This is a genomic window from Candidatus Chlorohelix allophototropha, from assembly GCF_030389965.1.
Lineage (GTDB): Bacteria > Chloroflexota > Chloroflexia > Chloroheliales > Chloroheliaceae > Chlorohelix > Chlorohelix allophototropha.
Genome location: NZ_CP128399.1, coordinates 1,441,788 through 1,499,458 on the forward strand (window position 1 = coordinate 1,441,788; position 57,671 = coordinate 1,499,458).

The following is a 57,671-nucleotide window of genomic DNA, read 5'->3' on the forward strand; positions in this document are numbered from 1 at the left end:
TAACCTCGGAAGTTCGCAATACCACCGGGCGAACCGCCCACCGGTTTAGCGCCGGTTTTATGGTAAGGGGCGCGGAACTGGCTGAAGTCCTGCGGGAAAGGTTGGGGCGCAGGAGTCGGAGTAGCGGTAGGGGTTGGTGTAGGGGTTGGAGTACCGCCGCCGCCACCCAATACATAACGCCACTTGTAATAATGCTGCCCTACGTTACCCATTTCTACTTCAAATCCGGCTGCATTTCCGGGGGTATAGGTCAGTACACGACGCTCAAATAACTGTACTAGTACCGGCTTGGTAACGCCACCGACAACCGCCTGAACCCAGTAAGCTTCAGAAACAGGTCGTCCGGTAACATACACTGAATTGCCGAAGAAAACTGCCCCATCTACAAACGCGCTGCCGTTCCAAATTTTACCGTTGCGATTGCCGAAATTCACGAACACATCGGCAATATTGTGACGGGTAGTGTCATCATAGCCGCTATAGGTGCGTTGTTCGGGCGGGGTATAAGTACCAACGTTTCCGGCTTTATCGATCTGGGTGTTGATAAGACCACCATTAGCCCTATCTTTGCCGTTCTCGCTGCCGTTGAAAGTTACCACATTCTTGAAGCTGGCATAGGTAGGGGCAACCGAGTTCTGCCCACCATCATTAGGATCACCGGCAACTTGCACAGTGCTAGGAGTAAACTGAGTAAAGTCAGTATCGCTAATCTGTTGCTTTCCGGTGACAAGCTCTTTAACCAGCAAGCCGGTGGTCACATAGAACAAGTCGCTCGGATTAGCGGAGGGGTTGTTCACTTCCATACGAGCTTTATCGAAATATTGCACCTTGCGAGTTGCGCCACCGTAAGGCTCGTTGGTTATAGCCGCAGCACCTAACACGATAGGACCCCACGTAAAGCCACGTCCTACTCCGGGGATTTCATCCACGGGCTTGTCAATCCGATTCCAAGTATTACTAAAGCCGGGGTCATTAAAGCTGATGTTCATAGCCGAACTGCTAACAGCAGGCAACAATGTAGCTAGAATAGCTGCCAGTAAAACGACAAGTGACAGGAACAAATACTTCTTTTTCACTAAAGAGGTCTCCTTCCTTTTCATTTGCAGAATAAATAAACGCCACTTCACTTGCATAATAAGATAACGAATTAACATGCAAATGGTTTTATTTTGGACTATTCGGAAATAATATGCTAGTGTTAACATTATACATATAATTATTTGAATTAGTGTCAATCATCCAAGCAATTCTGTCAGATACCACTAGCAGGGGTGAAAGCTCGAATCGGTCGATTTTTAATGTTCAAGGCTGAATATTATGTATTGACTACAAAATTGTAATATAAAATTATAATAACCCTACCAAAATACTATCGTTACAATACAGAACCTCTGATAAACTATTAGAAGTAATATGGGTTCTTATAGTATTCAGGGTTTTTCACTAATATGTAAAAAACCAGGCAAGGATACATCTGCTTGCCAGTAAATTACCCATCAAGTGAAAATTCTGATGATTTTAATTAATTAGATGTCAAAACAAAGAACAACCGGGCACGTTACATCTTTCGTTTTACAGAATCCGGATATTGTTAAAACGAGTCGAAATCTAATAGATGGTATAACCCCGAGTAGTGATGGAATAGCTCGAACACGTAGCCAAATCATTTCGGTTGTAATTCCCACACGCAACCGGATAGACCAGATTGAACATGCGCTCGCCTCAATCTTGGAGGGCACACGACTGCCCCTTGAAATTATTGTAGTAGATCAAAGTAATCCTGAGCTTGTTCCGGCTTTAGCAGAGGTGGTACAGTCTGTAACTCGGCAACACGGTTTTAGCTTACTTGCCGAAACAGAGTGCTTTCCGCTGGTCAGATTTATTCACAGCGATACGGTTGGCGCAGGTACAAACCGTAATCTGGGGGCAGCAGCAGCACATGGCGAGATTATCCTTTTTATGGATGATGATTGCCTAGCCGGCAACGACTGGATTGAGATGGTAGAGCAGGAATATAGTCAGCATGCTGACATACAAGCGGTTTACGGACGAATTTTGCCTCCGATGACTATTAAACGCAACGGCACTGAAATTGGAAGACGCAGCACCGAACGTCGAGTATTTGATCGCCCGGTTAAGCCTTGGCATATCGGCAGCGGTGGAAATATGAGTTTCCGGCGTGAGGCTTTCTTGAAGTGCGGCGGCTTCGACGAAGTTATGAATATCGGCGGCGCACTGGGAACCTTTGAAGACCTCGATATTGGCTACCGACTGTTGCGCAGGGGCTTGAAAATAGTTTATACCGGCAAGTCGCTGGTTTACCACGATAGCAAAAAAGATTTCGAGCAACAAATACGAACTGAAAAAAGCTATGGCAAAGGGGTGGGCGCAGCAACCGCCAAATATTTGCGGTGCGGTTGGGTTAGCGCACTGCTGGTACTTTGGCAATGGTATTGGCACATGGCGATACGGCGCACATTTGCCGGGATACTAAAGTGGCATAGCATTAAGGTAGTACGGTTAGCGCTTCTGCAATTCTGGTATCCTTTTGTTGGATTAATTGAAGGGTTGACATGGCCGCTTGACCGTGTACATCATCTGTATCAACCCAAAGTAAGCGATTCTTGATGGTTCATGCGGCGAGGAGTACACTCTCAAAGATTAGTACGGTATCTCCAAGAGTAATAGTATCACCTGATTTCAGCGGGCGAGCCTCCCGATCAAACGCTTTCCCGTTCAGCAAAATAGCGCCGTTTGGAGAAGTATCACGGATAGCAAAACCACCATCTATTCTTTTGAGAACATACGCGCTTAGTTCAGAGCCTTTCACATCGTTGATCTCAAAATCCGAGCGCAAACCACCACAACGCCCAATTCGATAAAGCGATTTGCTATCAAGTTTCAGATTCATACCGCTATTTGAACCGCTACATATTCGCAACCGATAGTGCAAAAACAGGTCGGGTTGAAGCGAATGAGCGCGAACCTGTGGCGCTATCACCGGAGGCAAAGAAAGCAAAGGCACTTGCGCAGGGCGTTTCGCTTGCACAGGTAGGGCAGTAAGCTCTAAACCAAGCCTGAACTGCATTTTCACGTAGCCAAGTTGTACTTCGTTACCGGGCATAAGGGCAACATCACCGGTAACACGCTTACCGGATACAAACACTCCGTTAGTACTGCCCAAATCGCAAATGTAATATAGCCCGTTTGTATATTTTATTTCAGCATGGCGACGCGAAACCGAACTATCAGCTATCAGATAATCTACTCCTGCGGCACGCCCCATCACAATCTTACCTACAGGACGCAAAGGGAGGACACGTTCACCCCAACGTAGATGCGCTTCAGGACCGAGCAGCATCATTCCATTTGCATTTATTGTCGCGCTGATCTGTTCCATACTGTTTACTCCTAGTTCCTAATTAACATCACCGAATAATTATCTTCACCATAATAAACGTAAGACTTTTATTTTTTTTAATAACAGTGTCACACTTAATATAGTAATATTTTGTGCTGCTTTTAGCTCATTTTTCAGCAACAGCGAAGTTTTAGCATAGCGGCTTATGTTATAATTATCACGGATAGGTTAGTAATCCCCATTTAAAAAGGAGAGTTGGATTGAGCTTCACTACGCAAAGTGGGCAAGCAGTGATGATGGACGGCAAGGCGCTGGCGAAAGAGGAACGCGAACGCTTGAAAGCCGAAGTTGCTACCTTTACTGAAAAACATGGATTTGCGCCGGGCTTGGCGGTAGTGCTGGTCGGTAATGACCCCGCCTCGATTGACTATAGCGGGGTATTGGTACGGCACGCTCGCGAATATGGGATGCACGCCCTTCATCATGTGCTACCTTCTGGAATCAGCTTCGAGCAGTTCACGGAGGAAATTGCCGGATTGAATGCCGATAAGTCTATACACGGCATTTCAATCCAATGGCCTGTGCCGGGTATTGATCAATCACACGCCACCCTAACGCTCGAACCGCGCAAAGATGTGGAGGGTTACCATCCTATTTCTACTGGCAAGCTCTTCAGTGGAAGCGATACTTTTATTCCGGCTACGCCCCTCGGCGGGTTGCGCTTGCTGGAACACTACGGCTACAAACTGTACGGCAAGCTCTGTCTGGTGGTAGGCTTTGGCGTTACGGTTGGGCGACCGCTCACTGCTTTATTGATTGCAGCAGGCGCAACCCCCGTTGTAACGCATTTGCCAACCCCGCGTGAGACTTTGGTTAAGCTGGGGCGGGAAGCGGATTTTATCTTTGGGGCAGCAGGAGCGGCACACCTCATCACTGGAGAGATGGTCAAGCCCGGCGCAGTGGTGGTGGATTTTGGCATGAGCTTCATTGATGGCAAGATGTACGGTGATGTAGAAGTGGAAAGCGTAAGACAGGTAGCGCAGGCAGTTACTACCTCGCCTTCGGTAAGCGGTCGCCTGACTTCAATTGCGCTGCTGGAAAATGTGCTGAAAGCGGCGCGACAGCAAACGGAACAGTTATGAGTGAACTTTTAAGCGATAAGACGGTAAGCGATTTTCTAGCGCAACTCGGTTCGGATGCGCCTACACCGGGCGGTGGCGGGGCATCGGCGCTGGCAGGGGCAAACGCCGCCGGGCTAGTGACAATGGTGGCGCGTTTGACCATAAGCAAAGAAGCGTTCGCAATACACGCCCCACGCATACAGGAAATTATTAACGCGGGGGACAAAGCGCGAATTGTGCTGGAAAAGGCAATTGACGCGGACGCGGAGGCGTTTGAAGCGGTGATGTCCGGTTATCGTTTGCCGCGTGCCACCCCAGAGGAGAAAGCAGCCCGCGCTGTCCGTATCCAAGAAGGGCTGAAAATCGCTACCGAGTCGCCTTTGAATATCGCCCGATATAGCGCAGAGATGGCAGAATTGGCAGCGGAACTCGCCGAAATCGGTAATCCACAAGCTATTTCCGATGCAGGTACAGCGGCATTGCTGGCAGAAGCGGCGGTACAAGGAGCGCTATTGCAGGGATGCATCAACCTGAAATCGCTCAAGGATGGTGATTACGTAGCGGCAGCACGCGCCGAAATCGAGCAGTTAATTGAACGCGCTTCTAACGCCCGTTCTCGCGCCCTCGCTACTACACTCCAAAAATTAGCGTAACTACACCCTAGAAATAGTCAAATTATTTTTACAATTTGACTATTGTTATTTACCTTTTATAATAATTGAAGAACTAGATATTCATAACAAAATCAATAATATCCATTCTTAGGAGAATACAATCGTGAGTTTTATAAATCTCTTTCGTAACGAAAAGGATGTAAAGGTTTTTGCCGCCGGGGAAGTAATTTTTAACGAAGGCGAGAGCGCCAATAGTATGTTCGTAATACTGGAAGGTACTGTCGAGATCAGCACCAAAAACACAGTTATCAACACCCTCGATGGAGGCGAAATATTGGGAGAAATGGCGTTGGTTGATGGCTCGCCACGTAGCGCCACCGCTATTGCCAAAACCGAGTGTAAACTGGTGCAGATTGACGAAAGAAGGTTTCTTTACATGGTGCAAGAAACCCCCTTCTTCTCGTTACAGGTTATGCGGGTTATTGCCAAGCGATTGCGCGCGCTTAATGAGTTCATCAAAGCCCAATAGCTAATTCGCAAACTAAAATTCTTATAGCTTAAGCCCTACCCCTTACGGTAGGGCTTTTTGTTTTGCTTACACTAATATATTAATACATTTATCATTGAAATAAAAAGGAAAATGAGTTATTCTATTCAATACGAGGAAAATTGCACTTAGATGGAGTTATCATCTATTTACAATTAAGATATAAGGGGGCAAAACTCAATCTATTGATAATACTCTACTTTTACCACCTCTAACTGTAGTTAAACAGACAAAGATGTCTTTGGCAGCATTGTATAAGGCAAGGGTTACAACACAGACCCGCACAATACTGGCAATAGGGAGAACCGAATTATGACCAGAATATTAGATTTAAACAGCACAACACATCCTGAAGCCCTGAGAATTAAACCGGATTGCATGCTCGGTACGCTCTCCAATCTTCGAGAACAACTCGCGAAAGCAGAAATTCTTCTAGCTTCTATCCCATTCGAGAATCAAAATGATCGAAGAAGCCAGTTGGAAAAGGTAAAAGCATTGTGGAATCAAATAGCACAATTAGCCAGTAAAGTGCTGACCACCGAAGATTTCGGTAATGCAGTTTATCTTAACCCGGATGCAATCAATGTCCCGCCTACCGAAAGCCCCGATCATAACTGCCCTTTGTGTCAAGGCACCGACTTGATAACCAACTATTCCGGAACTACTTTCTGCAAGGTTTGTGATGAGGAATTGTTGCTCTCTCCTCTGGTGCATGTACCGGAAGTGTGTCAAAATGCGCTAGAGGAATGTCCCTTCTGCCACAAGAAAGATTTGGCGATTACTTACTCAAACCTGACATTTTGCAAAAATTGTGACGAGGACTTCTTGCTGCTAAGGCAAGCCTGAATCCGCCAGCCTAATTATTTGTGCAACTAACCCCCTTTTCTGTTTTGAAATGGGGGTTTTAGTTTGAGTAAAAACGCGCCAGATTTGCTTTTTTCGCACGGTAGCGGTAACTTAAGAATTACTTTAGACAAGGTGGTTTAAACCCCTTGTCTCTGTCTATATTATAAATTGCTTGAAAAGGATTTTATAATGCCCACCACCTACCGCAAGATGATTGTTACTAAGCTTAGCCCTAATTTTGGCGAAGCGATCCAGATAATTGAAGCGCCGCTACCAGAACCGGGACGAGGCGAGATTCTGGTGCGTACCCGATACGCTGGTATGAACGCTTCGGTAGGGGTTTTCACAGCGGGCGGCTATCCCAACACTCCCCCGTTACCCTTCGATGTCTCTACCGAATCCACCGGAGAGGTGGTAGCAGTTGGGGAGAACGTGACCCATCTAAAAGCGGGTGATACGGTGATGGGTTTTGGCGCGGGTTTTAGCGAATACCAGTTGGTGAAAGCGCCCTCGGTTTACCCTGTAACGCAAGCCTCGCCGGAAATTACCAGCTTTCTAGTGAGCGGTTTAACGGCTTCGATTGCGCTGGAACAGGTGGGAGAGATGAAAAGCGGAGAGACGGTGCTGGTGACGGCGGCGGCAGGCGGTACCGGGCAATTTGCGGTGCAACTTGCCAAGCTCGCCGGAAACCATGTGATTGGAACGTGCAGTTCGGATGAAAAAGCGGCGTTGCTCAAAGAGCTTGGCTGCGACCGGGTTATCAACTATCGCCGAGAGGATTTGGGCAAGACGCTGAAAGAGGAATATCCCAAAGGGGTAAATCTGGTGTATGAATCGGTGGGACGCAGCACCTTTGATATTTGCATGCGCAATTTGGCGATACGCGGGCGGATGTTGGTAATCGGTTCGGTAGCAGACTATACCGCCGGACCTGAAACAATCACCGCACCGCGTATCAACTCATCGCTGGTAATGAAATCCATCTCGTTGCGGGGTTTTTTCTTGTTCCACTTCACCCAGTATTACGCCGCGCATTTGCAAAAGCTGTCCGAACTGTATCGAGAAGGCAAGCTGAAGGTAAACATCGAGCCAACCGAATTTAAGGGGATAGATTCGGTGGTAAAGGCTTTTGAATTTCTACACAGCGGTAAAAGCTCAGGCAAGGTTATCGTAAGTTTCTAAAGCAGGCGTTAGGTATAATTGTTGGAGTGTCAGGACAAAGAGCTTAAACCCCTTGCCCTGTTGGAATTTCTGACAAATAGGGGCAATTTAAAACCGCTGAGAAGCACGTAGGCGGGCGCGGGTGGCTTCTTCTTCCCGATTCTTTGGGGGCGCGTTCGTTTCCAGCGAATTGAGAAAATTGCCGGTAATGGCAGCTATTTGGTCAACCGCCTCTAGGAAAGCCACTTCGTTGGCTTTCGAGGGTTTGGTAAAACCGCTAACCTTACGCACAAATTGTATAGAAGCCGCCCGAATCTCAGCCTCAGTTACGGCCGGTTCAAAGTTGAAGAGAGTTTTGATGTTTCTACACATACGCCTTACCTCCATCAAATAGAGTCACGCAGGCTATATTTCGCTTAGTTGCCAGATAGTGAGTCGGTGTCCCACTCACGATTAAATTATTATTCCTTATCGGCTAACCGATAATAATTTAAAACGTTCCCAGAACTAAATGTTCTGCTTTTCATGAGTTTTAGCTTAAGTTCTTCTTTTATACCGTTGAACAAAGCTTTGCCCCTGCCTAAAACAACCGGATTTACCATAAGCCGAAATTCATCGAGCAAGCCCTGGTTGATAAAATAAGCCGAAAGGTCGGAACTACCCATTATTGTCAGGTCGCTGCCGGGTTGTTGTTTCAATCGTTGGATTTCTGTTGAAATATTATCCTTAACCAGGCGGGTATTGTGCCAATCTACTTTTTCCAGCGTCTTTGAAAAAACAATTTTGGGTAAACTATTCATTTTAGCGGCAACAATAGGGTCGTCATCGATGGCGATTGGAGTAGGCCAGTAACTTACCATCAATTCGTAAGTTTTTCGCCCGAATAAAAGAAGATCCACCGCATTTAGTTGTTCGATAGCATAATCATTAAATTCATCATCTGTCACATGCCAATCTATCTCCCCGTTTGAACCTGCAAAAAAGCCATCCAAGGTTACCATCATAAATACATTAATTTTTCTCATGCTATTTTCCACCTCAATTACTTATAAAACAGAGGCAACCCCTTTTATAGAGTTAACCAAGAGATAATTTTATTGGGATGATTGGACGGCAAACTGCTGCATGTATTTTGTATTTTATACAGTGTAATAAAGGTTGAATAAAATGTCAATACATATGTTCTATATTTCTTTTTTGAAACGAACTGAGCACGAATCAAATAACTGCTGTAACGAAAATAGCAACTTGACGTTTAGATAAACGGGGCTATAGGAAATAGAAACCCGTATCGGAACTTACAAAAGAATGACAGTTTGTAGCCAGTTACCAGCAAATTTAACAGCGAATATTCGTCAAATTAGAGGTAGAAAACCCCTTTTTGACCACCTTATAGCGGGTAGCCGGTCTTACTTTGGTGCCAACCGCTCGACCCTTCCCATTTCCTCGCACTTTGCTGGCTTTGGCCGGACTGCCCAACTGCACAATTATTCCGGACAAGCCTCGTCGAATTTGCTGAGGGCTTGGCTGTCGTTGACTATTTTCCCAAGGTCGCAACACTTCCAAGCCCAAGCCTTTGTAGATTGCGGTTGTCAAGACCTAATATTCCGGGCTAAAAATGCATCTGAATTTAACCCACTTTTTTAAGAAAAAGCTCCAGGCAGTGGCCTGTCGCACGCTGGCGTTCGCACAAAAGCCAAGCTTTTGCGCTCAACCAGCTCTTATTAGGCTGAAATAATCTTAGCCTCTTGAAATCTTTAAGAACCAGTTCCCGCTTCCGGTTTCTTTTCTTCTGGTGGAAGTTGCCGACGCTCTAAGCCGTAACTCTCCTTTCCTAAAGTGCGGTAACTGCTACCTCTTAAATAAAAAACTTCTCCGTGATGCAATAAACGGTCAATAATCGCCACCATCAAGGCAGTATCACCACCCTCGATCAGTTCGCCCCAGTTAGAAAGGCTTTTGTTACTGGTAATGATCGTAGCACCTCTGAGGTAACGTCCGCTGATCAGCTCATATAAGGCCGGACCTACACGTGCGTCCATCGGTAAATAGCCCAGTTCGTCTAATACCAACACCTGACATTTCAAAAGCGGCTCTAAAATCCTGGCTATTTCCTGGCGAGTGCTAGCCGCAATCACTTGGTTCGCCAGTTGTTGAGCCGTAATGAACTTTACGGTGTAACCCAACTGCACCATCTTAATTCCGGCTGCAATCGAAAGATGGGTTTTCCCAAGCCCACTTGCCCCGATTAGGAGTAAATTCCCAGCTTTTTCTACAAAACTGCTGTCGAAATAGCGTAAAATCACGCTGCGCTTCAGTTCCGGGTGGCGACTGAAATCGAATTGTTCCAGGCTGGCTTCAAAAGGGAAACTGGCTGAGTGCAAACGCTTTTTGAGTTGGTTCTCCTGACGAGATAGCAACTCTTCGCTTAACAATTCTTCTAAAAACTCCCCGTAATCCATTCCGGTTTCGCGTGCCCGTTCAATCCAATCGCTGTATACCTGTTTTACCCTGCCCAGTTTTAGGCTGGTGAGTTTATGTTCCAGACTATTCATCCCACCGCCCTTTCTATTTCATTTTCCTCAGGTATGGCCGAAAAACGGTTGGCCACCAGTGGTTCGTATTCACTGAGTAGCCGTTCCACCGCTGGTTGAGTGGGCTTGAGGGTAGCGGCATTACTGCCTGAACCCGCTGGCTTGAGTAATAAACCCTTGAGATATTCCGCCCCGTAAAGCTGTTGTTCCGTTGCCAATTCCACCGCCGCCTGGAATTCTTCCAGCCCTACCTGCTGGGCCAGCGCGTATAGTTGGTGGATTTGTTCACTCATGGTGGCTCTTTGCCGTCGACAGATTACCGCCACATACTGGTACACTTGCGGTCCTAAATTTAACAACCAATCCCGCCACACCATGGTTCTGGCTCTGGGTTTGATCTCAAAAGCTTGGGTGTAATGTTCCGGTATTACTAAGCGGCGGTTTCGGGAATAACAACGGGGGTGCTGTGCCACCAGTTCCGTACCCCGCCATAACTTCAGCCATTCCCGATGTATCCGGGCTGTCAGGGTTTGTCCCATTAGTTCCGCCGGTACGCTATATTTGTTGGTCTCAAAAATGACTACCCCTTCCCGGTTTACCACCAGGCTGGTAAATAAACCGTAATCCCGGGCACTAGCAGGCAATGGGCTGAAGTGTTTACGCTCTATTTCCAGTAAGCTACCCGGAATTTCCCCGGTCGCTGCGCATGTACGCTCGTAATTCACTACCCCTAACCATTCTTCCAACTGCCTTACCAGATCCGCCGCATCGTAGAATGTACGACCAGCTAGAAAATTGTTTTTGGTATACTTTACCAAATTTTCTACGGCACCTTTCTGGTTTCCGCTGGCCGGGGCACAGGCTTCCGGGTGAAACTCGAATTCTAGTGCCAGTTTCTGCCACACCGGATGCCACACTGGTTGGTTCTTTTCATCTCGCCTCAGTACCACCGTCTTCATATTATCCGTGGTAATTACCCACGGTACTCCCCCCATCCGGTTGAGGGCTTCCACCAGGCAGCGCACCAGCGTTTCTTCGGCCATATCTTTCTGAAAGCTCACATACATAAAACGCGAGTATTTCAGCCGGGCACAGAAAAAGTAGAAGGTTTGGGGTACACTATCTTGTTTACTGAACAGCACTCCCCGAATTTCACCCCAGTCTATTTGCAAAAACTCTCCAGGTAAGCCCTCAAAACGTATCTGTACCTGATGAGCCTGGTTCTCTCTGGCTTTTTTGAGCTTGCGCACATAGTCATAGAAGGCGGTGGGTCTGCCACAGTAGGGCTGTTTGGGATCTTCCCACGCTAGTTCCAGCATTCTTTTCACTTGTAGTTTTTGTTCTAGCCAGCCTTCAATCTGTTCTTTGAAGACTGCCACACTACTTTCACGATTGGGGCGGGTTTGTACCTTGTCGCTAGGTTCATTTAGCACTCTTTTTACGGTACGGGCATCATGTTGCACTTTGCCCGCAATTACGTTGTAGTTGTCCCCTCGTTTCCGGTGGTACTTTATTGCGCTTCTGGCCATAACTTCTAACATCTCCTTCTCGTAGCTCCTCTCTTCTCACCCTTCTTGCCAATAGTGTTGCTAGAACAACTATTCTACAAAATTGGTCTTCTAAGAGAAACCCAAAACGGCATTTTTATCCCGGAATCCTTTTCCTTTCCTTCCCGTATTCTACAGCCTTGAGCGATTTGCAATTCGTCGTGTACCAAACTGACTATCGCCGTCCACAACTCAAACTGGCTCGGATAGCGCAAGCGTGGTTTTTCCCACAACAAATCTTGTTTGTCAAAACGATAGCCGTGTTCTATCGAGTAACGCCTCTTGTAATACGACCAGACTTGCGTCAGGTCAAGCTCAGTTTGACCCGACCACACATACCAACTTTCCAGAGGGTCATGGGTTTTACCACTGGCTGCCTCACGCTGTATTCGGATTATGCTCAGTGCCAGTTCAGGTGCTTCCCTCAAATGCAGCTCAGTCCATGCGCTTACTACCAGTTTGTGTCCATTTTCGTCCGTCCCAACCCACACTCGCTGCGGCAAACCGTGCGTATTGGGATCATTACATTGGAAACGAGCACCGTGTTTAGCGGGAGCGCCGCGACCTCGTTTCTGCTCATCTCTCACCACTTTTCGATAGAATACTCGGTTAGACTTGAGCCGCAGCAGCAAGTCATAGTCCTTACTGCTATTTTGAATAAATGCTTTGGTGGGGTAGTACCGGTCTCCCAGATTGAGCGGTCTTTCAGCAAAATATGGGCGCAATTCGCTCAGTTGCTGGCTGGCTACCTCTGCTGGTGTTTGACTGGTTTTGATCCTGCGGTTGGAGACAATGTATGTATGGCTACTGGTTTGAGCCGGCACCACCACCACGGTCGAGAATTGCCAACCCACGGTCACGGGCTTATCACAATTGGGCAGATTGTGTTTGTAAAGCCAGCCACGATCTGCAGATGTAGTGCTAAAGGGTCGCTCGATATTGGTAGCATCCACTGCCAGTACCAATCTTTCACCATCGAAGGGATGAGGGGCGTAGCGCACCATGGTTTGCTCGAAGCGAGTTTGGTTAACTTGACCCATTTGCAAAGCCTCATACAAACTGGGCCATTTTCGCTCAAAATTGGGCGAAAGGGTCAGTTCCAGTACCGATTGAGCCTGGCTTTCTGTCATAAGGGCATCCGCCAGATTAAACAATGCGTCACTGGCGTATTCAAAGCAGTCATAGATTTCGTGCCGAAATTCTTTAAGTGTGTTAAGGTTCATACGAGTAGTGTCCTTTCTCAATTAGAACATTACTCGTCTGGGCAAGTTGTGCCAACACTGCTTGCCCTTTGGTTTATCTAAACGTCAAAGCAACATTATAAGTTATAAATAGAACAAATTAAACTAATATTTAATGTAATAAAACTGTGGCACACAAAAATGTGAAATAGAGCATATTTCACGCTCTCAGGATGTGGTATTCTTCATTTATCGAACCATTATAGAAACTCGGAACGTTGGGATAACAATATTTATCGAATTACAATCGGGTTATCTGATAGGTGATTTGTAAACAACACGTTTTTATTTATTTCTAGCCAGTGAAGGAGCAATCATCATGCAACAACCGCCAGTCCAACAACCACCGCAAGGTTATTACCAGAACCCGCCACAACCTCCCAACAATCCCCAACGCAAGGGCGGTTCACCGCTAGTATGGGTATTGGTTGTAATTGGAGCAGTTATAGTCGGCGCAATCGGCGCAACCCTTTTCCTACAGAAATCTTCGAATGTGGTAGAACCAACGCGCACAGCAACGGATTCGGTAAAGGCAACCGTTACCCCTGTTCCTGCTACCACTGCGCCTGCTACTTCGGTTGTAGCTACTACCACGCCCGCTGCCACTACTGCCGCGCCGGTTGCTACCGCCGTTGCTACTACTGCGCCTGCTACTACTACTACAGCCGCGCCGGTTGCTACCGCCGTTGCTACTACTACAGCCGCGCCGCCTATTAAGATTACGCCGATAGTACCAATCCATACTATCCCTGTGATTGTAATATCACCAACGCCCGCCGCGCCCAAAATTACCCCCTTACCGATTTCTACTCTAGGGATTAATCCTAAAATTACTGTAAAGATAGAGCCAATCAAAACACCATAGAGTTTTGCTACAAGAAAGATTTCAGACAAGGGGCTTAAACCCCTTGTTTTGGTGTTCGGGGCATTACTTACCCACAGGCTGCCGGATGATGGTTTTCATCTTTTCGGCGGCAGTGCGTTTGGGGTCGCTCAGGTAAATTTCGTGGTGCTTGCCGCGCAATTGGTAGCCCTGCGCGTGGATATATTGGTGCAATTTCTGGATGGTGGGCGGTTCTGCTTCGTAAGGACCAAGGTGCATGATTTGCGCCGCCAGCCCTTCATGATAAGTTTCCAAACGCACCTGCCGGATTGTCTCCAGCCCCTTTTTCTTGAACGCCTCGGCAATGGCTCTCTCCAACGCAGCGGGCGTAACCTGTGGCGGTTGCATAATCATTAATGTCCACTTCCAACCCGCTTTACTCTCCATGCTGAATTGGGACATATCATCCATCCACCATAGCCCTTGCAAAGGCGCAACGCTATATTCAATCGGTTCAGGCTCTTTTTTCAGGGCGAATTTCAGGGTGTAGGACAGCGAGTAGAGCGCACCCACCGAATCGTTGAACTGCTCAGAAGTATTGGGGTCGCCCTCACCGTCAATCATCAGGAATTGTAGCGGCAATACTTCTACCAGCGAGGCTTCTTTAGCGGAGGGGTTGAAAAGCTCTTTCATTTCTTTCTTGAAATCGAGAACGGGCATGGCAACCTCCTTATGTATTTGTAAAATCTGTGGTTTTTAACAAAGGGCTTACATCCCTTGTATAGAACAACTGGCTTAAACCTACCTCAATTATTTTCTGCCAAAACCTTTTTCCAGTTGCCCCTGACTAAGATGAATCATAGTGGGGCGACCATGTGCGCAAGCGCGGGGATTCTCGCAACGTTCGAGTTGGGTAATAAGTTCGCGCATTTCTTCAGTGTTAAGGGTTTGTCCGGCGCGTACTGCCGCATGGCAGGCGAGGCTGGCGGAGAGTTTATCGCGCCATGAGCGAGGCAGATTGGTATCCGGTTCATGTAGCAAATCGCTACCCGAAGGATTGCAACCGCCATCGCGCATGCCTTCCGCTTCGTCCAACATTTCTCCCAGACTCTTGAGGGCATCGCGCCCGAACAGCATTGCCGGAACTGCCAGCAAGCGGTAGGTCAAATCGCCAAACGGTTCAAGCTGAAAACCGAGTTCTTCCAACTCGTGGCGGTGTTCCTCATTCTCCAGCATTAGGCGTTGGCGTGGCGTGAAATCCAGCAATAAGGCTTCGAGTAATAACTGCGACTCGACCCGCTTGCCGTTGACCAACGCCTGAAAACGTTCGTACATCACGCGCTCATGGGCGGCATGCTGATCAATCAGATACATGCCATCAGGCCCTTCCGCCACAACGTAAGTGCCGCTAACCTGCCCTATCACCCGCAGCAGAGGCAGACGCGGTTTAGTCATCACCGAATGCTCCGGCGCAATCATCGGAACGGATTCAGGGGCAGCGATGGCTTCGAACGAATTTGAGAAAGCAGCCTCGTCCATCAAATCCACACCCGCCGCGTTGTGGGGTAAATCCAGTGTCGCTTGCATTTCGACATCGGGGGTAGCGGCTTGCCCTTCTTCGGAAGGCGCGTACAAGCGGTCAAAGGTCTGGAACAAACCGGAGCGAGGAGGCGGAGCGGGCGGGGCGGTAAAAGACCAAGCGGGGGTTTTGGAACCCGCCACCAACGCGGCGCGTACCGCTTTTTGCACCGCCCCAAAGATGCGCCGCTCATACAGAAAGCGCACCTCCGTTTTGGCAGGATGTACGTTCACATCCACTTCGGCGGGATCAATCTCAATTAACACCACACAAGCGGGGAAACGTCCGCTCATTATCAGGCTGGTGTAGGCTTCTTGCACCGCATAGGTCAGCAAGCGACTCTGTACCCAACGGCGATTGATGAAAAACTGCATGAAATTGCGGTTGGGCTTACTGGCAGAAGGGTCGGCGGTAAAGCCCGTCACCACTATATGACTTTTGCCCTCTTCAGGGTTTTCCTCTTCTTCGGGTTGAATCGGCAACATCGCTTGTGCCAGTTCTGCGCCGTACACCTTGCTGATAGCATCGCGCAAGTCGCCGTTGCCGCTGGTTTGCAGTACGGTGCGTCCTTCGCTCGCCAATGCGAATTTTATCTCAGGGTAAGCCAGCGCGTAGCTGTTCAGGATGTTAAGGATATGCCCTGCTTCGCTGGTGCCACTACGCGACCATTTCTGACGGGCAGGCAAATTATAGAAGAGGTTGCGCACTGTGATAATCGTGCCGGGGGGCGCACCAGCCGGGCGATGGTAGGCGCGTTGCCCATCCTCAAAAGCGATTTCGCTACCACTCTCTTCTGAGTTGCGAGGGCGGGTGAGCAAGGTCATTTGGCTGACAGAAGCGATACTAGGCAATGCCTCGCCCCGAAAACCGAGCGTGGTTAGGCGATAAAGGTCGTCCGGTTCTACAATTTTGCTGGTGGCGTGACGCTCAAAAGCAGTTGGCACTTGCTCAAAGGGAATGCCGCAACCATCGTCCGAAACGCGCATCAATGCCAGCCCGCCGTTCTTGATTTCGACCCGGATATTTTTCGCGCCAGCATCTATGGAATTTTCCACCAGTTCTTTGATTACCGAGGCGGGGCGTTCGATTACCTCGCCCGCCGCGATTTTCTGGGCGATTTCAGGGGGTAATACCCTTATAGGCATGGCTTATGCTCCAATTGCAGTTTCCGCAGATTTACCAACATTACTCTATTAACTGTTTACCACATAACTACCGGGTTGTAAATCCATGTAAAGATAGCCAACCGCCCGGATGCTCACCGGATAGACCGGGCTATAGGACTGAAAAGCATCGCTATTACCGGAAGTGGAAAAGACCGCCGGATTTCCCATAGCGGGTAGTCCAAGCCGCGCCAGCGTTCCTTCCGGCACTTCCAAAATTACCTGAAAGCCCGCTTCGCGCCGCTGCCAGCTAACCTCAATCGAGCCATGCGGAGTCGGCACACTCCCTTGTGCCCACTGCAAATCTCCCGGATGCGGCACAATCTCGAAACTAGCATAACCGGGCGCAGTCATCCGCACCCCTAGCACATTTTCGGTCAGGGCAGCCGTTGCCCCCGCCGACCAACCATGCGCCAAACTATCATCAGGGCTTTCCGGCAGCCCTGCGGTAGTCATCCACTCCCATGTGGTGTAGTTTGGGTCTTGCGCTAACATACGCCCCCACTCTCGCCGCAATAAATCCAACGCGCCGCCATCATCACCCGCCGCGAAACGGGCTTCCACTTCGTAATAACCCATAAAGGGCCAGATGCGCTTGTCGTGCATGTTATTCAAGCCGTAGGAAACATCTACAGTGGTTGAACCGTAGGTCGTCCACATGGTATCCTTCACATATTTCAGAATACTGCCCCACCGTTCAGGCGGCGCAACCCCGAATAACACTGCCAGTACATTCGCATCCTGCGGCACATGCGCCCAATCTGTATCCGCGCTGATGTACACGCCGCGATTGCTATCGAACAGATGCTGATTAATTGCCTGCTTCAAAGCCTCGCCGCGCCTTCGCCACGTAGCGGCATCCTCCGCCTGTCCCAGTGTGTCCGCCAGTTTTGCGGCATCCTGCAAAGCTCGGTAATACACCATATTGAGGTAAGTTACCGCGCCCGTCCGGTTGAGGCTGTACGACCATTCCAAACCTTTGTCTTTCACCAGCAAACCGGAGAAATTGGTTTTAGTAGGAAACCACTCCATTTGGCGTTTTAGGTTCGGATAATAGCGTGCAAGATACGCCCGGTCTCCGGTGTAATTATAGTAATCTGCTAAGGTATAAACCCACCACGCGCTATAATCGTACAGTTCAAGCTGATAACCGCCATAGCTGGAAGGGGGTATCGAACCGTCAGGACGCTGCGCCGCTGCCAATTGTGCAAGCGAAGCTCGCAGCGCACCAGGGCGGTTCTGGGTCAAGTAGTTTACACGCCCTTGCACGCTCAAATCGCCCGTCCATATATCGCGGTCGTGCTTGGTTCCATCCAGCAGCACACCAGAAGCATCCGCTATATCCCACGCATCCAAACCACCACTAAAATCATCCAACAGCAGCGTATTGCCGTTAGGTGCGCTAACCTGTACCCGGTTAAACTCGCCCGTCTCGCCGCAGCATTGCCGAAAGCCCACGCGCCCACCTAAAAAACTGCCATCGTGCATTTCGTTAACCAGTTGCCCGTTGAAAAAGGTGCGGATGAGCGTGCCGGATAATTCTATTCGCATGGCATACCAGAAATCATCCTCAAAGCGCAAGGGTATTTGTTCCAGCAAGCGGTATTGACCGCCGGACAGCACATGCATTTTCAGGACGGTTGCGCCGCTATCGCCCGATATTTGCCACATGTAACCATTATTGATATCGGGCGAACGGAACATCCAGCCTACTGCGAAGCCGCCACTGGGACGACGCAATTCCATATCAAGAGTATAATCGCGCCAGTCCGCGCCGACTCTGGACAATACACGCTGCTCTCCGCTTTGGCTGGAAACGCGCAACGCACCGCCGCCCGTTTCTATGTCTAGGTACTCCGGTTCAAGCGTGTTCAGATTCACGGTATAAGCCCCGGCATACCAAATTCGGTTCAATAGTTCATCGCTGGAAAGAAACCAACCCTTGTAAGTGGAAGGTGTACCCAAATGCGAATCGAAGTGCAGCTTCAGGCAATCCACACTCACCCAACCATCGCTATTGAGAAAAAGCAGGATGTAACGAAAAGAGACCGTGCCCGTTTCTAGCGTTCCCCCCTGCGCCGGAGTTTGCCAGCTATAGGTGTGATTTTCCTTCCAGCTATAATCCGTATTTTTGTTGAGAAAGCGCAGCGACTCGCTGAATGCTACGCGCACTTCCGCCCCACTCGAAGCAGTTACCTGTAGCGATAGCCGCCCGTTGAGAACCATGCCAAAATCCAGTACCACTTGGGGATCGCTACCGGGTATACGCCGGATAGTCGCAACTTCCCCACCCTGCGCCAGTAGCCCTGCTGGTGTATCTATTGTTCCGCCGTTGAGAGTAGTATTGACTATACGCTGTGGGAAAACGTCACGAGCAGGCGGCGCAACCACGTAGCGCGTCCAATCATCGCCGGGATTAGGTGCGGAGGCGAAGGATGGAAGGGCAGTTTGCACCAGCATCCCCGCCAAGAATAGCGTTAGCAAGAACAGTGAAAAACGTAGTAGCATATATGGTGATAACCTGATTGATAAAAAGTTGCGCCCCGTAAGTGGGTTAGAATACTATTCCCGCAGCCCGGCTTCATGCAGGAAAGTGAGGGCGCGTGCCACTACCTGTTCTGGAGTCAGGTTGTCGGTATTGATAATACAATCGGCGTGAACGCGCGCATGTGCCAAACGCAGATTCTCTTCCTGTAAATACTCTGCGCCCCAGCTTATGTTGCGCCGCCGTTTGATTGCCTCAATGCCAACCTCAAGGTAAATTAAGTGACTCGGCTTATTCATTAGCCACATGGTTTTAACATGGCTATGCTCCTGCGCGGCGGAATGAGCATTGTAACCCTGTTGGCGCAAGGCTTCTACCAACGCACTTTTGCCAGAAGCGCAGGGTCCCACTATCAAGATACGTTGGTGCACCCCTCGCGCAATGTCTCCGTTATGTAAAGCTGCTTGCTGGCGTTCAAACTCGCGCTGCTCCACTTCGCGCCGCCGCCGCGCTTCTTCAAGCTGCCCTCTCAAGTTTCCGGGCATATAAACTACCTCCATTACTTGAAAACTGCGCTTATTTTAGCCGAAACAGTCGCTAATTGCTACAAGCAGGACTTACCACCGCTAGATAAAGGCATTCCCGCTCACATAATACACCACCAAAACCCAAACACTTAGAAACAAGCTTGCGAGTAAGCTATAGATTTGCAAGCGCTTAAAGAGCGTAATGGGTAGCAGGTATATAACCAGTATCAAACCCGTGGCGTTACGGGCGTGATCCACCAAATAGATATAGCTAGCGGTTGGTAGGAATAGTAAAAACGCGACTTGGCACACTAATATAGATAACAGCAAATCGCCATAAGTTGCGCTAAGTCTGACAAATTTGCGATTCCAGAAAGGGCGCAACCGCCAGCCCAACCACAGCAATGGTACTGTAGTTGCCAATACTATAGCGAATCGCTCTTCGAAGGGCGGATGATAACTTTCCGCGCCCCATAGCCCTGACAAAGGAAAGAAATTGAAAGGATGCCCTGCGCTCAACCCATCCTGTCCAAACCACAGCCGTAAAAGTCCTTGCCAGAGGGCATAGGGTAGCAGCCAGCCCAACCCCAATTTCACCACATTAGCCCACTCTTTGCGACTCAGGTAGTATAGCAATCCGCCCACACCGAACAGCAAGCCCAATTCCTTAGTCAGACTCGCCAACAGTAGCAGCACAGCGATTCGCCAAACCGCACTGGGTCGCACTAGGAAAAGCCATAACGCCAACGTTATAAAAAGAAAGCATAACGGCTCGCTCAAATCGTAGAGGTAGGCGCACAACGTACCGGGCCAGAGAGCATAACCGAACGCCCATATTGGAGCGCGCCCCAAGCGGGTTAAAATGTTCCCCAACAGAAAAATCGTTGCCACAATTGACCCAAAATTGACCAGCAGCAACATAAGTGGCACCAACTCAGCCTGTCCAAGCGACAGCAAACGCACTACCAACGGATAAAGTAGTCGCGCTACCCGGTAGGAGGGTTTATCCAGTTGGGTTGCTGGATGTAAAGGGTTCAAAGCCAAATCATAAAAAAACTGCCCATCGTAGCCGATTTTCTCCAAATTGATAGGACGCGCACCGTTAATATCCCAATTAGAACCGGGATGGATAAAGGCGAAAAGACGATCTGGCAAAGAGTGCAGTTGCGGCTGCAACGCTGGGGTGCGCCACAGTACCAGCAGGGTTATCGCTAGGTACAGCCCTGCTACTAGTAGCGCAACTTTACCGGGCTTGAGCCGGATTACATAATTTAGCAAAAACCCTCCTTCAAAAATTTAGACAAAGGGTAAAACCCCCTGTCCAAAACAAATCTTAGAATAATAACCGCTTTGAAGGGTTTATGGATTCTTGCGAGAGCCACCACCTGATGGTACGCTATCGATAAACCCGTTGACTAGGGCAGAAGCAGCTTTCAATACTTCTTCGGACTGCGCTTGGGTCATTTTACCACCCTTCACCAACAGGTCAAGTTGGTTTTTGAAGCTATTCAGCATAGTAGCCAGCACCTTTTGCCGTTTTATACCCGTATAACAAGAGCCGGTTCTGCTTAACCATGAAACTATCGCAAGCCCTTCCAGACTATACTACCTATAATATAAAGACACAGCTTAGGGCGAATCCTTATGCTATTTTCATAGATTGGGCTTTATATTGGTGATACCACTTTTAGTCAAATTCAGCCTAAAATCGACAAAATTTATGACAAGCTATTCTGGGGCAACAACCTGCCCTCCGTCACACCAACAAACTACCGCTATATCCCGCGCTGGCACAAGCTGGAAATTGAATTACTACAACAAATCCTCGGCAACGGTTTATCCATGTTTCACCAAAAGCTAAAAATCCCCGCCCCTTGAGAAAAAGATAATAGCATAGACAAGATAAGGCTAAGCAACCTAGCTGCTCTAGTCGGACGAGTGGCTGCATTTTGTCACGGTTGACGCTCAAGGGAGCAGCGCGTATAATCGATTGTCTTGAAATAATGCGATAGGAGCTAAATTGAGCGGTACGGGAAACCCACTGGCACACCAACTGGAAGTCGCCAGCCATTATGATAAAGTCTGGCTGGAAGAGGACGGCAAAATCGGGGAAAGCTGGGAAAGCTGGAACTTTTTCCGTATGCGCCCCAGCGCCCATTACGAGGGCTTGGACGCATTGGGCGATTTGCGCAGTAAGCGCGTGCTTGACCTCGGCTGTGGGGTGGGCTATAGCGCCCTAGAATTGGCACAACGCGGAGCGCATGTGGTCGCACTCGACCTCTCGGCGCAAGGACTAACCACTACCCTGCAACGCGCCAACCACTATGACGTTCCAATGCAAGCGGTACGCGCCAGCGTGGAAGTGTTGCCCTTTGCCGACCAAAGCTTCGATGTAGTATTCGCGCAGAACTTCCTGATGCACGTCTCGCCGGAGAAGGTGGGATATGAAGCGTGGCGCGTTCTGAAACCGGGCGGCAAGGCAGTCTTCATCGAACCGCTCTCACATCACCCCCTCATAAAATTGTACCGTGCCCTCTTCTCTTCATATAAAGGAACGCGCCCACGCTGGTGTACCCGCGAGGATTTGACGCAACTAGCCGCGCCTTTCGCCCATTCCAACACCAGGCAATTTTACTTGCTCAGTACGTTGGCAAGCATGGGTTTTATTCAAAGCCGCGAATGGTTGCTCAAACCCGTTTGGACAATGCTCAACGGGGCAGATAGTGTACTTGGAAAGATACCGCCTGTGCAAAAAATGGGTTGGGTGTCACTAACATTGCTTGAAAAATAAGGGGTAAAATGGCAGATTATAACGAATTGAAAGCTCAATTGAACGACCTCAAAGCGCGGGTCGAGGAAATCGAGGTGCGTCTTTGACTTACCTGCCAAGCGTAAGGAAGTAACCAAACTCGAAACCGAATCCACCGAAGCGGGCTTCTGGGATGAGCAGGCGAAAGCGCAAGTCACTATGCGCCGCCTCACCGGCTTGCAGGAAGAAACCACTTTCTGGAGCGAGTACAGGCAGCGTATTCTGGACGCGCTGGAACTGCTCGAACTGCTCGAACTGGAGGACGATGATAGCTCGTTCGCCGAGTTGCAAAAAGACCTAGCAGAATTGCAACGCGAAATGGGCGAGCGCGAGTTTGACCTGATGTTCAGTGGACCTTACGATGATCGCACTGCGCTGCTCACCATTAGCGCGCGCGAAGGCGGCACGGACAGTCAGGATTGGGCGGAAATGGTGCTGCGGATGTATTCGCGCTGGGCTGAGAAAAAACGCTTCAAGGTGCAATTGGTGGACTTATCACCCGGTGAAGAAGCAGGCATCAAAAGCGCAACGCTGGAAATAGATGGACGCAACGCCTACGGTTTGGCGCGATCGGAAGCAGGGCAGCATCGGTTGGTGCGTCTCAGCCCTTTTGACGGCAATCACCGTCGCCATACCAGTTTCGCGCTGGTAGAAGTGCTACCGGAGGTAGAGGACAACATCGAAATCGAGGTGCGCGATGAAGATGTCCGGGTGGATACTTACCGGGCAACAGGCGCAGGCGGGCAGCACATCAACAAAACCGATAGCGCGGTGCGAATGACTCACCTGACAAGCGGTATCGTAGTAACCTGCCAGAACGAACGCTCGCAACTGCAAAATCGCGAAATGGCGCTCAAAATGTTGAAAGCGCGTTTGCTAGAGCGCGAAATCGAGCGGCGCGAGGAAGAACAGGCGCGTTTGAAAGGCGAACATCGCACGACCGGGTGGGGTAGCCAGATTCGCAGCTACGTGTTGCACCCTTATAATATGGTGAAAGATCACCGCACCGGCTTTGAAACTAGCGATACCACCGCCGTGCTGGACGGCGAAATTGACGGCTTTATGGAAGCGTACCTGCGCTGGAATATCGGGCGGGGCGAAAGCAGTATAGACACAGCAGACGACGATGAATAATCAGGGCAAATTTAATTACTCCGGTTTGCATACCGAGCCGCAAGATTTGAGCAGGGACGAAATCGGGACGGGTGGCACAATCTGGCTGGCGCGTCATGGGGAAGTTTATAATCCCGGCGCAATCTTCTACGGGCGCATGCCACGCTTCGGGTTGAGCGCAACCGGACGCAAAGAAGCCGCCATCACCGGGAAGTTCCTATGCGGGCAACCTATCGCGGCAGCGTACTCCTCACCATTGCTGCGGGCGCGTCAGACTGTCGCGATTATGGCAAAATGTTACCCGCATCTGAAACCGCGCCAAAGCAAGCTATTGCTGGAAGTGCGCACCCAATATCAGGGTCGCTTGCAGAGCGAGTTGGGCGATTATAATTTTTACGAGCCAATTGCTTCGCCTGATGACGAGGATTTGAACGATGTGCTGGCACGGGTGCTAACCTTTTTCAAGCGCACCTTGAAAGAATATCACGGTAAGCATGTGCTGGCGGTTTCACATGGCGATCCGGTGGTGGTGACGCACGCTCATTTTGTGGGCTTGCCCATCAAGTTGGCAAGTATTCGCCAACCCAACCTGTATCCGCAGCACGCTTCCATCACTCGCTACGACTTCCCACCGGAGGGTTACACCGAGGACATCTCACGGGTGCGGGTTAGTTATTATCATCCCCCGGCGGATTTTGGGGAGTCTTGAGTTAAGACAAGGGTTTGAGCAAATCACCTGAAACGAAAAGTATATGAATTATCTGACATACAAAAGAGGGTCGAATAAATGGCTGTGAGCGCTACTTGCCGCTTTAACTGCGGAACTTGCGAAACTGAACTGGAACAGAATGGCTTTGTTTACTTCGATGCGATTGAAACAGAGCTAACCGCGAAATTGTTGGAGCATGAAGTCAACCGCGAAACTTGCCCCAACTGCATGGCGGATAATATCCTGCCGCTGCCGCTAGTGTTCCACGACGGCGAACGACAATTGCTGGTGGCATACGTGCCGGGGGTGGAGCAGATGTCGCAGGAGGATATTGCCGATGCCTTGCGCCTACCCTACGAAACCGCCATTACTGACATCGCCGAACGTATGGGCATCGAGTTTCCCGAACCGGATGCCGCCGCTTTCCCGCGGGGCGAGGAAGAACTCTACACCCGCTTTTCCGCGCTTACTCAAGAGCAAGCTGCCGAACTATTGCCCGAATATCTCTTGCGCCCTACCGTTGTCAGCAGCCTTGATGTGGTAATCGCGATGGTACAAGCAGTGCAGGAAGGCATGGGTACGCAGGAAGTGCTGGAAGATATGGCACGGCTGCAACTTATCAACGCCCTAATCGAAACCCGCGACGACCCCATTGCCCGCCGCAAAGTGCTACGTCATAACGAGCCATATCTCGATGAGGAGCTTTTCGAGGTTATTGATACCCTGAGCGAGCAAATGGTCGAAGAAGGCAATATTGAACTCGGCGGAAAGTTACAGCTAGTTCGCCACGAAATTTTGCGCTACAAAAATGTGCAAGAGACTAAGGCGAAAAAGAAGAAGGATAAAGAATAGGCGTAGTAGCTCGCCTATCGTCTAGCAATAAAGGGGCAGACTTACGAGTCTACCCCACAACAAAGCTTTTATTAATTAGCCGGAACACTCCACAAACTCACACCGTTCATATTGGCGCTTGCCAAGTTTTTATTGTCCGATGAAAAAGCCACAGATAATATTTCCTTTGTATCACCCCTCAAGATATATACCTGATTGTTGGTAGCAATATCCCAGATTCTTATAGTTCTATCGGCGCTACCGGAAGCCAACCGCTTACCATCCGGCGAAAAAGCTACGCTATTAACCTGATCCAGATGCCCTTCCAGTTGGGATAATACTTTGCCTGTAGCCGTGTCCCATATCATAACTGTACCAGACTTGCTGCCAGAAGCCAGCAATTTGCCATCCGGCGAAAAGGCAACCATACCCGGTTGCGAAAGCGTTTTCTCCATTTGCAGGATTTGCTTTTCAGTTTCCAAATCCCATAGAGAAACACTACCCGAATATGTAGCGGAGGCTATTAATTTCCCATCCGGAGAATAGGCAAGTCCAGTCACCATGCTGTAATTTTGAGTCAGGGTATGCAAAGGCTGTCCTGTCTCCGCATCCCAAACAATAATTTTCCCTTCCATTGAACCTGACGCTAAGGTCTTTCCATCAGGCGACCACGCAACAGTTCTGACCCCTTGGTTATGCCCTCTCAGGCTAAACTTTTCTTTGCCTCCTGCCAGTTCCCAAACTCTGACGATATTATCTATTCCACTCCCGACCAAGAATTTGCCGTCAGCAGAGAAAGCCAGTGTATCCACACCAAGATCGCCAACAGTTAAATTTAAAGCGGTGTACCCTCCCGCCACATTCCAAACCTTGATGGAATTAGAATACCCTCCATATGCAACTAATTTGCCATCAGGAGAATAGGCAATCGCTTTATCCGCAAAAAAGCTATCCAAATGCTGCCTTTCCTGACCAACCGGGAGGCGATACAACATTATCTGAAGATCCACTAAAGGAGGAGTGCCGTAACCACCGTCTGAAGTAGCTAAATTCGTTATAACCGGAGGCTCAATACCGGTAGCGTTTCTGACATCCAGTACCTTTCCATCAGACCACCGCACCAGCCGAATATTCCAACTCAATTGATAAGCGGGTGTGGTCTTATCGGAAGGAGAAGGTGTACCAGTGGGACGGTACGTACCTGTTTGCGATCTAGTTTGCCGGATACAAACTACCGTCATATCTTCGGTTGGTGAGGACTTGGCAGAGATAAATTGGGTTTGATAGGGTGAAATAACCCAACCTTTCTGGTTATATTCCTCTTTTACCAGAATCAGTGTACGCCCTTCAACATTGCCGTTTTCCACAGTTTTGTAGGCAGGAGCAGCCTCACACATTGGAGCGGCTTTAGCTAAAAATGTTCCAGCCGCAGGGGTAGGGGTAGGTGGTATCGGGGTAGGGGTGGGTGGTATTGGCGTAGCGGTCGGGGTAGGGGTGGGTGGTATCGGCGTGGCGGTCGGGGTAGGAGTAGGTGGTATTGGCGTAGCAGTCGGGGTAGGAGTGGGTGGTATCGGCGTAGCAGTCGGATCACCACAAGCAGCCAACACTAAAGTCAAGATTATCGAAAAAAATACCATTAGCAAAATCGATCGCCAGCGATTCATGATTCTTGCTCCTTTTCAAACTTTGTTCGGATTATTAACCACTCCATTACACCTGTTTTAAAAACTAACCAAGGAAAGGAATATAGGTGGATAAACTTTACAGCCTTCTACATAAATGGCAAGTTTATGTAGAAGTTTTCAACATGAAATAAATGTGGAGCTTGTTAGCTATCTATAAAGAGTAATAAAAAGAGTTTTGCAGTTCATGCAACCTTTATTACTATATAGAAAGCGGTTCAGGCGAAGCTAGCTAAGCTAAATATTTTCAACTAATACGAGTTTATTTAGTGTTCCCTCTTTATAATTTACAATGAATTGGTTAAAAAAGTGGTTAAAATAAAGCTCCAGTATTCCGGTTGGAAATTTAAAGTTTCCGCGCACAAAAAAGCACGCTACTTGGCAGAGCGTGCCGAGCATATACGTTTCTTAGAGCTTTCGCGCAGAAGGTTTTCTGGTAAGGAACTTAAGCAAATTGTCGCTATTGCAGGCTAGAATAAAGCTATTCAGTTTGCATTGTCAGAATCAGTATGATGGGTTTCCTCCGCCAGTTTGTCCAGAAGTTTATTTAAGTCTTCCATATGATAGGGTTTGGGTAGTACTTCCTTGAAACCATATTGCTTATAATCAGACATTATAGGGTCATTGGAGTAACCGCTACAAACTACCGCCGTGACATGCGGGTCTAGCTCTAACAGCTTTACCATAGTCTCCTTGCCGCCCATCCCCCCCGGAATTGTCAAGTCGAGCAGTACCACATCAAAGGGCTGACCCGCTTCGAGCGCAGCGCGATAAAGCCGATAGGCTTCTTCCCCATCTTCGGCTACCCCAACCGTATGCCCCAACCGCAACAATATGCGCCTTGCCATATTTCTCAAAAGTTCTTCATCATCCATGATTAATATTCTCATGGGCGTAGTTGAACGAGTATAGCTCATTACGGGCTTGGCAAAACTCCCCGATGTTTCTGGTTGTTGTATAGAGGCAGGCAGATAAATGGTAAAGATCGTACCCTTTCCCACCACACTTTCTACCTCGATATGTCCGCTATGTTGCCGGATGATGGAATGGCAAACTGACAAACCCAGCCCATTTCCCGATTTTTTGGTAGTAAAGTAAGGATCGAATATTTTGGACAGATTTTCAGAGTTGATGCCTGCCCCCTCATCCCGGAAGGAGATTTGTACATACGAACCCGCCTTCAGACCTAGCAGCGTGTCTTCGTCTATTTGCACGTTTCGGGCAGAGATGGTAATGATGCCTCCCTGTGGCATCGCCTGAACAGCATTCAAAACCAGATTATGAATAACCTGACCTAATTGCCCGACATCTGCTTCTATCTGGAACAAATCCTCCGGTAGTTCAAAAACCGCTTTTACATTTGTACCATGCAATATAAAACGAGTGGCTTCTTCAATTACCTGTGCGAGTGCGACGGTTTTCTTAACTGGGCGACCCCCTTTGGCAAAAGTCAAAAGCTGGATTGTCAATTCGCGAGCGCGTAGAGTGGCAGCTTGCGCCTGATCAATAAAATCATTGAGTTCTACATTTTGTTGCGATTCGCTATTTTCAAGATAATATTTACTTAAGTCCAGATACCCAGTTATGCCCGTCAACAAGTTGTTAAAATCGTGTGCCAAACCTCCCGCGAACACCCCTAGTGATTCGAGTTTTGCCGCTTTCTGTACTTCCTGTTCCAGTCTTAACTGGGAAGTGACATCGCGGAAGACTAGCACCACCCCAATAATATTGCTCTGGCGATCTCGAATGGGAGCACAACTATCCATAATAATGCGCTCCACCCCATCACGAGCTATCAACAAAGTGTTATTTTGCATCAATATTACATGCCCGGTATTAAGGGTTTCGCGCAGTGGGCTTGGACGACGCTGGCGAGTTTCTTCGTCCAAAAGGCAAAATACCTTATCAAGCGATTGTCCTATTGCCTCCGCGTGGTTCCAACCGGTCAATTCTTCCGCTATCCGATTGATAAGCGTAATACGTCCTTCTAAGTCGGTGGTGATTACAGCATCTCCGATAGAACGTAGAGTTACGGACAGACGCTCTTTTTCAGCCGCTAGAGATTGCTCAGCGTGCTTGAGTTCGGTAATATCTTGGCTTAAAACCATGCCATTGATTATTTTACCCTGCTCATCCTTGATAGGTACTGCCCTGACCAAAAACACCTGCTCGTTATAATAATCCTCGAAGGTGCTTTCAATTCCGGCAAGGGCAGCTTGGTAATGGGGCAAAAGTCGGGCAACCGCTTCGGGTGGCAACACTTCATGAATGGTCTTGCCTTCGATTACTTGGTTAGTAAAGCGGTTGGGCGCGAGTGCGCCGCCTTCCGCCACCAGATAACGCATATCCCGATCAAAGACCAGCACCGCACTATTGGGCAAATTCCGTGCTAGCAAGCGATACCGCCCCTCGCTTTGGCGCAAGGCTTCCTCCGCCTCTACCCGCTCCGTCACATCACGTCCCACATTAACCGTATAAAGCGATCTGCCGCTTGCCGGGTCGATAATTACCTGTGAAGTGGATTCGAGCCAAACGTAATGTCCATTTTTGTGGCGGTAGCGGAAAATGGCAATTGCTTTACCGGGCTTTTCCACTACTTGTTTGACTATCTCAGTAATAGGATACAATTCATCGGGATGGAATAAATCAAACATGGAACGTCCCGTTAGTTCCTCCGGTTCGTAACCCAGAATACGACGGCAAGCGGGAGAAATATATTGGAAAGTACCGTCAGGCAGGTTGGTTGAAATAATATCGAGCGAGTTTTCAGCCAACAGGCGATAGCGTTCCTCGCTTAATTGTAACGCTTCCTCCGCCTGTACCCGTTCGGTAATATCTATCGCCACGCCGCCTATCAAAGGCGGGTTGGATGAATCACGGAGGGGAAATTTATTAGTCAGCGCGTACCCCATAGAACCATCCCCCCGTATATAACGCTCTTGTACTTCAAGCGATTTATCGGTTTCAAAAACTTTCAGGTTGTCTAATCGGTACTGTTTCGCCATTTCTTCAGGGTATAATTCGAGGACAGTTTTACCTATAACCCGCTCCTTTTCATACCCGGTCATGCGGGCGAAAGGTTTGTTTACATAGCGAAACCCCCCTGCAACATCCGTTATCCAAGCGAGCATTGGGCTATTGTCCATAAAAGCTTGGAAACGCGCCTCGCTTCGGTATAGCGCTTCCTCTAACCGTTTGCGTGCGGTTATATCGTGGGAGATAGCAGAAGCTCCAATGATATTTCCAGAACTATCCCTCAACGGCGAAAGAGTTAGCGAAACATCAATATTAGTGCCGTTCTTGCACCGACGCACTGTCTCATAGTGGGCAAGATGCTCACCTTGCCGTATCGACTCCAGCAATCCAGGTATTTCATTGGTGCGATCCGGGGTAACCAGAAAATTGATAGATTTACCGATCATTTCCTCAGCGGTATAACCATACATTCTGGTTGCGCCGCCATTCCAGCTTTGAATTATTCCATCCAACGTTTTACCGATAATGGCATCCTCGGAACATTCCACGATGGAAGCCAACTGCGCCTGCGCTTGCGTGGCATTTTTGAGCGCGGTAATATCTTGAAGTTGGGATAGCATCACGGGTTCTCCGTACAGTTCTACAAACTCCACGGAAGCCAGTACGTAAATTATTTCCCCCTTCTTGCGCTTTAGAGGAATTTCAACCCCATGAACATGACCCTCTTTACGGATAATCTCTGCAAGTTGCATTCTGGTTTCAGGGGCAGCCCACATATTCAGTGCGGCAAAGGTAGAGCCGACCATTTCTTCTCTGCTATAATTTAAAAGCTCTAGGGTAGTGTTATTAACATCGAGAATACGCCCTTCCCCCCTAGTGGAAATAAGAGTCGCTACCGGGCTGGTTTGGAATATTTTGGAGAATTTTGCCTCGCTCTCCTGCAAAGCTCTCTCGATCAACTTGCGCTCGGTGACATCCCGGAAGTAAACCGAAATCCCAGCGCTTGTAGGGTAAACACTAACATCCACCCATTGTTTGATATGTTCAGAATAAATTTCAAACCCAGCCGGAATCTGCTCGGTTAAAGCTTGGCGCATATGCTGATAAGGCTGTAAACCAACCATCTGCGGAAATACATCCCAGATGCATTTGCCGAGCAACTCTTCACGGGATTTATGCCAAAGTTGTTCGGTTTTGTTATTCACATAGATAAACCGCTCTTCGGTGTCCAACGAGTAGAAAGCGTCACTGATGCTTTCCAGAATAGCCAAAGTGCGCTGAGTAACCTCTACCAAAGACTGCTCAGATGCTCTCGATACTTCTTGCGGCTGAGGACTTTCCGGTGTAACAAACTCTTTGCTAGCATCTTTCTGGAGAAAAACCAATAGAGAATCAGCGGCAGGATAAATTTGCACAGCCAGATAAGTTTGCAACGGAGAATAGTATTTCACAAAATGGGCGGAGGTCTGCTCTTGCAGAGTTTGCCGGAAGTGCTGCTCAAAGTGTGGTACGCCAAAGTGTGGCAACGCACTCCAAAAGTTTTTCCCGATTAGCTCGGCGGCGTTACACTCCAACAGGTTAGCGGCAGATTGATTGAGGTAGCAAATTTGCCAACCGGAATCTAGCATTAGAACGGCAGCTCGTAAATTATCCAACATATTAGGTAATACCATTCCGTTAGTAGCGTTGGAGTGGTTTAGAGGCGATTCTTTGTCAATCGGTTGGCGTGTATCTGGCATGGCTGTTACTCCTGCGCTGGGAGTGTAGCAAAGTTTAGTTGATTCTAATTTTTAGGTTATACATAAAGTATAGCACATACTTCCAGTCATTTATATAATCAAATGTTAATAAACAGCGCAAAGCCTTGAATATTTCTAAAAATAAAGTTCTAATAGTGTCGATAGAAGAGATCATAATAGTAATCTACTTCCAATCCGGTATGTTCGGAAATAATTTGCTCGGCAAGAGTGGGCGGGAAGTTGTTTCGCACTACTACTTCTAAATCGGCGCGGGTGGTAAACTGCCATCTACTAGGGATACGGATCAAGGAAAAGCCGTGTTCGCTCCAAAATTTTTCCACCACTTCGGCGGTTATCCCTTCGTAATAAATGCTGCGCCTTAGCCAACTTGCAAAAGTACCGTATGTAAGGTCATTATCAATAATGAAGGCGCTGCCACCCGGTTTTATCACTCGTTCCAGTTCGACCAAACCTAGCGCACAACCGGGTGCGAAGAAATACGCGAAGCGAGCATGTACCATATCCACGCTCTTATCGGGCAGGAATAGCCGCTCAGCCGAACCGGTCATAATCGAGACTCGCTCAAGTTGCATGTCTGCAATGCGCTTCATCGCGCGTAAGCGGGAAGGTCCGTGCGGTTCTATCGCAATCACATGCGAAGCATTGCGGTGAAAACGCTCTATATGATAGCCGGTGCCCGCCCCTAAATCCAAAACTATTTTACCATCCCAAAAAGAGATCGAAGCCATTGCTGCTTCGACAAGCTGGTCAGGGTCAGCCGCCCGATTCTCCAATTCATACCCATCTGGATCGCGTTGAATATTAGGCGAGATATGAACTCCGGGTAAATTATCCGTATTAAAGTTCGTCATTTTCGCAAAATTTCCGACTATAGATGATTTCTTTTAAGGAATTGCTATTTAGTAAGCTATTATACTATGAAGTAAAAAAGGCACGCCCTTTGTAGAGCGTGCCGAACATATTGCGTTTTTTATTGCTTCAAGAAGGTGGGATAATTCTTCTCAGCAAGGTCACCGATAATCGGTAATTTGACATATTTGCCGGACATCGACTGGACAATCATATAGATTACCAATCCGAAGTAGCCTAATGCCACGAAAATACCGGCGATAGAAATAATCGTCCCAATAACTGGGATAAAGCCCAGTATAGCACTGGCAATGTTCCAAGCAAAAAGCGAGGCACCCATAATAAAAGCCTGCATCGCGTTGAAGCGCACGAAGCGGTTCTGCTTCTCAATCGCGAGGATCACGATGCCACCAACCAAAGAGAAGAGGTACGCCAACAAACAGGCAATGTTGGGCTGCAAGCCGCTATTATAAGGCTCGTTGATGTTGGGTTGCCCGCCCGGAGGCGCATAGTAACCCTGCCCACCACCATACGGTGGCTGCCCATATTGCTGCGGAGGTTGCTGACCGTACTGGGGCGGCGGCGCATAGGGTTGTTGCGGCGGCGGCGCGTATGGCTGCTGCGGTTGTCCATACTGAGGCGGTTGACCATATTGCGGAGGCTGTCCGTACTGTGGTGGCTGACCATACTGCGGAGGCTGCCCATACTGGGGCGGTTGTCCGTAAGGTGGTTGCCCATTAGGCGGTTGCTGAGGAGGAGGACCTGGCGGAAACTGAGACATGGCTTTTCCTTTCCTAAAATGTTCGGAACAAACTGCTACCTATAGCATCAGTTAAAATATAAGTACTTAGATTAAAGATATCAGTTTATATTATCTGATTCTAAGGCAAAATAATAGGGGGTACTTTAATACCCTATCACACTACGATACAACCCTGTCTTTTCATTATAGGCTATCTCTGAAATTGAACTATGACCTTTGTCACTTTTGACCGGAGTCGATACTGCACTATTGATATTTCCAACAAGGGTTTGTAATTGGCAAGAATTTGCCTTGATACCCATTCACCAAAGTGCTACAATTTTCACGGTTTCTTTAAGCACCCTTTTCCAGATATATATTTTAAACTGTCCAGGAGGATGATGTGGATAATCAGAAGGTTTACCGCACCGAGCTTAACCCGCTACAATTTGTGCGTCGCAGTGCGCTTGTGTTTCCCGATAAAATTGCAGTAGTTCACGGGCAACGCCGCTACACCTATAAACAGTTTGAAGAAAGAGTCTATCGGCTGGCTAACGGATTGCGCGCTGCCGGATTGCAAAAGCACGATCGAGTTGCCTTTCTGTGTCCCAATATACCAGCCCTATTAGATGCACATTTTGGAGTACCGGCGGCAGGCGGTATTTTGGTAGCCATTAATACCCGGTTGAGCGCACCTGAAATCGGCTACATCTTGCAACACTCCGGTTCGAAATACCTTTTTGTGGATCGCGAATTGCGCGGGTTGGTGATGGACGAATATTTAGAGGGCGTACAGGTAGTAGTAGTGGAGGATACGGGCGAACCGGGCGACGGCTACGAGGATTTTCTTGCCGCTTCCTCAGCCGAGCCTACAGTTAGTTGGCTTGAGGACGAAGAAGAAACCATCTCCATTAACTATACTTCCGGCACAACCGGACGGCCCAAAGGGGTGATGTACACCTATCGCGGCGCCTTCCTGAATGCTCTGGGCGAGGTCATCGAAACCGGCATGAACTTTAACTCGGTTTATCTGTGGACACTGCCCATGTTCCATTGCAACGGTTGGTGCTTCACTTGGGCGGTTACCTCCGTTTCAGGCACACATGTTTGCTTGCGCAAGGTTGACCCTGATCTTATCTGGGATTTGTTCGAGAAGGAAGGCGTGACCCACTACAACGGCGCTCCTACCGTACAAATCAGTCTGGTCAATCACCCAAAGGCAAAACCGATGGATCGCCAAATTACCGTAACAGTGGCAGGTGCGCCACCTTCGCCCACCATTCTAGGACAATTGAAGGCACTCAACTTCCGCCCCATCCATGTGTACGGCTTGACCGAAACCTACGGACCGTTCACCATCTGCGAGTGGCATCCCGAATGGAGCGAGTTGTCATCGGAAGATCAAGCACAAAAAATGGCAAGGCAGGGGCTTAGCTATCTGACCTACGATAATGTGCGCATTGTGGATGGCGAGATGGGCGATGTTCCAGCGAACGCCGATGTAATGGGCGAAGTGGTGATGCGCGGCAACGGGGTGATGAAAGGCTATTTCGAGCAGCCCGAAGCAACTGAGGAAGCCTTCAAAGGTGGTTGGTTCCACTCCGGTGATATTGGAGTGCGCCACCCGGATGATTACATCGAACTGCGCGACCGCAAGAAAGACATTATCATTTCCGGCGGCGAGAACATTTCAACTATCGAGGTGGAACAGACTATTGCCAAACATCCGGCGGTGCTAGAAGTAGCGGTAGTGGCGATTCCGGATGAGAAGTGGGGTGAACGTCCAAAAGCCTTCGTGACACTCAAACCGGGACAGAGCGTGACAGCGCAAGAAATAATCGCTTTCTGCAAGCAGCACCTTGCCAGTTTCAAAGCGCCCGCTTCGGTTGAGTTCGGCGAACTGCCCAAAACTTCCACCGGGAAGGTGCAAAAGTTTGTGCTACGCGAGAAAGAGTGGGGCAACAAGAACAAGCGCGTGAACTAATCTTCAAAAATCTTTGTTTTGAGCGGTAGTCTAACCCACAATTTCAATAAAAATGCCCCTCTCTTATTGGGAGCAGGGGCATTTTCAATCAAACTAAATCGTGCTACCTTCTTGGTAAAATTGAAATAGTCTATTTCATATACACATAGATTACCGACTCATGGTTACTAGTAATCCCATGAAATACAATAGACCACACACCCGGCAATTGATCGTTCAGAATACTGGTATCAAGACTGATATTATTGCCATTACCACTTGAATTAACCCAACCTTTTACAGTCTTAGCGGTACCAAGCATTCTTCCGTTGGGTGCAGTAATCCAGAATCCTAAATCTTCATTAGGCGCGAAGCCGTAAATTGAGAAGTAAAGAACTGTTCCGAAATAATTACAGTTACTTGGAGACACGCTACCATAACGGGAAGCAGGTATATCTCCACAGCCATTATTCGGAGTAGGTGTCGAAGTTGGCTGCGGGGCAGGGGTTGGGGTTGGCTGCGGGGCAGGGGTTGGGGTTGGTTGCGGCACAGGGGTTGGGGTTGGTTTATTTCCTGTAGTACCACCACCGGCTTTGATTTCGTTACCCAGTAAGCCCAGTAGCACATCATAAGGTGGTTGGTTTTCAGGATGTATTTCAAAACGCGCACGCTCAAACCACTGTGATATAAAGACCTTGCCATCTGGGAACGTTTCTGTCAGCGGCTCAGAAAGTGGTAAGCCGAATAGCGCGATACTTTCAGCCAAACTCTTTCCCGCTTGTCCATCAAATTCGAGACCGTTATTGCGAAATGCTTTCAATATCTGATCGCAAACTCGGTGACCAGTTTCGGCAAAATAGAGACAATTGGATCCGGGTGACGTTGCTTTGGGAAAAGCAGTCCAGTCACGTTGCTGCTGTTTCAAGCGGTCGTCACCGAGTCGGCCCAGAAGGACATCATAAGGTCGCTGGTTTTCAGGGTGCAATTCTAGGCGAGTACGTTCGAACCATTGTGCCTGGAAATTCTGTCCTTCCACAGTTTCGAGGCGTTGTGGGGTAGTCGCGAAGCCAAAAACAGGTAAGCCACCATTTTGCTCCCAAAACTCACGAATACGACCACTGATACATTGATTCGTTTCGACAAAGCAAAGGTCATCGCTGTTTCCAAGATCAAGTAGGGGATTACCGGGCCAATAGAGTTTGAATCTGCTGGCACTAGTCGGAACCTGCCTAAAAGACATCTCAATAATGCCGCCTTTACTTAGATTAAAGTCGGATTGTACCCAATTAGCTTTAGAACCATCGTTTGCGAGTACATAAGTCTGGAGAAATACTTCTTTTAAATTCATAGGGAGCGTAGTCGAACCAGTCTTATTCTCCAGACTCACTATGACTATCTTGTAGCCATTATCCGCTTTATAACAACTGCTGCTACAATTGGTTTGGTCGGCTAATTTGACTTCCTTGAACACCAAAGTACCTATTAAGGTATTAAGTTCGCCCGGATTTGCCGCATTTACGGGGCTTGCCTGGAAACCTTCGTATGATAGCAAAGTACAAAGCAACAGAGCTATTACGCCTAGCGAGAATTTTCGTAAAACAGATGTCTTTAAGCTCATATCTGCCTCCTTTTTCAAACGATTATTTCTATTCATTCAATACGCCAAGCCCTTAATGAATTGGGTTATGCTTTTTTATCGATAAAAAGCCTGTAGGGTAGTTAGACGCATTTTCTAAGCTGGCGTGCAGGGCTGTAATGAAATAACCGTTATTTCCCTAATCCCAACTGGAAACCTTAATAATCTGACCATTCTTATCAGCAGTTAACATACTACCTGCCTCATATTGCTTTCCATTGATGGTTACTCTACCGATTGCTGTAATTTTTGTTCCATAACAAAATGGTGAACCGATAAGGGTGCCTGCTTTGAAATTTACAATAATCTTATCCGGTTGAGTAGTGTCATCTTGAACATCAACCTCAACCTTGCAAAGCTGGGTGTTCAGAGGATAAGTTTTGACAACCTCAGAATATGTAGGACCATCCGCTGGATTTCTAGTAGGAGTAGGCGGCAGCGGAGTAGCAGTTGGAGGTAGCGGGGTAGCAGTTGGAGGTACCGGAGTAGCAGTGGGCGGAAGTGGGGTAGCAGTTGGAGGTACCGGAGTGGCAGTGGGCGGAAGTGGGGTAGCGGTAGGAGGTACTGGAGTAGTTGTCGGATCACCACAAGCTGACAATAGAGCTACTAACAAAAGCAGGATACTAGCAATTACAGACACTAAATTCTTGCGACTCATATTAATAATCTTACTTTCCTAGTGCGATTAAGTTAATAATTAGCACAAACAAACTCAGGCTTTTCTTGCAGCTGATCAACCTGTCAGTATGTTCAACAATCTTGTTGTACACTAAAAATTATTTGAGCGACGGAAATCAAAAAACCTAGCTTCAATAGCCTAAAACACCCCTTCTTTTGTCGTCCATTGCTCTGCAAATACCAGAGATGTTAATTGAATCTTATCCCTATTAGTAAGCTACTTTCACTATACTCTTTAAAGTAGATTTAACATTGTAGTAAATACTACGATTATATTGTGCAAGGTTTATTAATTTTTGAAGCGGAAATTATTTTTACCGTCTGCGCTCGGAAAACTGCGTTGTATTACATCAATAAAGGAGTTTCATTTATATTGCTATAGCAAAGTTAATAAAGAAGCAGATACATTCAAGCCATGCCAACAACAGAGTAATCAGGGGAGAATATAGCGACGGGCTTTTTTCTGCCCAACTGCTCGCAATGAACCTCGTTTGACCAATATTTCAAGGTCACGCATGCCGGTGCTTTCTGATACCCCAGTGATAGCGCGATACTCGCGATTGGTGATGCTGCCCTGCGTATGGACATGTTGCATTGCTGCTTTCAACCGCTCGTCTATATCGGCATAAATCGCCGGGTTTATCGCCCCTGTTCCTTTAATAGCTTGAGTGACTGTTTCAGGCAAAGAGTTTAAACTTCCTATTTCTATACCAGTCTCACTTTTATTGAAAGCAGGGGTAGTATTAGCAACTATGGGATATGTAGGTTGAACTAGTTCGGAGGTAGGTGAGGACACAGCAGAGCGAAAGGTTACAACCAGTTCGCCCATTTCGCGAAACTCCGGGTCGGGCAAGCGGTGTTCGCGCATCTCGTTTATCATCAAGCGCACCCCGCTACCGATGGTTTCGACATAACCGGGAATATCGCGTAACAACCCGGCGATAACCGGATTACGCAGTCGCGAAGGAGCTAAACCGTGCGACAACATCTCAAGGGTGATGCCCGGTAGCAGTTCACCGGGGCTATGCACCTCCAAGCGGGTGGGATAATAGAAAAGGCGCACCGATTCGCCGGGGTGGCTGTAGTCGCGATGAATCAGAGCGTTGACCGTTGCCTCGCGCAATGCCAGTGATGAATATTCAGGCACATCCACATGCCGGAAACCTTCACCTCTACTCTGCGTCACCGGCATGTGACGCTTCAACCAGCCTTCCACCTCTTGAATCAGAACTGGTAATGAACCACGAAAGATTTTCCGATCTTTGTAAGCGCGCACACCCAGTTCATCCCCGTATAGAACACAGGTTACGATAGATTGGAGTAGAAATTGCTGTGGCTCGAAGCCGAAAAATAGCAAACCCGCATTGGTAGGTATATAGCGGTCACCTTCTTTTATAGCACACTTAAGACCCACTAATGCATCTTCCAAGTTTCGGAAGCGATTCGCCCTTCCTATCAAACTCTGTTCGCCACGCCGCGCCAGAAAATCCTCGATGCGCTGACGATCAAGGTCTTCAAGGGTTGCACCCTCTGCCGGGCTAAGTTCCCAGCGCAAAACGCCCCGACTATACAGGCGGTTCGAAATTTCCTCTATAGAATGAGGGACGGTGTGGGTGCCGCGCCGCACCCAGAAAACGCCACCCGCTTGATAAACCGGAGCTTTGCTGGCAGGCACATAAGCTACCACCACATTTTTATCTTGTAGGCTGAATATTTGCGGTTCGGGAGGCTCGAATACAAGCGGCGGTTGGCACATCCGGGCAGCGCGTAGCAGCACGTCAATTGCTTCGCCGTTATCCTTCACACCTCGAATCGCCAGCGTTCCATCCTCTACCCCTAGCACAATCCAACCGCCTTTAGCATTAGCCAACCCGCACAACCGCTCTGCCAAATCGTTGGGGCGCGGTGGCGCTATTTTCAGTTCAAGGGTGGAACTCTCACCGGCGGCTATCAACGCTGCAAGAGTGGCTGCATCCAGATTTTCGCTCATTTTATCCCAATTACGGTTATGATGGTTATCTTACTGATGGTTATGACGGTTATGGTGGTTATTATAGCAGAGCGGCGCAATTATTCCTCATCCGAGTAGGGCAAGCTGTTAGAGCTTTTCAGCAAGTAATGATATTTGCCGTCCGGATTGGTATAAGCCGAATAATTTATCCCTGCGTTATTTTGAGCGCGTCCCGTGGGTCGCGATGAAACCGGCTTGTCGGTAGAGCGCAACATTTTGACCAGAAAGGCCGGGCGATCGCGTACTCTTTCGGCGCTATCAACGTAATCCATCCAGCTTTCCACCGTTTTAAGGCTGGTATGCTGGCTGATTTCGCGAGCGACTTCCGGCGAAACTCCGTAATCAACCAGCAATTGCTCCACCACCGCCTGTTTGGGGTGGTTGTTTTGATTCAGTTTATTTGGGTTGTCTTTCTCTGTACGGGGTCTAAAGTTTTGACTCCGGAGGTCTAGATCTTGTGGGTCGGGGTCTAAAATTTGTGCCTTGAGGTCTAAATTATAGACTTCAGGGTCTAAATCTTGTACCTTGGGGTCTAAAGTTTTGACCCCTGCTGGTTTGCGGTTATGTCTGATTTTGCGCTCTTCCGGTTCGATACATTCATCTGTATCAATCGGTTGGGCGGTTTCTACCATACGGAGGCAGTAATATTTTTTGATGCGGGCGAGGTCACGGGCGTCTACCTCTTCCAAAATAAAGCCGTCTTCGATGGCTTGTTTCAAGCCATTGCGTACCGATTGTTCGCTGAGGCGTGTGCCTAAATCCATACGCGAACCATCGGTGCGCTTGCGCCCGTAAATAAATTCGTCAATGGTGATGCGGCGTTTGATGCCGAATTCTTGGAAACCCCAAGTGTGCCTGAGAATATATTCTACTACTTTGAGTTCGGCTAGGCTGTTGATACGGGCGGTAATGTCCGTCCAGTTGTTGGGCATGCGGAAATAATTGCTTTCCGGTCGTGAGAAACCTGCAAACTCGAATTTATCGGACGGAGAATCGCCATTATCGGGTTGTTCTGTTGTTGAACGCTTGCCCATATAACCTTGCCAGAACCTGTCTTTCAGCTAAACCTACCAATTTACCGGGTAAAAAAGAGATATCTTAATAAACTACCGGAGATAGGTGGATGGAACAAGCTTGACATGCGACATGGGCAGGGTATAATAGAAGGACAAAGGTTTGCATGCCCACATCGGGTAAAATTCAAGCCAGCCGCATCGGGTAATCCCCCCGGCTATACGCTAAACTTTGAAAAGGACAACCTCTCGCCGCCAAGCATACGAGGTTGTTTTTATTTTGGTTTCAGTCGCCGCTTTCCAACCGCTCTAAATCCTGTCGCAATAGCGTTATCAATTCTTCGCGGCTTAACGGCTTTTCTTTTCCATTGCCTCCCCACCGACGGATGATTTCAAGATCCGCCAGTTTTATAGAGGGTTTCGGTTCGTTCTCTGGTTCTTCGCTCAGACCGGGCAAAATGGGTTGCTCGTTCTGTTTAGGCTGCTCTTTCTGCACAAGCTTTGAATTGTGACTGCTCAATTCGCCACCGCCGCGCCGTTGCGCCTTAACGCCCCGGTAGCCTTTTAGCAATTTTATGGCTTCGCTGCTGGAAGGCTTGCGCCCTAACTGCGTTTCTAATGTGCGAATTGCTTCTGCTGCTACACGCTGACGTTCTCGCGGAATGCGAGAAAGTTCTCGCACTACCCCTACCCCGTAGCTGAGTTCGCCGCCCGGTTCAATATTGTGAATAAAATCACTAAGAGTAGCCTGAGCTACAAATTGTGAATTATCTAACAAACTATCGGTGGTCTGATGCAACAAAATTCGGCGTGCTTCTGGGTCAAGATTCTCCGCAATAGAGATGCGTTCGGCTACATAAACCCTGCCAGCCTCGCCGCTTTTGCCCAATCGCTGTGCGATTTCCGCTTGAGTCATATTGAATTCCGAGGCGAGCAAGTGATAGCTTTCGCCCTCTTCCCACGGAGCAAGTGCGCGCCGTTGTACGTTCTCGGTAATGGCGTTGAGCAACGAACCTTGCGGGTCGGTTTCGCTCAAAATCAGTACCGGCACTAGCTTTTTGCCAAGTTCGCGTGCGGCGGTAAGGCGACGTTGTCCGGCGATAAGGGTATAACGGGTATCAGCGTTTGGTGCGGCGGGTTTTTCGCGCATAACCAACAACGGCTGGAGTATCCCCTGCGCTTCGATACTGGCTTTCAATTCTTCCAACGCCACGCGGTCGAGGGTTTTACGAGGCTGGCGTGGGTTTGGGTCTATCAGGTCAGAGCGAATCCAAGTAAGCCTGCCGGTGGGCGCTTCGTCCGCGCCTACGTCTTGCTGCCACAACTCGCGCCGTGTTCCGGCAGTATTGGAATTGTTGTTGCGTTTCGCTGTCATCCCCACCACTAAATTAATCTAAACCAGCCAGTTTTACCGCCTGTATAATAGTATGTTCGCTGATTTTGCTTTCGTCTTTTTGCGCGCCTAGCACTAATGCGTGGAAACCGATTTTGCAAATGTTACGCGGTATCCCATCGCTATAGCGCACGAAAGCCTCCAGCGCGCCTTCATCGAAAATGACATTTACGTTGCCACCCACTACCTGAAGCCGGAAATTTACCAAATCCATAACTTCGGACGCACCAAGCTTATTAAGATAACTGTGAGTCACAACGCGCTGCCAGAGGTTTCCACGTCGTTTGATTATGTCAATCAACTCGGTTTGACCGAACAAGACAACCTGTAGTAACTTTTCTTCGCCCCGCTCAAAATTGCCGAGGTGACGTATGTATTCCAGAGCTTCTTTTCGCAAGCTTTGTGCTTCATCTATTAGTAGTACAATGTTGTTAAGCTTTAGCTGGGTTTCTTCCAGAATGAACGCCTGCAACTGATCCTGCATACGGCTCACCTGATTGCTGACCGGGTCTAGCCCGAACTCGCGTACAATGGTGGAGAAAACCTGACTCGGTGTGCCGCTGGGATTACCTACATATGCAACCTTGTAGCCTTCGGTTATAGCGATGCGGTCGTACAGAAACTTGGCGGTGGTGCTTTTGCCCGCGCCGACTTCACCATACACCGCTGCAAGACCCTGTCGTTCTCTCAGTACTACCGAGACGGCGTTAATCGCTTGCAGGTATTGCCCCTTCTGCATAAAGAAGCGCAGGCTAGTGCCGGTAATAGGGAAGGGGTTTTCAGTCAAGCCCCAATGGAAAAATTCTTTCCCCACCCGGTCGAGTGGCTCCATACGTTGGGTTAGTGAAAACCTGCTAAGCTGGGTCATTTCAGATTAAAACCTTTTTTGATACAATAAACGGTATGCTGTTGATATATGTCGCTTTCATGATGATTATAACCTATCGAGTCAAAAAATTGGTCATTTTTCTCATGACAGGTGAAAAATTTATGCCGAAATTTCTTGCTCATGTGTAACTTTGCTGGTAATTGTTCACCATCTTGAAAAACACATGTAAATTCTGGGAGTATTTAGGTTGACAGGTCAGTGCAAGAGTTCTAAAATATAGAGAGTGAATGGCTATCCTTGATACTGATTACTCAATTACTGAACAACATTTGATCGCGTCCCGCGGGTCGCGACGCGCATAACTAACCCGGTAGAGAACCCCTCCATCCGGTAAAGGACAAAACAGTGCCAGCACGCGAAGCAATGAACAGATGTATAGCCAGCGCGAACCAGAAGGGTGGTGTAGGAAAAACCACTACATTGGTAAACCTTGCGGCTGAAATGGCGAGTCGTGATTTTAAGGTACTGATTATAGACACCGATCCGCAGGAAGCCAGCGCCAGTTTGCGCTTGTTGGGATCGCGGAAATACAACCGTACTTTGGTAGATGTGTTGCAAGACGAGGCAAAACCGGAGGATACTATTATCCCGGTGACGAAAAATCTTGACTTGCTACCAAGCGATGCACGCCTGTCGGTGTGGGAACTGAATGCGCTGAACGAAATGGGACGCGAGTTTCTCTTTCGCCGCGCTCTTTCCGATTTCGTAAAGACTTACGATTATACTTTTATCGATTGTCCGCCTACGCTTGGCTTGATTGTTACAAATTCTCTGATGCTGGCGCGAGAAATTATCGTGCCGGTCAGTCCACAGGAACTGAGCGTGGTGGGTCTAACCCAATTCTCAAATACAGTGCAAGCTATTCGCACTACGCTGAACCATGAAAACTTGCGTGTGCTTGGCTATCTGCTCAATAATGTACCTGCACGTGGCAACGTTTATACTGCTGTAAAGAATGCCGTTCGCAAACAGCTTGGCACATTGGTTTTCAAAACCGAAATACCGAGCAGTAGTGTTATCCCACAGGCGGAACTAATGCATCAACCGCTCTTGGCGCACGACCCGCGTCACAAAATAACCGAGCTATATTCCGCACTGGCGGAGGAGGTGATTGCGCGTGGCAAGCGCTAAAAAACCCCGCTTTAATGTCGATAGCCTGACCACTATTATGTCAGGCGTGGCTGCTGAGGAGAGTTTGCCCGATGTGCGGACGCTCGACCTTGAGTTCCTATTTATAGGAGACCAACCACGCCAATTGCTCGGGCTGGTAGATGAGTTTGAGAACGAGCAGGCGCGGGCGGACTGGATTCTTCCGGTTCATCAATTCCTCGACCATCTTAAAGCCAGCGCGCAGCAGGATGAAAAATCTGTAGCAGCAACCAGCCTCATTGACCTTGAGAATATGGCGCAGAGTATTCGTGAGCATGGCGTGTTGCAGCCCGTCTTGGTGCGTTATCAGGAAAGCGAAGATCGCTATATTCTCACCGACGGTCATCGTCGCGCTCTTGCCTCGGTGCTTGCTGGAAATACCCGGATTGAAGCGAAAATCAAACGTGTTTGGACTTCACACGAAATTCTTTCTGAGCAACTAATCGCCAATCTGCAACGAAAAGATTTGACCGCTCTTGAACTGGCGCGGGCGATTTCACAACTTCGAGAGCTATATGCCGGTCAACTAAAAGAAACCGAACCAAACATTCATCCCAACCAACTTGCTGCTAGAGTGTGGGACAGGTTGGAGGCAAGTTTGGGTATCGGGCGTAGGCAGCTGCAACGCTTGATGCAGGTTAACGAATTCCTTAAAGCGTTAGACCCAGAACTGGCAGACCTTGCCTCGGATTTGAAGGAAAGGCAATTCCGCCCGCTCTTTCGCTTATCTACCGAGACGCAACCGCTGGCTCTTACGCTAGTTGCCCTAAATAAAGAGAAATCTTTGCAGGATATTGAACATTTGGTTGAGCGCAGTCTAAGTGGCGCGAACATCTTGAAAATAGCCAGAGAAATGGGTTGGTCGTTACCCACCTCTCCAACTCCGACACCCCCTCCCAAATCTTCAATTCCCGACATCGCGCTTGATGCAGAGGAAGAAGAAGAAGAAGAGTTGAAAGCGGTAAATGTTAAGAATGTGCTTTCGGCTCTGAAGCGCATGCCGCGCCAATCTGAAGCTCTCTTGCGCCGTCTCGAAGAAGAGCTTGCGATTGCCCCTGAGAATGAAAGAAAGAAACGGCTCTATCGCATCGAGGAAATCGAGCAGGAAGCCTTTAAGCTCAGTCGCAGGCTTGCCGAAATCCGCAAAAAATATATTAATCCCCTCTAATAAAATGACCGCGACCCACGGGACGCGGTCAAATCTTTATATCAGTTTCACGTGTAACGTGTAACAGAACTTACTTGAGCGCGAACTCGGCGACAAGCTCAGGCTTGTCGTTGGAAGCGTAAAAAATCAGGGCGCGTGGCAGGCTCTTTGCGGAATCGCTCACCAGATAATACAAAACTCCGCTGACCTTATCCTTGCCTGCGCCTTTGGTGGCGGTTTCAAACTGGAACGGATCGAAGCGATCTTTGGCTTCCAGTGTGTATGGTCCTGAAGTATAAACACGCCCGCTGCTATCCCGCAAGTAAAACGGGTAGCTTTTTACAAAATCGCTCACATCGCCACTCCCCGTATTCTCCAGCGTAATTTTGACCGACTCATAATGATAACCTGTGGGTATTATGCTGGGCTTTGCGCTGATAGCTGCTTGGTATTGGGTTACTGTCAGAGCAAAATTGCCTAGCAAATAACGTTGATTAAATGCTACTCCGGTAAGCGGAGTAGGAGAAGGCAACGCAATAGGTGTAGGGGTTGCAGGGAGTGTGGTAGCGGTGGGTGAGGCAGGAAGGGTTGCCGTTGCTGCGGGTGTAGGCGTGCTCAATGCTATCACCACCGTTTCCGTAGCTGCCAACACCGGAGTAAAGGTTGGCGGTTGCGGTGTATTAGTTGCGACAGGTGATGACGTAGCGGTGGGTTTTGGCAGAGCAGTATTAGTTGGCTTGATGCTTGGCGCAGGTGTTGCAGCTGGTAAGAATAAACTTACCTCAACCGAATTGCCCTCGTCCGGCGAACCTTGTGGGGTATAAACTACCCGGCGTAAGCTAGTGCCGTCTTCCATCTCAAAGGTTAGCCAGCAAAAGCGGCTTTCACCGGGTAGCAGCCGTTTTAAATCTAGCGCGGGGACGCGCCCATTTTGAACCGGAGTAAGAAAGCGGTTACGGCTATCGATGCCTTGATAAAGTTCAAGATTGGTTGCCAACGGTTGGTTATAGGTATTCTCCAACAACAACCAGACTCCTTCAAAATGTTTACCGGGTGAGGGTGTACCCGCGCCTTCCAATGAGAAATTGGTGGAGCGGTTGTCATAGCTGGAGAAGGTTAGATTGACCCCATTGAGTTGAGCGCGCTCATTTTGTACCAACTTGAGGTTAAGGAAGGGCGATACGGTGGGGGCAGGAGTAGGCGGAATAGTGGTAACGACGCGCGTGTCGGTAGTTTCGGCGACTGCAAGGGCAGTGGTACGTATCGTCGTTGTCGTTTCGCTGTTAGTAGTTGTATCGGTACGTACCGCGCCAACTACTCCCGATTTGCCGCTGTTAGCCATATAAATGATTGCCATTACCGCTACCAAAACAAGTAACAACACCCCTGCCAAAACCGTAGCGCTCGGTCTGCGCTTGCGAGGCTGGAGTTTTTCGTCAAGGTAAGGCTGAGTCAGAAGCTTTCGCATATCTTCTGATTCTTGCACTCCGAATGATAAATCGGTATCGGAAGCAAGCCTGATCGCCCGCTTTTTCGATTTGCTATCACCTTCTTCCAACTCGTTGAAAAGTGAATCAACCGGGTCGGCAGGTTTACTTTCTAGCTGAATTTTCAGGGTTTCAATACCGCGCAATGCTTGCGGGTTAGTAGGATTGATTTCCAGCACTCGTTGTAGCGCCTGATATGCCTGACGCGGGGGCAAAGTGGCAGCTAAATAAACCCAGCCTTCTTCGCCGGATGGGTTTGCCTGCACTGCCCCGGTGAACAAACGCCGCGCTTCACCGATACGCCCTGATTCGAGCGATTTCCTACCACTTTCGAGCCACTCTTTATAGTCGTTCATTACAACATAACTCTACCATCCGTTAAAATTATCGCTTTGGTCTGAAAGTTACTTGACATATCAAGATTCTAACATAGCTGCTATAGCCCTGCAAGAGTCGATTAATTGAGTGGCAGGCAAAGAGACGAAGGGTTATTTATCCAGGTCAATTTCTTCCATTCCGACTACATTGATGTCTCTCGTTTTATCAGGAGTTTTGGAACCGTTAGCTGTGTTTTGAGGATTATTAGAGGATTTTGGAATTTCCAACCGTTTGTCGGTTTCGGCAGCCAGTCGCGCTGCTCGGTAGCGATAGGTTTGCTTGCTTAAATCTACGTTGGGATCAAATAGACAAACCCGATCTTTGCCTGTATCTTTCGCGCGGTACATTGCTGCATCGGCATATTCAAATAATAATTCCGCGCTTTGTGCATCAGTAGGAAAGCTAGAAATCCCGATGCTCATTGTTACCATCGCATTCGCCCCAATGATAACCTCATCCGCTTCGAGCGGCAATTTTATTTCACGCGCGGAGATTCTGAGCCGTTCCGCCATTATGCCCGCTTCCTCGGAACCGGTATCTGCCAGAAGAATACACATTTCATCTCCGCCATAGCGAAAAGGAGTGTCTCCAGCCCGGCAGTTATGACGAATTAGCTGCCCCATTTTTGAAAGAAGGATGTCGCCTTTGGTGTGACCAAAAACATCGTTAAACCATTTCAAACGATCAAGGTCAATCATGACGAGGCTAAGGGGGCGACGATGCCGTTCAGCGCGCCGCATCTCTTTGTCGATTCGCTCCCAGAACTCCAGTTTGTTGTATAGCCCGGTTAACGAGTCGGTACGTGCCAATTGCTTGATGTCCTCAAAAATAGAGGCACGTTCCACCGCAACCCCGACTTGCTTACATATCCCATTTGCGAGCATATAATCTGTTTCTGAAAAAACAGCGGAATCTAAACAGCCTAAATGCAAAACCCCGTAAATAATGTCTTGCGCTTTGATAACTTGGCAGATCGATGATTTGAAGTTTCCTGCATTTTGAACTACCGGGCACACCGCCTCATTAATATATTCGGCTTTATCCTGCTCATATGCTTGAAAAGAGTTACATAGTTCAAAAGGAATACCAGAAAGGCTTGTGCGATCACTGTTAAAATTTTGCCGATATTCGTTGGAGTCAACCACACGTACGCCCTCTACATCATCGGGTTCAAAGTAGCTGACCAATTTAAGAACCCCTGATATAGGGTCTAATGTGTGGATAGCGCCAATATCAAATTTTATATAGTTGACCGTTTCCAGCAGCGTTCGTCGGTATATCTCTTCAATGTTGCTCAATTCGCTGATTGCATCAATAATGCCCTGTAGGCTTTCCAAGCGCCTGATTTGGTTTAATATCAAGTTATTTTCTACTGGAAACTCAAGGTTAGCCCCTTTATTTTCTTTAACATTCAAGCCATTATCTACTAGCTTAAGCAGTGCGGATAATTGCGTGGTTAACGTTACCGCCCCTTCTTTATCCACTTCATCGAAATCCCCGGTTTTGCTGTTTATCACGACCAGCACGCCTTTGAGTTCCTCCTGAAATATTAGAGGAACTGCCATTTCGGATAATATCGGTGGAATATTTTGACGGGAAGAAACCACTTGCCTGCTGATAAAAGCGCGTACCATCGTAGAATTGCTATCGTCCGTACTGACATTGCCTCCAAAGCTGGCTAAATCTAGATTATTACTCGAAATTAACTCAGGAAAAAGTGGCACAAGCGTTTTCTCATCGGCAGAAATATTAAAAATTATCGCACTTTCAACATCTAGCGCTTTAGCAATAATTTTAATGGCAACTTTAACTATATTGCCTTTTTCTTCGAAGCGTGGGAATAAACCCGCAAGCTGTTGGGTAGCTAGAAGGAATGTATGATAACGGTTGTCCGTTCCTTTTTCTTTTCCTTGCATAATACCTTTGATAGCTTGTTATGAACGAATCAATCGGCTATCCTGATAATTGGAGTAATTCAGTCCTACTCCCAGCACTCTATATATAGACAGACGTTTATGCCAGACGAGAGTATAGTGAGGTTATTTTAGCAGAAACAGTGCCTTATTTTGCTATGTATAATACATCAATTATTAATAAATATAAACATTGAACGGATAATAATTAGCGCGCCATATGAATTGCTTGATACATATTATTAGGATAAATAAACGCATCCTATTAAAAAGCCGGGGTAAAGGAAGCTTTTTCGATCTTATTTGAACTAAGAATTGGGTTTTTGCCCGATTTATCCCCCGAAATTGAGAAGATACAAATAAACTATCAATAAATTAATCTTTATGATTATAGTTGAACCTACTAATTTAATTAATTACAATATTGCTTTAATAAAAAAGCCGGATTTATACAATCCGGCTTCCACAAAATATTCTGGTTTACTATATTTTACCTATGCAGCGCGTTCGGTTATATTTGGGACAAAAACAGGCGCTTCTGCCGGAGTTTGCGTAACGCTTGCTTTTTTAAAGGGCCAACCCGGTAAGAAGAACGCGAGTGTTACCGCAACCAGACCAACCCAGAAAGTAGCCTGATACGCATTTTCCAATCCCTGTAGAAAACTCTGGCGGTAAGCTTCCAGCGCTATTGGGTCAGGTCTTACACCGGCTGTGAAATTTGGGCGAGGACCGGTGGTCATGGTCAAGATAGTAGCCAATACCGCCACCCCAAACGACTGGAAGATCAAGCGGCTACTATTTACCAGCGAACTGGCGCGGGGCAATGCACGGGGTGCAATATCGCGCAATGCAACTTGCTGAGTGATCTGTACTACCATACCAAGCGCGGCACCACGTAACGCCAGTAGGAAGCCGATAAACAGCAGACTTGTATCCATTGTCAGGTTGCTCAACTGCCACGTATTGATCAGCAACAGTCCGAAGCCGATTACTGCCAACGGGCGTGCTCCGATTTTGTCGCTGAAACGTCCGGCGAAAGGTACGACGATTCCAGCAGTCAATGCCAGTGGCAACAACATTAAGCCTGTGTCTAGTGCTGTCAAACCGCGTATGTTTTGTAAGTACAGTGGCAATAGGAATTCTGCCCCGAATAGTGCAATTACCGAAACCCACCCAACCACGTTACCGACAATGAAAAGCGGTTTGCGGAACAAGCGCAAATCTACCAGACCATCGTTTCGGCGCAACTCGATGATAACGAAGGCTACTAGCGCTATACTGCCGATGATAAGCGAGACCAGCACCGAAGCCGAACCCCAACCGTCTTTTTCGGCGTTCGAGAAACCATATAGCAAAAACCCGAAGGCAATTACGGATGTCACGATACCACCCCAATCGAAGCGTTGCTTTCCTTCGCCCTTTTGCTCTTTAAGCAAGCGGCTGCCCATGTAAACCCCAAGTACACCGATTGGAATATTGATTAGGAAGATAAAACGCCAATCAAGATATTCTACAAACAGACCACTGATGATTGGACCAAGCGCGGGAGCCATTACCAGCGATATGCCGAATACTCCGAAAGCCGCGCCCCGCTCTTTTACGGGGAAAGCGCCGAACAGCATTGCCGTACCAAGCGGAATGACCGAACCACCGCCGATGCCCTGTAGCACCCGTGCTGTAATCAGAATTGGCAAGCTAGGCGCAATTGCGCAGAGCAGCGAGCCAAGTGTAAAGGCTGCAAGACTGGCAAGGTAAATTTTCTTAATACCGAAGCGATCTGCAAGAAAACCGGAAAGAGGTGTGATAATGCCTAACGCCAGCGTATAAGCGCTGATGATCCACTGTACATCTGAAATGCTGCCGGTATTAAAGGCTGTCTGTAATTTTGGAAGCGCTACATTTACCACTGTAGCATCCATAATTACCATAAAACTACCGAATATTACAGAGATGGCAACTTGCCACTTATAAGCTATATTTTTCATAGAAATTATATCTCTTTTAATCTGTATAAATATTTTCAAAATGGCGATGTGCTTATCACGCCAAAACTCATACAATAACTCTACAATACTTCTAAATCTCTTATACCAATATTATACAAAAGCTCTATATCTTATACAACCCTCTTAACTATATAGTCACAAACTTTACCGATTAAAAACATAATTGAGCATGTTTACGATAAATCGCACTGAGAAGCCGTTCATTTAAATCAAAAACGGTTAAAATTTGTAATACATGGTTAATTTTGAGTTAAAATTTGCGAACTAAATTGTTCTGTAATGTTATTTGTAATGTTTTTGTATTAAAATATTTAAATCTAGGATACACCTCATGACTCGTAACGAGATCGGAGAAATACTGGGTATGGCTTCAATACTTTTAGCGGATAAGGATTTCAGCCGCTATCTTGCAGTTAAGCGTACACTTGCGGAAACTGCCCCTGAAGCAGATGTTCTATTCGCCCATAGTGGCAGCTTTGCGCTTAAAATGCTGCATGAAGTAGCGCTGGATATGGTAGTGCTGGACTTAGCTCTACCAGACATTAGTGGGATGGAGCTTTGCGGGAAAATAAAAAATAGCGCGAAGTTTCAGCATATCAAAATAGTAGCACATGCTAACGACAGGGCTTATGCGATGGTAGGTGCTGCTTTCAAAGCTGGCGCGGATTATTATCTGCCCAGAGATGGTGACGACAACCAAAAGCTTACCGAACTGATCGCAAATGTCTGGCGGTTACAACCTGATTACAACATTACTACCCGCCGTCCTTCTACAGACCGCATTATGCTCGTTTCACAATAAATCTTATTCTTGTTGTATTCTTTTGGTTCCTCTTCCTGTTCCGGGGAGAGGTTTTTTTTATGCTATAATGCCGCTATGAGCCAGAAAATAGACCTGATAATTCACAATGCCAACATTTATACTTTTGACTCTGGGCAACCTCGCGCCGAAGCGTTGGCAATCGCTGATGGGCGCATCATTGCTGCCGGCAGCGTTTCTGATATTCGCGATCTCGATGGCGCAAACGCTGCCCGTGATACGCTCGATTTAAAGGGCGCTACCCTTATCCCCGGTTTGAACGATTCCCATACCCACTTTGCTTGGTGGTCTTTGATCATGCAGGAATTAAAACTGGCAGGGATTAACAAGCTGAATAAAGTGCTGGATTTGGTCGCCGAAAGTGCGGAGGTTACTCCGGTGGGTGCGTGGTTGCAGGGGCAAGGCTGGGATAAGAATCTGTGGGGGGATGAGTTTCCCAATCGTATGATGCTTGACCGGGTTGCGCCACGTCACCCCGTTGCGTTAATGAGCAAAGATGCCCATTTGCTGTGGGTAAACAGCCTAGCTCTGCAACTTGCCGGGCTTACTCGCGATACTCCTGAAGTGGAAGGCGGAGAGATTACTCGTGACGCTCAGGGTGAGCCAACCGGCATTCTAAAAGAAAATGCTATGAGTCTCGTACACCGCGTTATACCTGAACCTACTATAGAACAGGTAGAGGCTGCTATTGAGATGGCTTTACCGGAAGCGCACCGCACCGGGCTAACCGCTGTCCACTCAATAGAAGATGCCATCGGCTTTGCCGCTTTTCAGAATTTGCGGGCGCAGGGCAAACTGAGTTTGCGTACCGCCGTTTTGCTGGGCAATTGGGCGATTCCACACCTGCAAGCGTTGGGTTTGCGGCAGGGTTTTGGCGATGAGATGCTCTGGCTGGCGCAGATAAAGTTTTTCCTCGATGGTACACTTGGTTCACAAACCGCCGCAATGTTTGAGCCGTTCGACAATAGCCCCGACCACCGCCATGATAATTGCGGGATGTTTCGGATGGACCCGGAAGATTTCGAGCGACAGGCGCGACAGGCAATCAGAAGTGGATTTGGAATTGCTGTCCATGTAATTGGAGATCATGCTGCTCGTCTCGGTTTGGATGTGATTGAAAAGATGCAGCGCGAGGAAGATTCGGGCAGGTTGCGAAACAGGCTCGAACATGTACAAATAGTAACCCCTCAAGACCTATTGCGTTTTGCTGCCAGTCGCATAATCGCTTCATGCCAACCCACCCACGCCACCACCGACCGGGACGTTGCCGAGCGTTACTGGGGTTACGAACGTGCCGCCCGTAGTTACCAGTATCGCGCCCTCTTGTATAGCGGTGCGCCTGTGGCGTTTGGTTCAGATGTGCCGGTGGAATCAATTGACCCTCGCAAGGGAATCTTTGCCGCTGTTTCGCGCCGCCGCGAGGGGGAAAACCGCCCTGCCTTCTTCGCCCAAGAATGTCTTACTGTTGGCGAGGCAATCAGGGGATTTACCTATGGCGCAGCCTATGCGGCGGGCGATGAACGGCGGCGTGGGCGCATTGCTCCGGGCATGCTGGCAGATTTGACCGCGCTGGCTCAGGATATATTTGTTACGCCCGAAGACGAAATACCGCAAACTCCCGTAGTTGTTACGTTGGTTGGCGGTAGTCCGGTTTATCTTTCCCTATAGTCTCATCCAAACTATCCAGCGTTATTGCAAGAATCGGTTAGAAGGCTTGCCCGGCGTGAACGTCTTTGGAAACCTTAGGCGTAAGGTCACCTAGCATCGCGGCAATATCCTTGATCGAATCTTTAGTTTCCTGGAATGATGATTTTATAGCTTTATCTTTAGCGGTAGCCTTGATACCTACCATGCAATGTTCGCGCAACGCCCCCTTGTGCCACTCTGCCAACGAAACCGGAATTTCATTGCCCTTGTCGTCCGGCAACATAACGTGAGTCGGGAAACGGTTGAAGATTTCATCGTTCGAGTATTTTTGCGCCCCTGTCTTGATAATTTCCGTGATATTATCATGAGATCGCCTAGCAGTTTCAGCCGAATACCGCACTCCGGTTGCGCTGTCCTTACTAAGCATCACATCATCCCCGTAAATCTTACCGATTTCGTCACCGACTCCGGTTTTAACCTTTATCCCGTTATTACAGTAATAGTCATGCAGCACGTTCGTACCCGCTTGCAGAAGCGTGTTGTTCAGGAAGGTATGATAATTCTTGTAGGTTACAGAAGCCGCCATTCCTCTATACATACCCCCTGCTTTTTTCTTGGACTTGGGCTTCTCAGAGCGGTAAGCTTGCAGGAATACGTTGAACTTGTCTCTGTCGGGTATGTAATCCTCTCGAAGTAAGAAGGTTACCTTCTTCATCTCCGCGTCCGAAGCGGGCACCTGTTCTTTACCGGGAGTGATACCCGTCCAATTTATTCTTGCGACCGAGTCTTTCACCAGCGCCCTTAAAGCTCCGATTACGAAATCCTCGTTAAAACCGCTTTCCTTAACGGCATTTTTAACCGTCATCTGACGAGTGTTGAATCGCTTGGCAGCGCGTTCTTGCCACCAGATGATAAATTCAAAATATTGTGAGCCGGGTTGCATTGAACCGGGAATTTGGAGACCCAGTGCTGAGAAGCGGGTTTTCCAATCGCCTTCCATATTTTCTACCGACTGCGCGTCTTTAGCTTGGGGGTCATTCAGCAAGAACATATCATAACGATCGCCGCCCTTGGTTCCAATGCCTTCCTGATTGTAAGCGATTGCCTGAATCTGCCGCCAGTTATCGTCAGCCGTGCGGTCGCTTTTAAACGGCTTAGTATCCAACCACTTTACGAATTCTTTCATTATCTCGGTCTTGTTAATCAAGTGTCCGGCAGCGTAGGAATCTTGCAGGAAGTGGTCGCCAAAGCCGTTGTTCATCAGAGCTTCGTTTTGAAACTCTGCGCCTTTCTTTTTCTTTGCTGCTATATCTTCGCTGATCATGTCAAGCTGCCCCTTCACGCCATTCTTACCGGACATAGTGGTGCGTAGGGTTTGGGCATCTTGGCGAGATTGCCAAGAATCTCTAGCCAGTTGTCTGGCTTTGTTGTGGTATTCAGCCCAACTATGCCAGCTTTCTGGCGCAAAATGGCAGGCATTGCGAGCGAGGCTGGCAGTATAAGCGTTTTCTTCTTTGTCTGTTTCTTTGCCGGTAAAGCCTATCGGACCTAGTTTCAATTTGCCCATCAAGCGCAATTGTCCGACCATCGTGCCGCCGCGTGGGCCTGTATCACCAATGGCATCGTCAAATCCGGTCCACTTTCTCCCAAAAGAATGTTCTCCGGTAACTTTCTCATATAACTGCATATACCGGAAAAGAGCTTGCTGTCGAATACCCTGCATAATTTCATAGCGGTTTTTCGGGTCGGCACTTTTCATTTCTTCTATGTTACCGTAGATGTCGGCGAGGGTGTTCATTTCACCATAAGTAACTACGAGTGGGGCGGAACCATCTTTGCTAGGAATGGTTACAAATTCCAATTGCCACTGGTCTTTTTTAACTTGGGTTTCTACATCTTTCTGGGCGGCTGACATTAACTGGCTGGCTTCTTTCTCGTTTTTTGCCCCCTTCTTTATCTCTGCCTCGTCTAGATTAGCCAGACCCTCATTAATTCGGCGCTGGTTGTCCATATTAATCAGACGCTGGCGGAATTCTTCAGGAGTTTCATCCAGCACTTTTTTCCCGCCGATACCAAGGAAGCCCCCTTCATTTTTGGTTTTGATCGGGTTATCCCTGAAATAGCGGATTCTTTCAATTTCTTGCATCAAGGTATGCAATACATCGTCTTTTTTGATGGTTTTTCCGGTGTAAGGTGGTTTGGTTATCTGCAAAGCGCCCCCAAGGTCGTTTACCGCTTTCCCCTTTTCATTAAGGTTATTTGCCATAGCGATTATTTCAAGGTCTTCGGGGCGGACATCGCCTAGCATTTTATGTTCAAAAGAGGAGTGGCGCTGGATTACAGTCTGGTTTTCCTGACGTTCTACAGCTGCATGGTTGCAAGCTGAAGTACAAACATGATGCGTACTTCGATTAATAGTAGCGCCGGGGATACGGTTCTGTGGCGCTTGTTGTGCCAAAAGTCGCAAAACTGCCTTGTTCCCGATAGCTCTTTGCAAAGGTAGGATATTGTGGTTATCTACGGGGGGGAAACTATTCCGACTCCCAAAATTCAAATATACCTCTTCGGTATCGAGCGTGCTTTCTTCCGGCGCTTCGAGAGAGGTTATGCCTCCTTCGCTACCTTTTTTGTTCGCTACCGTCTTGGGTATTTTTCCGGCTAATTTTCGACTTTTTGGAGCCATTTCTAGTTCTCCTTCAAATCAATTTTTTTGAAACTGATTTCAATTGTGTTGCGAGGTAGCTTAAGGGTTAGTCGTTGAAAGAGGCGGCGGCTAATCCTTGGATTGGCTGAATACTTCAGCAGGGCTGGCATCAGTGTATAGCACCTGCATTAGGCTTTGCAGGTATTCATCCATCAACATTACATTGAAAAAAACCAGTTTTCGCAATAGTTCGGTACTGGGACTGGTATTGTCGAACAAAAGGCAAGTTCGGAAATGGAAGGTGCCGTCTTCATAATCCAGAGCAAAATTGCCGAAAACCAGATTACAGTTTATCCGATTGATTAATTCGGTAACGGCTCCAAATTTATTTTCCGGTACAACCACCGGGCTGACCGAATAGAAAAATACTTGCTTCTGCTCTTCTCGTACTTTGGCATAGCAAACCCATTGACCGCTAGTTCCTTGATACCATAATCGAAGGGTTGGTTCATCTTCCTTAGGAATGAATGACCACTCTTCCGTATTAAAAAAGTTCACCAGTGCTTGATAGATCGGAGTCTGAAACAATATTAAGACTCTCCATTCCCTATGCTAATTAGGGTTTATTTTTGAGAATATACGGTCGGGATTATTAATTAGTATTTTTATTGGTATTAAAATGTTACATCAGTTTGTATATTTAAGCAAGTAGAAAATAATATAATAAAGGTCATTATCTAAGAATAGAATCGCCTTTTTTTATAGGGTTTTGGTAACGGCGTTCGCGTTGCGCTCTCGTAGGGATGCTAAACCCCCGCCGATTTTTGGCTTACGCCCGCATACCGATTTGACAAGCGTTACCCGTATCGTTAGAATTGTGTTAGATGTGCCGTTTGTGCTTGCATTTTGTTGGGGCGAACTCTTGTTAAGCAGGTTCGCCTTCTCGGTTTTATGGCTAATAAATTTGCGTTCCATTTTTGCTATATAGCTTGTTGCAAGTTTATTTGTCCCCTTGCAGGAATAAATGACAGGTTTTGAAAGTTTCTTTAACAGTGCTGGACCATATCTCTGGGTTTTGACAATTCTGCTGGTGGCAGGGTTGGGCTATATGCTGTGGCGCGTGAATAACCACGCAAATCAGATGTATCGTTTACTGGATAATTTTGTGCGCGATACTCGAGGCGGGGAAAACGGTCTTGAGGAATTGATAAATCGCCTCAAACGCATCGAGCGCGATGCTTCTATGCTTGACGTAATTCAAACCGCTATGCGTGAGTTGGAACTTCGCCAGAACCGCAGCTACCAATCGGTCGGTCTTGTTCGTTTTAATCCCTTTACCGATATGGGCGGTGACCAGAGTTTTGCGCTTGCTATAATTGATAGTTTTGGCAACGGCTTTGTGATGAGCAGTTTGCATGGACGTACTGCCACGCGCATTTACGCTAAAACTGTTAAACGTGGTCAGGCATCAGGTACTATCAGCACCGAAGAGCAGGCAGCAATAGATCAGGCTATGCGCAACCAGCAACTTGCGCCTGATTTCCCATCTACCTCAAAAGCAATGCTCTCTGCTCCCGAAGATAACTGATTTTTTCTGGTACTTATTTCCCCCTCTTAACAATGGTACTTTCAGGTGATTGGTATTGTACTAGATACATACCCATTTCATAATAGTATTGGATTATTTTTCCAATTATTATTTTAGTAATTATCATCACCGGAGCTTACAAACATGTCCCCTCAAGACCTTGAGCAATTTAACGATGCAATTTCGCTCGCTCAAGTTGGTCACAAGACGGAAGCTTTCAGTTTATTGACCACTCTCTTGGAGCGAAACCCAAACGATGCCAATATTATGTTGTGGATGGCTTTTACCT

The 57,671-nt window shown here is 48.0% G+C and carries 48 protein-coding genes (2 of these 48 cut by a window edge); 18 read left to right on the forward strand and 30 right to left on the reverse strand.

Translation table 11 applies throughout. The features are described 5' to 3' along the window. Positions 1–1,076: the 5' portion of an outer membrane protein assembly factor BamB family protein gene (locus tag OZ401_RS06020; protein ID WP_341469807.1), read on the reverse strand. It extends 1,003 nt beyond the left edge of the window; the window shows 1,076 of its 2,079 coding nt (coding positions 1–1,076); its start codon is at positions 1,074–1,076; the stop codon falls past the left edge of the window. A gap of 454 nt (positions 1,077–1,530) precedes the next feature. Here OZ401_RS06020 and OZ401_RS06025 point away from each other — a divergent pair, with 454 nt between their 5' ends. Beyond that, on the forward strand, positions 1,531–2,628 hold the full coding sequence (locus tag OZ401_RS06025) for a glycosyltransferase family 2 protein (protein WP_341469808.1): 1,098 nt from the start codon (positions 1,531–1,533) through the stop codon (positions 2,626–2,628). A 4-nt stretch (positions 2,629–2,632) separates the two neighbouring features. Here OZ401_RS06025 and OZ401_RS06030 read toward each other — a convergent pair whose 3' ends face one another. Then, on the reverse strand, positions 2,633–3,400 hold the full coding sequence (locus OZ401_RS06030) for an FHA domain-containing protein (protein ID WP_341469809.1): 768 nt from the start codon (positions 3,398–3,400) through the stop codon (positions 2,633–2,635). Between the two features lie 221 nt (positions 3,401–3,621). Between OZ401_RS06030 and OZ401_RS06035 the strand changes: the two genes are divergently transcribed. The 5 genes from OZ401_RS06035 to OZ401_RS06055 all read left to right on the forward strand — a co-directional run bounded on the left by OZ401_RS06035 (position 3,622) and on the right by OZ401_RS06055 (position 7,671). Next, complete coding sequence (locus OZ401_RS06035; RefSeq protein ID WP_341469810.1) at positions 3,622–4,503, forward strand: bifunctional 5,10-methylenetetrahydrofolate dehydrogenase/5,10-methenyltetrahydrofolate cyclohydrolase; 882 nt, start codon at positions 3,622–3,624, stop codon at positions 4,501–4,503. Then, a complete protein-coding gene (locus OZ401_RS06040) occupies positions 4,500–5,135 on the forward strand; it encodes a cyclodeaminase/cyclohydrolase family protein (protein ID WP_341469811.1) in 636 nt (211 codons plus the stop codon). Before OZ401_RS06035 ends, OZ401_RS06040 begins: the two co-directional genes overlap by 4 nt. A gap of 124 nt (positions 5,136–5,259) precedes the next feature. Then, complete coding sequence (locus OZ401_RS06045) at positions 5,260–5,625, forward strand: cyclic nucleotide-binding domain-containing protein (RefSeq protein WP_341469812.1); 366 nt, start codon at positions 5,260–5,262, stop codon at positions 5,623–5,625. 330 nt (positions 5,626–5,955) lie between these two features. Then, positions 5,956–6,489 (forward strand): hypothetical protein, encoded by a 534-nt coding sequence (locus OZ401_RS06050; RefSeq protein WP_341469813.1) that lies wholly within the window; start codon positions 5,956–5,958, stop codon positions 6,487–6,489. A 189-nt stretch (positions 6,490–6,678) separates the two neighbouring features. Further along, positions 6,679–7,671, forward strand: coding sequence for a zinc-binding dehydrogenase (locus OZ401_RS06055; protein WP_341469814.1), 993 nt, complete (start codon positions 6,679–6,681; stop codon positions 7,669–7,671). Positions 7,672–7,758: 87 nt separating this feature from the next. On the opposite strand, the gene OZ401_RS06060 is transcribed toward OZ401_RS06055, so the two are convergent. The 6 genes from OZ401_RS06060 to OZ401_RS06085 form a co-directional block, all read right to left on the reverse strand. Next, complete coding sequence (locus OZ401_RS06060; protein WP_341469815.1) at positions 7,759–8,022, reverse strand: DUF2277 domain-containing protein; 264 nt, start codon at positions 8,020–8,022, stop codon at positions 7,759–7,761. A gap of 89 nt (positions 8,023–8,111) precedes the next feature. Continuing rightward, positions 8,112–8,675 carry a dihydrofolate reductase family protein gene (locus tag OZ401_RS06065; protein WP_341469816.1) on the reverse strand — a complete coding sequence of 188 codons (564 nt, stop codon included), beginning with the start codon at positions 8,673–8,675 and terminating at the stop codon, positions 8,112–8,114. Between the two features lie 313 nt (positions 8,676–8,988). Beyond that, complete coding sequence (locus OZ401_RS06070; RefSeq protein ID WP_341469817.1) at positions 8,989–9,246, reverse strand: hypothetical protein; 258 nt, start codon at positions 9,244–9,246, stop codon at positions 8,989–8,991. 161 nt (positions 9,247–9,407) lie between these two features. Further along, a complete protein-coding gene (gene istB, locus OZ401_RS06075) occupies positions 9,408–10,205 on the reverse strand; it encodes an IS21-like element helper ATPase IstB (RefSeq protein WP_341467826.1) in 798 nt (265 codons plus the stop codon). Continuing rightward, the gene (gene istA, locus OZ401_RS06080) at positions 10,202–11,725 is read right to left on the reverse strand and encodes an IS21 family transposase (protein ID WP_341467827.1); all 1,524 of its coding nucleotides are present in this window, start codon (positions 11,723–11,725) and stop codon (positions 10,202–10,204) included. The genes istB and istA overlap by 4 nt, the downstream gene beginning before the upstream one ends. Positions 11,726–11,787: 62 nt before the next feature. After that, positions 11,788–12,954 carry a transposase gene (locus OZ401_RS06085; protein WP_341469818.1) on the reverse strand — a complete coding sequence of 389 codons (1,167 nt, stop codon included), beginning with the start codon at positions 12,952–12,954 and terminating at the stop codon, positions 11,788–11,790. A gap of 337 nt (positions 12,955–13,291) precedes the next feature. Here OZ401_RS06085 and OZ401_RS06090 point away from each other — a divergent pair, with 337 nt between their 5' ends. After that, positions 13,292–13,837, forward strand: a complete 546-nt coding sequence (locus tag OZ401_RS06090; protein WP_341469819.1) for a hypothetical protein — start codon at positions 13,292–13,294, stop codon at positions 13,835–13,837. A 63-nt stretch (positions 13,838–13,900) separates the two neighbouring features. On the opposite strand, the gene OZ401_RS06095 is transcribed toward OZ401_RS06090, so the two are convergent. The 6 genes from OZ401_RS06095 to OZ401_RS06120 form a co-directional block, all read right to left on the reverse strand. Next, positions 13,901–14,515: a GyrI-like domain-containing protein gene (locus OZ401_RS06095; protein WP_341469820.1), complete on the reverse strand. Its 615-nt coding sequence runs from the start codon at positions 14,513–14,515 to the stop codon at positions 13,901–13,903. Positions 14,516–14,605: 90 nt separating this feature from the next. Beyond that, complete coding sequence (mutL, locus tag OZ401_RS06100; protein WP_341469821.1) at positions 14,606–16,519, reverse strand: DNA mismatch repair endonuclease MutL; 1,914 nt, start codon at positions 16,517–16,519, stop codon at positions 14,606–14,608. A 48-nt stretch (positions 16,520–16,567) separates the two neighbouring features. Continuing rightward, the gene (locus OZ401_RS06105; protein WP_341469822.1) at positions 16,568–19,045 is read right to left on the reverse strand and encodes an alpha-L-rhamnosidase-related protein; all 2,478 of its coding nucleotides are present in this window, start codon (positions 19,043–19,045) and stop codon (positions 16,568–16,570) included. Between the two features lie 54 nt (positions 19,046–19,099). After that, positions 19,100–19,567, reverse strand: a complete 468-nt coding sequence (locus tag OZ401_RS06110; protein WP_341469823.1) for a nucleoside/nucleotide kinase family protein — start codon at positions 19,565–19,567, stop codon at positions 19,100–19,102. An 81-nt stretch (positions 19,568–19,648) separates the two neighbouring features. Then, on the reverse strand, positions 19,649–20,827 hold the full coding sequence (locus OZ401_RS06115) for a hypothetical protein (protein ID WP_341469824.1): 1,179 nt from the start codon (positions 20,825–20,827) through the stop codon (positions 19,649–19,651). Between the two features lie 81 nt (positions 20,828–20,908). Continuing rightward, positions 20,909–21,064: a hypothetical protein gene (locus tag OZ401_RS06120; protein WP_341469825.1), complete on the reverse strand. Its 156-nt coding sequence runs from the start codon at positions 21,062–21,064 to the stop codon at positions 20,909–20,911. 505 nt (positions 21,065–21,569) lie between these two features. On the opposite strand from OZ401_RS06120, the gene OZ401_RS06125 reads away from it, so the two are divergent. The 4 genes from OZ401_RS06125 to OZ401_RS06140 all read left to right on the forward strand — a co-directional run bounded on the left by OZ401_RS06125 (position 21,570) and on the right by OZ401_RS06140 (position 25,032). Then, positions 21,570–22,340: a class I SAM-dependent methyltransferase gene (locus OZ401_RS06125; RefSeq protein ID WP_341469826.1), complete on the forward strand. Its 771-nt coding sequence runs from the start codon at positions 21,570–21,572 to the stop codon at positions 22,338–22,340. Positions 22,341–22,348: 8 nt separating this feature from the next. Then, positions 22,349–23,492 (forward strand): peptide chain release factor 2 gene (gene prfB / locus OZ401_RS06130; protein WP_341469827.1). Its coding sequence is split into 2 segments (ribosomal slippage): positions 22,349–22,423 and positions 22,425–23,492, totalling 1,143 coding nucleotides; the frame shifts between segments, so codons are not numbered across the junction. Next, positions 23,485–24,180, forward strand: a complete 696-nt coding sequence (locus OZ401_RS06135) for a histidine phosphatase family protein (protein ID WP_341469828.1) — start codon at positions 23,485–23,487, stop codon at positions 24,178–24,180. Before prfB ends, OZ401_RS06135 begins: the two co-directional genes overlap by 8 nt. Before the next feature lie 78 nt (positions 24,181–24,258). Continuing rightward, a complete protein-coding gene (locus OZ401_RS06140; RefSeq protein ID WP_341469829.1) occupies positions 24,259–25,032 on the forward strand; it encodes a CpXC domain-containing protein in 774 nt (257 codons plus the stop codon). Positions 25,033–25,103: 71 nt separating this feature from the next. Here the strand turns inward: OZ401_RS06140 and OZ401_RS06145 are convergent, their stop codons facing one another. The 4 genes from OZ401_RS06145 to OZ401_RS06160 form a co-directional block, all read right to left on the reverse strand. Next, on the reverse strand, positions 25,104–26,675 hold the full coding sequence (locus OZ401_RS06145) for a WD40 repeat domain-containing protein (protein ID WP_341469830.1): 1,572 nt from the start codon (positions 26,673–26,675) through the stop codon (positions 25,104–25,106). 503 nt (positions 26,676–27,178) lie between these two features. Beyond that, positions 27,179–31,408 carry a PAS domain S-box protein gene (locus OZ401_RS06150; RefSeq protein WP_341469831.1) on the reverse strand — a complete coding sequence of 1,410 codons (4,230 nt, stop codon included), beginning with the start codon at positions 31,406–31,408 and terminating at the stop codon, positions 27,179–27,181. 149 nt (positions 31,409–31,557) lie between these two features. Beyond that, entirely contained in the window at positions 31,558–32,280 is a 723-nt protein-coding gene (locus OZ401_RS06155; protein ID WP_341469832.1) for a class I SAM-dependent methyltransferase, read from the reverse strand. A gap of 119 nt (positions 32,281–32,399) precedes the next feature. Further along, a complete protein-coding gene (locus tag OZ401_RS06160; RefSeq protein ID WP_341469833.1) occupies positions 32,400–33,059 on the reverse strand; it encodes a DUF4870 domain-containing protein in 660 nt (219 codons plus the stop codon). Positions 33,060–33,423: 364 nt separating this feature from the next. On the opposite strand from OZ401_RS06160, the gene OZ401_RS06165 reads away from it, so the two are divergent. After that, positions 33,424–35,004 (forward strand): acyl--CoA ligase family protein, encoded by a 1,581-nt coding sequence (locus OZ401_RS06165; protein ID WP_341469834.1) that lies wholly within the window; start codon positions 33,424–33,426, stop codon positions 35,002–35,004. A 130-nt stretch (positions 35,005–35,134) separates the two neighbouring features. Here the strand turns inward: OZ401_RS06165 and OZ401_RS06170 are convergent, their stop codons facing one another. From OZ401_RS06170 to OZ401_RS06195, 6 genes are all read right to left on the reverse strand, one after another. After that, the gene (locus tag OZ401_RS06170) at positions 35,135–36,601 is read right to left on the reverse strand and encodes a hypothetical protein (RefSeq protein WP_341469835.1); all 1,467 of its coding nucleotides are present in this window, start codon (positions 36,599–36,601) and stop codon (positions 35,135–35,137) included. A 157-nt stretch (positions 36,602–36,758) separates the two neighbouring features. Beyond that, a complete protein-coding gene (locus OZ401_RS06175; protein ID WP_341469836.1) occupies positions 36,759–37,277 on the reverse strand; it encodes a hypothetical protein in 519 nt (172 codons plus the stop codon). Between the two features lie 453 nt (positions 37,278–37,730). Further along, on the reverse strand, positions 37,731–39,287 hold the full coding sequence (locus tag OZ401_RS06180; protein WP_341469837.1) for an ATP-binding protein: 1,557 nt from the start codon (positions 39,285–39,287) through the stop codon (positions 37,731–37,733). 80 nt (positions 39,288–39,367) lie between these two features. Continuing rightward, on the reverse strand, positions 39,368–40,342 hold the full coding sequence (locus OZ401_RS06185) for a hypothetical protein (protein ID WP_341467351.1): 975 nt from the start codon (positions 40,340–40,342) through the stop codon (positions 39,368–39,370). A gap of 265 nt (positions 40,343–40,607) precedes the next feature. Then, positions 40,608–41,696: a ParB/RepB/Spo0J family partition protein gene (locus OZ401_RS06190; protein WP_341467352.1), complete on the reverse strand. Its 1,089-nt coding sequence runs from the start codon at positions 41,694–41,696 to the stop codon at positions 40,608–40,610. A gap of 13 nt (positions 41,697–41,709) precedes the next feature. Continuing rightward, on the reverse strand, positions 41,710–42,582 hold the full coding sequence (locus tag OZ401_RS06195) for an ExeA family protein (RefSeq protein WP_341467353.1): 873 nt from the start codon (positions 42,580–42,582) through the stop codon (positions 41,710–41,712). 366 nt (positions 42,583–42,948) lie between these two features. On the opposite strand from OZ401_RS06195, the gene OZ401_RS06200 reads away from it, so the two are divergent. After that, a complete protein-coding gene (locus OZ401_RS06200; protein WP_341467354.1) occupies positions 42,949–43,734 on the forward strand; it encodes a ParA family protein in 786 nt (261 codons plus the stop codon). Next, positions 43,721–44,920: a ParB/RepB/Spo0J family partition protein gene (locus OZ401_RS06205; RefSeq protein ID WP_341467355.1), complete on the forward strand. Its 1,200-nt coding sequence runs from the start codon at positions 43,721–43,723 to the stop codon at positions 44,918–44,920. Before OZ401_RS06200 ends, OZ401_RS06205 begins: the two co-directional genes overlap by 14 nt. A 70-nt stretch (positions 44,921–44,990) precedes the next feature. On the opposite strand, the gene OZ401_RS06210 is transcribed toward OZ401_RS06205, so the two are convergent. The 3 genes from OZ401_RS06210 to OZ401_RS06220 all read right to left on the reverse strand — a co-directional run bounded on the left by OZ401_RS06210 (position 44,991) and on the right by OZ401_RS06220 (position 50,662). Continuing rightward, the gene (locus OZ401_RS06210) at positions 44,991–46,742 is read right to left on the reverse strand and encodes a tetratricopeptide repeat protein (protein WP_341467356.1); all 1,752 of its coding nucleotides are present in this window, start codon (positions 46,740–46,742) and stop codon (positions 44,991–44,993) included. A 132-nt stretch (positions 46,743–46,874) separates the two neighbouring features. Then, entirely contained in the window at positions 46,875–48,680 is a 1,806-nt protein-coding gene (locus OZ401_RS06215; RefSeq protein WP_341467357.1) for a diguanylate cyclase, read from the reverse strand. Between the two features lie 491 nt (positions 48,681–49,171). Then, positions 49,172–50,662, reverse strand: a complete 1,491-nt coding sequence (locus OZ401_RS06220) for an MDR family MFS transporter (RefSeq protein ID WP_341467358.1) — start codon at positions 50,660–50,662, stop codon at positions 49,172–49,174. Positions 50,663–51,014: 352 nt separating this feature from the next. Between OZ401_RS06220 and OZ401_RS06225 the strand changes: the two genes are divergently transcribed. Together OZ401_RS06225 and OZ401_RS06230 are read left to right on the forward strand one after the other, a co-directional pair. Next, entirely contained in the window at positions 51,015–51,485 is a 471-nt protein-coding gene (locus OZ401_RS06225) for a response regulator (protein ID WP_341467359.1), read from the forward strand. A 75-nt stretch (positions 51,486–51,560) separates the two neighbouring features. Then, complete coding sequence (locus tag OZ401_RS06230; RefSeq protein ID WP_341467360.1) at positions 51,561–53,171, forward strand: amidohydrolase; 1,611 nt, start codon at positions 51,561–51,563, stop codon at positions 53,169–53,171. Between the two features lie 37 nt (positions 53,172–53,208). Here OZ401_RS06230 and OZ401_RS06235 read toward each other — a convergent pair whose 3' ends face one another. The 3 genes from OZ401_RS06235 to OZ401_RS06245 all read right to left on the reverse strand — a co-directional run bounded on the left by OZ401_RS06235 (position 53,209) and on the right by OZ401_RS06245 (position 56,769). Continuing rightward, positions 53,209–55,833, reverse strand: a complete 2,625-nt coding sequence (locus OZ401_RS06235; protein ID WP_341467361.1) for a hypothetical protein — start codon at positions 55,831–55,833, stop codon at positions 53,209–53,211. A gap of 90 nt (positions 55,834–55,923) precedes the next feature. Further along, complete coding sequence (locus tag OZ401_RS06240) at positions 55,924–56,382, reverse strand: YbjN domain-containing protein (protein WP_341467362.1); 459 nt, start codon at positions 56,380–56,382, stop codon at positions 55,924–55,926. Between the two features lie 171 nt (positions 56,383–56,553). Next, the gene (locus OZ401_RS06245; protein WP_341467363.1) at positions 56,554–56,769 is read right to left on the reverse strand and encodes a hypothetical protein; all 216 of its coding nucleotides are present in this window, start codon (positions 56,767–56,769) and stop codon (positions 56,554–56,556) included. A 49-nt stretch (positions 56,770–56,818) separates the two neighbouring features. Here OZ401_RS06245 and OZ401_RS06250 point away from each other — a divergent pair, with 49 nt between their 5' ends. Continuing rightward, entirely contained in the window at positions 56,819–57,382 is a 564-nt protein-coding gene (locus OZ401_RS06250) for a DUF4446 family protein (protein WP_341467364.1), read from the forward strand. A gap of 144 nt (positions 57,383–57,526) precedes the next feature. Beyond that, positions 57,527–57,671 carry the start of a hypothetical protein gene (locus tag OZ401_RS06255; protein ID WP_341467365.1) on the forward strand. 764 nt of this gene lie beyond the right edge of the window, so the window shows 145 of its 909 coding nt (coding positions 1–145); it begins with the start codon at positions 57,527–57,529; the stop codon falls past the right edge of the window.

Bases quoted from the DNA above. Each gene is read 5' to 3' on its own strand.
- OZ401_RS06250 (WP_341467364.1), top strand. From the start codon at position 56,819: ATGACAGGTTTTGAAAGTTTCTTTAACAGTGCTGGACCATATCTCTGG.
- OZ401_RS06090 (WP_341469819.1), top strand. From the start codon at position 13,292: ATGCAACAACCGCCAGTCCAACAACCACCGCAAGGTTATTACCAGAAC.
- OZ401_RS06215 (WP_341467357.1), bottom strand. From the start codon at position 48,680: ATGCAAGGAAAAGAAAAAGGAACGGACAACCGTTATCATACATTCCTT.
- OZ401_RS06230 (WP_341467360.1), top strand. From the start codon at position 51,561: ATGAGCCAGAAAATAGACCTGATAATTCACAATGCCAACATTTATACT.
- OZ401_RS06105 (WP_341469822.1), bottom strand. From the start codon at position 19,045: ATGCTACTACGTTTTTCACTGTTCTTGCTAACGCTATTCTTGGCGGGG.
- OZ401_RS06040 (WP_341469811.1), top strand. From the start codon at position 4,500: ATGAGTGAACTTTTAAGCGATAAGACGGTAAGCGATTTTCTAGCGCAA.
- OZ401_RS06025 (WP_341469808.1), top strand. From the start codon at position 1,531: ATGTCAAAACAAAGAACAACCGGGCACGTTACATCTTTCGTTTTACAG.
- OZ401_RS06180 (WP_341469837.1), bottom strand. From the start codon at position 39,287: ATGAGCGAAAATCTGGATGCAGCCACTCTTGCAGCGTTGATAGCCGCC.
- mutL (WP_341469821.1), bottom strand. From the start codon at position 16,519: ATGCCTATAAGGGTATTACCCCCTGAAATCGCCCAGAAAATCGCGGCG.
- OZ401_RS06175 (WP_341469836.1), bottom strand. From the start codon at position 37,277: ATGAGTCGCAAGAATTTAGTGTCTGTAATTGCTAGTATCCTGCTTTTG.
- OZ401_RS06195 (WP_341467353.1), bottom strand. From the start codon at position 42,582: ATGACCCAGCTTAGCAGGTTTTCACTAACCCAACGTATGGAGCCACTC.
- OZ401_RS06170 (WP_341469835.1), bottom strand. From the start codon at position 36,601: ATGAGCTTAAAGACATCTGTTTTACGAAAATTCTCGCTAGGCGTAATA.
- OZ401_RS06135 (WP_341469828.1), top strand. From the start codon at position 23,485: ATGAATAATCAGGGCAAATTTAATTACTCCGGTTTGCATACCGAGCCG.
- OZ401_RS06060 (WP_341469815.1), bottom strand. From the start codon at position 8,022: ATGTGTAGAAACATCAAAACTCTCTTCAACTTTGAACCGGCCGTAACT.
- OZ401_RS06190 (WP_341467352.1), bottom strand. From the start codon at position 41,696: ATGACAGCGAAACGCAACAACAATTCCAATACTGCCGGAACACGGCGC.
- OZ401_RS06145 (WP_341469830.1), bottom strand. From the start codon at position 26,675: ATGAATCGCTGGCGATCGATTTTGCTAATGGTATTTTTTTCGATAATC.
- OZ401_RS06235 (WP_341467361.1), bottom strand. From the start codon at position 55,833: ATGGCTCCAAAAAGTCGAAAATTAGCCGGAAAAATACCCAAGACGGTA.
- OZ401_RS06110 (WP_341469823.1), bottom strand. From the start codon at position 19,567: ATGCCCGGAAACTTGAGAGGGCAGCTTGAAGAAGCGCGGCGGCGGCGC.
- OZ401_RS06140 (WP_341469829.1), top strand. From the start codon at position 24,259: ATGGCTGTGAGCGCTACTTGCCGCTTTAACTGCGGAACTTGCGAAACT.
- OZ401_RS06095 (WP_341469820.1), bottom strand. From the start codon at position 14,515: ATGCCCGTTCTCGATTTCAAGAAAGAAATGAAAGAGCTTTTCAACCCC.
- OZ401_RS06185 (WP_341467351.1), bottom strand. From the start codon at position 40,342: ATGGGCAAGCGTTCAACAACAGAACAACCCGATAATGGCGATTCTCCG.
- istB (WP_341467826.1), bottom strand. From the start codon at position 10,205: ATGAATAGTCTGGAACATAAACTCACCAGCCTAAAACTGGGCAGGGTA.
- OZ401_RS06120 (WP_341469825.1), bottom strand. From the start codon at position 21,064: ATGCTGAATAGCTTCAAAAACCAACTTGACCTGTTGGTGAAGGGTGGT.
- istA (WP_341467827.1), bottom strand. From the start codon at position 11,725: ATGTTAGAAGTTATGGCCAGAAGCGCAATAAAGTACCACCGGAAACGA.
- OZ401_RS06065 (WP_341469816.1), bottom strand. From the start codon at position 8,675: ATGAGAAAAATTAATGTATTTATGATGGTAACCTTGGATGGCTTTTTT.
- OZ401_RS06220 (WP_341467358.1), bottom strand. From the start codon at position 50,662: ATGAAAAATATAGCTTATAAGTGGCAAGTTGCCATCTCTGTAATATTC.
- OZ401_RS06150 (WP_341469831.1), bottom strand. From the start codon at position 31,408: ATGCCAGATACACGCCAACCGATTGACAAAGAATCGCCTCTAAACCAC.
- OZ401_RS06245 (WP_341467363.1), bottom strand. From the start codon at position 56,769: ATGGAACGCAAATTTATTAGCCATAAAACCGAGAAGGCGAACCTGCTT.
- OZ401_RS06160 (WP_341469833.1), bottom strand. From the start codon at position 33,059: ATGTCTCAGTTTCCGCCAGGTCCTCCTCCTCAGCAACCGCCTAATGGG.
- OZ401_RS06210 (WP_341467356.1), bottom strand. From the start codon at position 46,742: ATGAACGACTATAAAGAGTGGCTCGAAAGTGGTAGGAAATCGCTCGAA.
- OZ401_RS06055 (WP_341469814.1), top strand. From the start codon at position 6,679: ATGCCCACCACCTACCGCAAGATGATTGTTACTAAGCTTAGCCCTAAT.
- OZ401_RS06085 (WP_341469818.1), bottom strand. From the start codon at position 12,954: ATGAACCTTAACACACTTAAAGAATTTCGGCACGAAATCTATGACTGC.
- OZ401_RS06030 (WP_341469809.1), bottom strand. From the start codon at position 3,400: ATGGAACAGATCAGCGCGACAATAAATGCAAATGGAATGATGCTGCTC.
- OZ401_RS06155 (WP_341469832.1), bottom strand. From the start codon at position 32,280: ATGACGAACTTTAATACGGATAATTTACCCGGAGTTCATATCTCGCCT.
- OZ401_RS06225 (WP_341467359.1), top strand. From the start codon at position 51,015: ATGACTCGTAACGAGATCGGAGAAATACTGGGTATGGCTTCAATACTT.
- OZ401_RS06050 (WP_341469813.1), top strand. From the start codon at position 5,956: ATGACCAGAATATTAGATTTAAACAGCACAACACATCCTGAAGCCCTG.